This is a genomic window from Pseudoduganella sp. GW821-FHT12E03 (assembly GCF_058807115.1).
The window spans coordinates 197184-254854 of record NZ_JBXAQJ010000001.1; the positions used below are offsets into that span (position 1 = coordinate 197184).

Here is a 57671-nt window from a genome sequence, read left to right on the forward strand (position 1 = left end):
CATCGATCACGCGCTCTCCTGCAACGCCACCATGCCGAGCGACTGGGTCAGCAACCGCATGATGATGGAAGTGCATTATTACGACCCGTTCGACTTTACGCTCGATACCAACAGCACGGTATGGAAGTGGGGCCAGGCCGCCAATCCGTCGGGCTGGGCCAACGAGTCGTACACCGATGGCCAGTTCCAGAAAATGAAGACCAACTTCATCGACAAGGGCGTGCCCGTCATCCTGGGCGAATATGCCGCCAGCCTGCGCACCGAGTACGACGCCGCCGGCGTCAATCGCAAGTATTGGGACCAGTACATCACGCGTTCCGCGTTCACGCGCGGCGTGGTGCCGGTGTACTGGGATAACGGCTACCTGGACAATCACCAGTCCGGCCTGTTCAACCGTGCCACCGGCGCTCAGGGCTATCCGGACGTCATCAGCACCATCGTCAACGCAGCCAAGTAACATGGCTTAACCGAAAACCAGTGAACATCATGCAATTTGCAAAAAAAACCAGCCTGTCATCCATCGCCCTTGCCGTCGCCATCTGCTGCGGCGCCGCCATTGCCGCCGACTCACCCGGGGCCGGCGCCACGGCGGCGCCGGCGGCCCAGCCCTGGATGAATCCGCAACTGGGGGCAGGGGAGCGCGCCAGCCTGGCGGTACAGGCCATGACCCTCGATGAAAAGCTGAAGCTGGTTTTCGGTTACATGGGCGCGGACGTCGACCATAAAAAATTCAAACGCCTGCCGGAAGCCCACAAGCAATCGGCCGGCCTGATCTACGGCGTGCCGCGCCTTGGCATTCCCAACCTGTTGCAAGCCGACGCTGGGCTGGGCGTGGCCAGCCAGGCCGGCCCGGATGTACGGACCGGCACGGCGCTGCCGTCCGGCATGAACACCGCCGCCACCTGGGACTTGCCGACGGCCTATGCCGGCGGCGCCATGATCGGCGCGGAAGCGCGCGGCTATGGGTTCAACGTCTTGCTGGCCGGCGGCGTCAACCTGATGCGCGAGCCGCGCAACGGGCGCAATTTCGAATATGGCGGGGAAGACCCGCTGCTGGCTGGCAAGATGGTCGGTGCGCAAATACGGGGCATCCAGTCGAACCGCGTGATTTCCACCCTCAAGCACTTTGCCCTGAACGACCAGGAAACCGGCCGCACCACGCTCAACGTGAAAATCGACGACCACGCGGCGCGCCTGTCGGATTTATTGGCTTTGCAAATTGCCAACGAAGAGGGCAAGCCCGGCTCGGTCATGTGCGCCTACAACCGCGTCAACGGCCTCTACAGTTGCGAAAGTCCCTACCTGTTGACCGAAGTGCTGAAACAGGACTGGGGCTTCAAAGGCTGGGTGATGTCGGACTGGGGCGCGACCCACAGCACGATCCCGGCCGCCAACGCGGGCCTGGACCAGCAATCCGGCTTCCCGTTCGACCTCGCCGATTATTTCGGGGCGCCGCTGAAGGAAGCGGTCTTGAATGGCTGGGTGCCGCAGGCGCGCCTCGACGACATGGCGCGCCGCGTGCTGTACGCGATGTTCGAACACGGCGTGGTGGACCATCCGGTGGCGCCGGCGCCGGACAAGATCGACTTCAAGGCCAACGCGGCGGTGTCGCTGAAGGATGCGCAGGAAGGCATGGTGCTGCTGAAAAACAGTGGCGATATCCTGCCGCTGAGCAAGTCCATCAAGCGGGTGGCGGTGATTGGCGGCTATGCCGACAAGGGCGTGCTGGCCGGCGGCGGATCGTCGCTGGTGTACCCGGTCGGCGGCAATGCCGTGCCGGGCATGGAGCCGAAGAGCTGGCCCGGTCCGGTGATGGTGTATCCGTCGCCGCCGCTGAAGGCCATCCGGGAGCGGCTGCCGAAGGCCGTGATCACCTTCCATGACGGCTCGGATCCCGCCGCCGCCGCGAAACTGGCGCGCGAGGCCGACGTGGTGCTGGTGTTTGCCACCCAGTGGACTGCCGAAGCCCAGGATGTGCCGAACCTGTCGCTGCCGAACAAGCAGGATGCGTTGATCGCGGCGGTGGCGGCGGCCAACGGCAAGACCGTGGTGGTGCTGGAAACCGGCGGCCCGGTCACCATGCCGTGGCTGAACAAGGTGCCGGCGGTGCTCGAAGCGTGGTACCCGGGCACCAGCGGCGGCGAAGCGATTGCCAGCGTACTGTTTGGCGAAGTCAATCCATCGGGCCACTTGCCGGCCACGTTCCCGGTATCGGAAGCACAATTGCCCCGTCCGAAGCTGGATGGCTATCCGGAAGTGGCCGACCAGCGTTTCGATGTGCACTACCACGAAGGCGCGGCGGTCGGCTATAAATGGTTCGATGTAAAAGGGCACACCCCGCTGTTCCCGTTCGGCCACGGCTTGTCATACACGCAATTTGCGCTGGCGGACTTGAAGGCCGGCATCAAGGGTGGCGTGCTGCACGCGTGGTTCAGCGTGAAAAACACCGGCAAGGTGGCGGGCAAGGAAGTGGCGCAAGTCTATGTGTCGCCGCTGACGGCCCGCTGGGAAGCGCCAAGGCGCCTGGCCGGCTTCCAGAAAGTCGAGGTGAAGCCGGGCGCCAGTGTCCAGGCCGGTGTCACGGTCGATCCGCGCCTGCTGGCCGATTATGATGCCGCCAGCAAGACGTGGAAAGTCGCCAAGGGGGATTACAAGCTGATACTCGCGGCCGATGCCGCGGCCGCGGCGGACAGCAAGGCGGTCAGCACGGTGGTGCACCTGGAGGCGGCGGTGTATGACGTGAACGGCAAGCCGTTGCCACGCTAAGCCCGGGGGCGGATGGCGCGCACAGTGTTGCGCGCCTTTTTTTTATTCAGTTATGAAACCGATTTCATGTTCGACTGTGGCGCAATAACTACGAAAACGGTACTTTTTTCGCTGTATCCCCTTTGTTTATAGGGTTGGCTGCTGGTTCGGCCACGAAAGCGTAAAAAAATCTGTAGACGGCTTGTACAGGATTCATGAAACCGATATCATGAATTCACAAACAAAAGCCACCAAGGCACACCCGGCAACCCAGGTTGTCAGGGATGAAGAACGATAAGAAGGAGACAAGATGATGTTGAAACCGATGTGCATGGCGCTGGCGGCAACGCTGGGCCTGGCTGGCGCGAGCGGTGCGGCGCTGGCGGAAACCTATCGCTGGGATGCGGTGGCGATGGGCGGCGGCGGCTTCGTGTCCGGCGTGGTGCCCAGCAAGACCGAGCGGGGCGTGGTGTATGCGCGCACCGACGTCGGCGGCGCTTACCGCTGGGACCAGGACCGCGCGCGCTGGGCCGCGCTGATGGACTGGCTGCCGGAAGGGCGCGATGGCTTGATGGGCGTGGAATCGCTGGCGGTCGACCCGAACAATGCCGCCAACGTCTACCTGATGACCGGCACCAGCTATTTCAACAATGGCAAGAGCGCGATCCTGCGCTCCAGCGATTATGGCCGCAGTTTCAGCATGGCCGACGTCACCCCGCAATTCAAGGTGCATGGCAACGGCATGGGCCGCTCGAACGGCGAAAAACTGCAAGTCGATCCCGGCCTCGGCAACGTGCTGTACGCGGGCACCCGCCGCGACGGCCTGTTCCGGAGCACGGACGCCGGCGCCAGCTGGAGCCGCGTCGCCGCGTTCCCGGTCACGTCCACGCCGAACGACAACGGCGTCAGCTTCGTGCTGCTCGATCCCGCCAGCGTCGACGGCGGCCCCGCCCAGCGCATCTTCGTCGGCGTGTCGCGGCTCGATTCGGCCGGCGCCAACCTGTATTTCAGTTATGACGGCGGCGACACGTTCGAACCGGTCGAAGGCGGCCCCGCCGGTCTGATGCCGCAGCGCGCCGCGCTGTCGCCCGAAGGCAAGCTGTACATCACCTACGCCAATGGCGCGGGCCCCCATCCGACGGCGCTGGAAGCCATGAGCCGTGGCCAGGTGTGGGAATATGACGCGGCCGGCGGCAACTGGACCAATATCACGCCGGCCGGCATGAACGGCCCGTTTGGCGGCATCAGCATCGACCCCGCCGATCCGCTGCACCTGGTGGCCTCCACCACCAATGTCTGGTATCCGCAGGGCGGGTCCTATGGCGACCAGATTTATACGTCGCGCAATGCCGGCCGCAGCTGGACCAATGTGGTGGCGCGCGGCTTCTCGGTGGACCCGAAAGGCGCCAACTGGATCGCCGGTGAATCGATCCACTGGGCCGGCGCGGTGGAGTTCGACCCGTTTGACACGAAGTCGGCGTGGGTGATTTCCGGCAATGGCCTGTTCCGCACCACCAATATCGATGCGCCAACCACCACCTGGGGGTTCGACGTGGCCGGCATCGAGGAAACCGTGCCGTTTGCGGCCATCAGCGTGCCCAATGGCCCGCTGGTGTCGGTGATCGGCGACTTCGACGGCTTTGCGCAAACCGACCCGGCGCACTATGGCGTGCGCCACAGCCCGCACATGGGCACCACCACCGGCCTGGCCGCCAGCGCGGATGGCCGCGTGCTGGCGCGGGTGGGCAACGCCATGCAGTATTCCACCAACAGTGGCGCCAGCTGGACCACGGCGGCGGCCGGTCATGGCACGTTTGGCAAGGTAGCGCTATCGAGCGATGGTCAGGTGTTGCTGCATGCGCCATCCGGTTCGGCCACGGCCTACCGCTCCACCAATTATGGCGCCAGCTGGAGTACGGTGGCCGGTCTCGCTGTGGCCGACGCGCAGCCGGTGGCCGATGCCGTCAATGCGCAGCGCTTCTATGCCTACGATAACGTCAATGGCCGCATGCTGGTCAGCAACGATGGCGGCGCGTCGTTCACCGCGCAAGGCGCGCTGGCGGCGGGCGGCTCGAAAATCCTGGCCGCCACGCCAGGGGTGGAAGGCGATGTCTGGGCCTGCCTGTCTTCCGGCGGCCTGGTGCACAGCACCGATGCCGGCGCCACCTTTGGCAAGATCGGCAACGTCAGCGCCTGCGGCGCGTTCGGCCTCGGCAAAGCCGCGCCGGGCGCCACTTACCCGACGCTGTACATGTGGGGCACGGTGGGCGGCGTGCGCGGCGTGCTGCGCTCCACTGACAAGGGGGCCAGCTGGGTGCGCATCAACGACGACGCCCACCAGTACGGCGGCCCGGGCAATGCCCAGTTCATCACGGGCGACATGAACACCTACGGCACTGTCTACATGAGTTCGGTGGGACGCGGCCTGGTGGCGGGCGCGGCCGCCGGCGACAGCGGCGACGTGACGGTGGTGGCGGTCGATTCCACGGTGGTCACCACGCCGCCGGCGCCGGTCAACAAGTGCGAGTATGTGATCACCGCGTCCTGGCCGGGCGGCCACATTGCCGATGTGCGCATCACCAACAACCGCGCCAGCGTGATCCAGGGCTGGACCGTCAGCTGGACTTACAGCGACAACTCGGCCGTGACCGGCTGGTGGAACGCCGGCGTGACGGGCGCGTCGCCAACCTTTACCGCCACCGCCACCGAGAGCTGGAATACCAACATCTGGCCGGGCAACACGGTGTCGTTCGGCATGGTCGTCAGCGGCGAATCCATCCCCGCCATTTCCGGCGACGTTTGCAAGTAAGCGCCTGGTACGGAGCACACAACATGAACAAATTACTTTCCGGTTTCATCGCTGGCGCCGCACTGCTGGCCGCGTCGGCGGCGCAGGCCACCGTGGTGACCTTTGACGACCTGAACGCGGGCGGCAAGCTTGCCGGCATTGCGAAGTACAACCCCTATGCCGGCCTGACGTGGGGCGCCAGCTGGTACCTGGGCGACACCGCCGTGGCCGGCTATAACAATGGCGCCCATTCCGGCATCGACTTCGTGTCGAACGGCTTTGGCGTCAACAACCTCGGCATCAGCAGCGCCGATCCCTTCAATTTCACCGGCGCCTGGTTCGCCACGCCCAACACCAACGGGGCCAAGGCCAGCTGGATCAACATCAGCGCCTATGACAGCGCCAACCACCTGATCGGCAGCACCGGCAACATCGCGGTCGGCGCCACCTATGCCTTCGTCGCGGCCAATTTCAGCAACGTGGCGCGGCTGAACATTGCGCGCGACAAAGGCTGGTTCGTGATGGACGACCTGGCGTTCAACCGGGGGCAAGGCGGGGGCACCGTACCGGAACCGGGTTCGGTGGCGCTGCTGGGACTGGGCGCGGCCCTGGGCGGGCTGCAACACTGGCGCGGCCGGCGGCGCGCGGCAAGCGCTGCGCACGGTCTTTCTTGATGTTGCTTTGAAATCGTTTTCATATTGGCCGGACTACCATGAAACCAACCAAATCACACCGGATCGCGCTGCTGTTCAACGGCAACAAGTCGTTTGACCGCGAAGTCATCGCCGGCATTGCGGCGTACCTGGGCAGTACCCGTTCAGCCTGGGACTTGTTCCTGGAAGAAGACTTCCGCCTGCGCCTGGCCGGCATTGAACGGTGGCAGGGCGACGGCATCATTGCCGACTTCGACGATCCCGCCGTCGCGGAGGCGCTGTCCGCTTGTCGCGTGCCCGTGGTGGCGGTGGGCGGCTCGTATCAGCGCGACAGCGAATATCCGCGCGGCGTGCCCTATGTGGCGACCGACAATTACAAGCTGGTCAAGCTGGCGCGCGACCACCTGATCGATGTCGACCTGCACCGCTTCGCCATGTTCAGCCTGCCCAAGGCCAAGGAGAACCGCTGGGCGCAGGAACGGGAAAACGCGTTCTGCAGCCTGATGCGGGCCGACCACATGGATGCCGAGATTTTCCGTGGCTGCGAAACCAGCGCCCCGTCGTGGGACGAGGCGGTGCAGGGCCAGATCGCCTGGCTGCGCAGCCTGCCCAAGCCGGTCGGCGTCATTGCCGTGACCGACGCGCGCGCCCGCCAGTTGATGCACGCGTGCGTCATCGCCGGCATCGAAGTGCCGGAACAGGTGGCGATCATCGGCATCGACAACGACCCGCTGGTGCGCATGCTGACCCGCATTCCGCTCAGTTCCGTGATCCAGGGCGCGCAGGAAATGGGCCGCACGGCGGCGCATTTGCTGGACCAGATGCTGCATGGCGTGCGCCTGCACGACACCCGCATCCTGGTGCCGCCATCGGGCATCAACGTGTGCGCGTCCAGCCAGCACCAGCCGGTCCGGCATCCGCACGTGATGCGGGCCCGCCATTTCATCCGCCAGTACGCGTGCCAGGGCATCAAAACCCACCAGGTGGCCGAATACGTGGGGGTGTCGCGTTCGTCGCTGGAAACCTACTTCCGCCAGGAACTCGGTTGCAGCGTGCATGACGTGATCCTGCGCTTCAAGCTCGATGCCGCCAAGGCCGGGCTGGAAAGCGGCGAACGCAGCATCGCCGACGTGGCGCTCGATTGCGGTTTCACTTCCACCCAGTACATGCACCTGGTGTTCAAGCGTGAACTGGGTTACTCGCCGCGGGCTTACCGGGACCGCGCATTTGGCATCTGCGAAACGCCGTCCGCCGCCATGGCGTAACGGCGACATAACAAGAATTTTTAGAGGAGAAGCACATGTATCAGTTTAAGAAAACCGCCATCGCCATTGGCGTCGCGCAAATCGTCCTGATGGCCAGTGGTTCGGCAATCGCGCAAAGCGCGCCGGCCGAAGCTTCGGTGGTGGTGGTGACCGGCCAGCGCGCGGCGTTGAACTCGGCGCAGAAAATCAAGCAGTCCTCCGACGAGATCGTCGATTCCATCGTGGCCGACGACATCGGCAAACTGCCGGACCGTTCGGTCACCGAAGTGCTGCAGCGGGTGGTGGGTGTGGCGATCGACCGCACCATGGCCAAGGGCGATCCGGAACACTATTCGGTGGAAGGCTCCGGCGTGACCATCCGCGGCTTGAGTTATGTGCGCTCGGAACTCAATGGCCGCGACTCGTTCTCCGCCAACGGCGGCCGCTCGCTGAACTTCGAAGACGTGCCGCCGGAATTGATGGCCGGCGTCGACGTGTACAAGAATCCGTCGGCCGAACAGGTGGAAGGGGCGATCGGCGGCCTGGTCAACCTGCGCACCGCGCTGCCGTTCGACTACAAGGGCTTTAAGGCGGCGATTTCGCTGAACGAAACCTATTCCACGCTGAAAAAAGGCAAAATGTCGCCATCGGTGTCCGGCCTGATTTCCAACCGCTGGAAAACCGACCTCGGCGAATTCGGCGCCCTGATCGACCTGGCCCGTTCGGAGAGCCAGGTGCGCACCGATGCGTTCCAGGTTGAACCGTACTATCCGCGCACCGATATCGTTTCCGGCAAGACCGTGTGGATACCGAAAGGCGCGCAATGGCGCACATTGATGTTCGACCGCACGCGCGAGGGCGCCTATGGCGCGCTGCAGTGGAAAAAAGATGACGTGAAGAGCTCGCTGACCTACTTCAAGTCGCGCTACAAGATGCAATGGGACGAGAACGCGATCTTCGCCCAGTCCGCCCCGTACAACATCAGCGTCAGCCCGGACGCGACCTATGACAAGAATGGCGCGCTGCTGACCGGCACCCTCAGCGATCCGAAAGATGGCGGCATCAACTTCGGCGGCGACACCCGCACCGCCAACCGCAAATCCGACACCACCGACATCGGCTGGAACGTGCAATGGCGCGCATCGCCGGCCTGGACCCTGACGTCGGACTTGCAGCACATCCGCGCCACTACGCGCAGCCTCGATTCGACCGTCGCCACCGGCATCCAGATGCCCAAGGAACGGATCGACCTGACCGGCAACGTGCCGAAACTGACGTTCGACGACGCCGACCGCGCCTACCTGGCCAATCCGGCCAATTACTACTGGGCGTTCACCATGGAACACATGGACGCCAGCAAGGCCACCGAGAAGGCGTGGAAGGGCGACGCCAAGTATGACTTCGACCACCCGGTGCTGCGCGACGTCCGCTTCGGCGTGCGCCTGACCGAGCGCGATTCGCTGACGCAGAACTCCAACCCTGGCTACAACTGGTCGCCGATCACGCAGACTTGGCAACTGGGCTGGGACATCAATAAACTGGCCTCGCTGGGTGATCCGCGCTTCAGCGGCAATACCACGCCGTATGCGTTCCCGAACTTCTTCAACGGTAAAGTGTCGGTGCCGACCCTGATTTTCCCGGCGTTGTCGACCGCCACCGGCTATCCGGACAGCTATGCCGCGCTGCACAAGTACCATGACATCCTGTGTGCGGAAGCGCATGGCGGCTCCAGCGCCAGTTGCAGCCCGTGGACGCCCGCCACCTTCGGCACCGATCCTTCCGGCACCAACGACCAAACTGAAAAGACCAAGGCTTTCTATACGCAGCTGCGCTTCGGCTTTGACGACTTGAAATATCCGATCGACGGCAACGTCGGCGTGCGCTGGGTCAAGACCGACATGACCGCGCACGGCTACACGGTGTTCAAGAATAACGCGCCGGTGATCCCGTCCGGCTACAGCGTGGTGGGCCCGGCGATTCCGAACATCGCGTCGTTCTCCGCCAAGCAGGATGTCGACAACAGCTACGACAACATCCTGCCGAGCCTGAACCTGCGTCTGAAAGCCAGCGACCAGCTGCAGTTCCGCGCGGCGTTCGCTTCGGCGCTGTCGCGTCCCGACTTCACGCAGCTGCAGGCATACACCAGCCTGAGCCAGGGCGCCAGCACCACCAACAATACCGCCACCCAGACCCTGACCGTCAACAGCGTGACCCGCGACGGCACCGCGTCGGGCAACCCCCGCCTGCTGCCGACCACGGCCAAGCAGTTCGACGTGACGGCGGAATGGTATTTCGCGCCGGCCGGTTCGGTGACCCTGGCCGTGTTCGACAAGCGCCTGAAAGACATCATCGTCAACCAGCTGTCCAATTTCCAGGTGCCGGACGTGACTGGCACGCAGCAGAACTTCACCGTCACCTCGCCGGTGAACGGCGCCAAGGGCACGGCGCGCGGCTTCGAGATCGCTTACCAGCAGTATTTCGACAAGTTGCCGGGCCTGTTGTCCGGCCTGGGCGTGCAGGCGAACTTCACCTTCGTCGACAGCAAGCAAAAGCTGTACAACCCGGTGTTCAGCCAATACTGCTCGAGCACCAGTGGCGCGGCCAACCTGAACCTGAACATGAATGGCTGCGACACCGATGGCCGTACCTTCGGCGATCTGCCGCTGCAAGGCATGTCGCGCCGTTCATACAACCTGGCGCTGATGTATGACAAGGGCCCGATCTCGAGCCGCCTGGCCTACAGCTGGCGCTCGAAGAGCCTGCAAAGCGTGAACGCCAACGGCACCAACGGTTCGGATGGCACCGACACCAATCCAGCCAGCCCGACGTTCGGCCAGCACAACGTGGTATGGGGCTTGCCGACCTGGGCCGATGACTACGGCCAGCTCGATGCGTCGGTGTTCTACAAGATCAGCGACAACCTGTCCTTCGGCCTGGAAGCGCAAAACATCACCAACGCCAAGTACAAGCAGTTGATGGACCAGCACGTCGGCACCAAGGGCCGCGCCTGGTTCGTATCCGGTCCGCGCTATACGGCGCAACTGCGTTACAACTTCTGATCGGGTAAGCTAACCTGGCACAGTAAAAAAATCCCGCGGCTGCAAGGCCGCGGGATTTTTTTTTTGCTATGTCATCGCAAATCGTGGAAGACGCTGGCCCGCACAACGGTACTGCCCGCGCTGGCGGCGGCGCATGCATGGCGGCCTCGTAGAGTCCGCCCTACAGTGGGAGCATTCCACAACTCCCGGTGACATAGCTTTTTTTTGCCGATGTCGGCCGCGCTGGCGCGCCGGGTTAGTCGGGCGGCGTCACCCACTTGGGCACGCGCTTGCCGGCGAGGATGTCGCGCACGACCTGCATCAGCAGCACGCCTGGCAGGGGAGGGCAGGCGACGGCGAGATTGAGCTTGCCGGCGGCCATGGCGTCGGCTGCGGCTGCGCCGCCGCCCACTGACAGCACGAGGATATCGCGGCCGGGCCGCATGCCGGCCTGTTCGATGGCCGCGATGGCGCCGAGCGCCATCTCGCAGCTGTGCGCATAGACCGCGCCGATGTCGCTGCCGTGGCTCCGCAGCAGGGCGGCCATGGTGGCCACGGCGCTGGCGCGCGTTGGACCGCCGGGCTGCGATTGCAGAATCTTGAGCCGGGAGTGGCCGGCGATGGCCTGGGCAAAACCGTGATGGTGGGCGAGCGGCTGCGCAGAACCCTGCGGGCCTTGCAACTCGACGATGTTGATGAGGGGAGCGGGGATGCGGGCCGATTGGGCCGATTGGGCCAATTGTGCCGCCAGCCAGCGGCCGGCCCGCCGGCCCTGGCCGGCGGGATCGGGGCCAATGAAGGTGGCGAACAGGTCCGGGCCGCCGGCGGCAATCGCGCGGCCGATGACAATCACGGGGATACTGGCGGCTTTAGCTTCGCGCAGCACCGTATCCCAGCCCGCGTCGGCCACCGGCGCCAGCACGATCAGGCTGACTTTTTGTGCAATGAAGGAACGGAGTGCGCCGATCTGGATGGCTTGCGGGCTCGATTGGCGATGCCCGTGCCGGGTATCGGCAAACTTGACGGTGATGCCGTCGCGGACGGCCGCCGCTTCGAAGACGTTGGCGCCGGCACAGGCATCGGCGCAATTGTCGGCGCAATCGTCGGCGCAATCGTCGGCACGGATATTGGCGAGGTTCTCGGCGGCGGCGCAGTGCGCCGCGTCGCCACTGCCGCCTGGCACATAGCCGATCACGGGCGGTGAAGCGGCGCATGCCGTGCGGACGGGCAGGGCGGACGCAATGATCGCGCAGGCTAGCAGCCTTCTGCGGGCGGTATCCACCATGGGGGAAGTCGGGAGGGGAAAAGTAAAAACGGCGGCCGGGAATGCTGTCCGGCCGCCTTTGTTGCGGCGGGCGATTACCAGCCGACGCCGTAAATGGTCGCCAGCGCCACGCCGATCACGGCCGAACCGAAGGCAAAGGCGCCGTCGACGCGGAACAGCGAGGTGTCGATGTGCAGCGCCTTGGTGTTGCCTGCGCGGCGGGCTTCCGCCAGTTTGCTCATCAACACCATGCCGGCGATCACGAACCAGAACACGATGAACATGCGGTCCAGGAAGGGGATTTCAGCGACGCCGGCTTCCGTGACCTTGGCAAAGCCGATCGGAATCAGGAACGACAGGTCCATCATTTGCGGCAGGAATTTCAGCACGATCGAGCCCACCAGGCCGCCGAGGGTGGCGAACATGGCGGCGCCGGACGTGGTTTTCTTCCAGAAGAAGCCCATCAGGAACATGGCCAGGATGCCGGGCGACACGAAGCCGGTGTATTCCTGGATGTACTGGAAGCCGCCTTTCTTGTCGATGCCCAGCATCGGCGCGATCAGCACGGCCAGCGCCATCGACACCACCACGCTGACGCGGCCGATCCACACCATGCGCTGCTCGGTGGCTTGTTTGTTGAAGGTCTTGTTATAGATGTCCAGCGTGAAGATGGTGGCGATACTGTTGGCCTTGCCGGCCAGCGAGGCCACCACGGCGGCGGTCAGCGCGGCGAAAGCGATGCCTTTCAGGCCCGATGGCAGCAGGTTCAGCAGGACAGGATAGGCGCGGTCGGGATTGACTTCGCCGCCATGCTGCATGGCGGTGCCCAGGGAGCCGGATTTGTCCAGCGCGTAGGCGGCAATGCCTGGCAAGACCACGATCACCGGCATCAGCAATTTCAGGAAGGCCGCGAACAGCAAGCCCTTGCGGGCGGTCGGCAAGTCGGCACCCAGCGCGCGTTGGGTGATGTACTGGTTGCAGCCCCAGTAGTTCAGGTTGACGATCCACATGCCGCCGATCAGGACCGACAGGCCCGGCAAGTCCATGTAGTTGGGATTGTCGCGGGTCAGCACCATGTCGAAGTGTTCGCCGGCGCGCACGAACAGTTCGGAGAAGCCCGCGATCGCGCCGTGCTTGCCGCCCAGGCCGGCCACCAGGTCCAGCGCCAGCCAGGTCGTCACCAGCCCGCCAATCACCAGGCAGGTCACCTGGATCACGTCGGTATAGCCGATGACTTTCATGCCGCCCAGGGTGATGATGGCGGCGAAGATGGCCAGGAACAGCATGCATGGCAGCAGGGCGATACCCGACAGGCTGGAAATCGCCAGCGCGCCCAGGTACAGGATCGATGTCAGGTTGACCACCACGTACAGGCCGAGCCAGAACAAGGCCATGGTGGTGGCCACGGCCTTGCCGTAACGTTGTTCGAGGAATTGCGGCATGGTGTAAATGCGGTTTTTCAAATACACCGGCATGAAGAACACGGCCACGATCACCAGGGTGGCGGCCGCCATCAATTCATAGACGGCAATCGCCATGCCGATCTTGTAGCCGGAACCGCTCATGCCGATGAATTGTTCGGCCGAGATGTTGGAGGCGATCAGCGAGGCGCCGATGGCCCACCAGGTCAGCGACCCTTCGGCCAGGAAGTAGTCATGCGAAGCCGAGCCGGAGCCTGCTTGTTTGCGGCGGTAAACCCAGATGCCGTAGCCGGCCACCAGGACGAAGTAAAACAGGAAGACCACGAGGTCTAGCGTGGAAAAGGTGCTCATGAATGCTCACGATGAAGAAGTTGTCTCGGGGCGTGCTGCGTTGGCACACGTCGAACTGTTGAATTGCAGGCCATTATTGCCCAATACCGCCAGTGGACAAGGCCTTTGCGCCGCGCTTGGCCAGAATCGTTCGGCAGGTTGGTGATTTTCGTAATAGCTGTACGCCGCCGGGGTTGCAAAATGGCAGAGTGCCCTTTCCGCACAGCCAGTTTTAATTTCTCATGATGACCAATCCTTATCCAGCCGCCATGGCCCAGTCGCGCGAAGACCGCGTATTTACCCTGACGAACGCCGGCGGCATGGCCGTGGCGATCCATGAGCGCAGCGCCGCGCTGCGCTCATGGCGCGCGCCCGACCGCTACGGCCGCCTGGCGGACGTGCTGCTGCCGGTTCCGGAGGTGCCGCAGCCGTCCGGCGCAGGCATGCCAGGATGGGCCGGCTGCCATGCCGGGGGCGGGGTGTCGCTGTCGCGGATGGCGCCCGGCGGCGCCCATCTGCAGGTGAACTACCGCCTCGACGACGATGGCAGCCTGGTCATCAATCACAATGCCATGGCCACGTTGCCCGCCACGCTCGAGGCGAGGCGGCAGCCGTGCTTCAATTTGAACGGCGGCACGGCCGACGTGGGCGACCATATGCTGCAGATCGATGCCGATTACTACGTGGAAGTCGATGCGGGCGGCCAGCCGGTCGGGGTGGCCACGGTGGGGGGCACGCCGTTCGATTTTCGCCAGCCGGCCGCCATTGGTCCGCGCCAGGGCTGGCCAGATACGCAGATCCGGCTGGTGGGCGGATTCGATCACTGTTATTTCGTGCGCGGCCATATGGCCGGCGGCCAGGGCGCATTGCGGGAAGTGGCGCGTGTGGTCGATCCCGGTTCCGGACGGCGGCTGCAGGTCTACACCACCGAAGCCGCCTTGCAGCTGTGTACCGGCAAGCTGCCGGTGGGGGCCCAGGGCTGGGGCTTTTGGCTGGAAGCCAACGCCCGCCCCGAATTGATCAGCGCAGCGTGGCCACAGGTGGTGCTGCACCCGGGGCAGGTGTACCGGCAAACCACGGTTTACCGGCTGTCGCTGCAAAACCAGTCGGCCTGATCAGGCGGGCGGCAAGCCCCGGTAGACAAATTGCCGGGCCCGCACCTCGCCCTTGCCGGCGCTGTAAATACCCACCTTCAGGCTGAGGAAGCCGCCGAACACGTTGTGGTGGAAGCCGGACATCTCCATTTGCCACGGGTGTTTGATCCACTGCTTGCCGTCGAACGAGTAATGGAACGTCACAATGTTGGCGCGGTTGGCGAGTTTCACGTGCACCGTGCCGGCCTGCACCTTGGTGCGCATCCAGCTTTGTTCTTCACTGGCGTGGTAGGTGTGCATTTGTCCGGCGCCAAAGCCGATGCCGCAATAGCCGCGCTGGTTGTAATACAGCACCAGGCCGCCTTGCGCCTCGCCGCTGATGTCGAGCACCACCGACGCTTCGTAATCGCGGTCGCCGACGATGCAGGTCAGTGGCGAGCAATCGGCCGGCGACGCGCCCTTGCCCTGGATGACCAGGCTGTTGCCGTCATAGCGCGCGCGCCGCATTTCATCCGGGCCCGGATCGAAGAAACTCCACTGGACACCGAACTTGTTGCTGGAAAAATCGTCGGACAGCGGCTGCCCGTTGGGGCTGGCGCGGCCGCCTTTCGGTTTCGGCAAGGCTTTCGACAAGGTGCCGCCTTTGGCGCGGAACCAGCCATCGCTGGTCCACTCGACGGGTTCCAGTAAGGTTTGGCGGCCCAGGGTGCGGAAGCCGTTTTCGTACGCGTGGTACACCATCCACCAGTCGCCGCCCGGACCTTCGATCACGGTGGCGTGGCCGCGCGACCACCAGGGTTCATCCGCGCTCTGGGTGCGGATGATCGGGTTGTGCGGACAATTTTCCCATGGCCCGTGGATCGAACGCGAGCGCGCCACCGTCACCATGTGGCTGGTCGGCGGGCCGGACGTGCCGCCCACCGCCGACACCAGGTAAAACCACTGGCCGCGGCGAAACAGCTTGGGGCCCTCGGGCGCAAACATTTCCACCACCCAGTGTTCCGGATAGCGCCATGGTTCGTACACCTGTTCCAGCGGTCCGGCGGTCGACAGGCCATCGTCGGACAGTGCGATCCGGCGCACGCCGTTGAAGAACAGGTAGCGCTTGCCGTCTTCGCCGACCGCGTGGCCGGGATCGATGCAGCCGGCGATTTTCAGGTCGATTGGGTCGCTCCACGGTCCCTCGATACGGTCGGCGTGGATCACGAAGATCCCGCTTTCATTGTTCGGGTTGGCGGGGATGTAGAGGTAATAGCGGCCGTTGTGCTTGACCAGGTCCATGGCCCACACCGAACCGAGCGGCTTGGTCAGCGCGGCGCACACCGGCGCCCAGTTGACCAGGTCGCGCGAATGCCAGATGACGGCGCCGGGATACGAGAAAAACGACGAAAACGTCATGTAGTAATCGTCGCCATCCTTCAGGATGGTCGGGTCCGGGTGGTCGCCGGAAAGGATGGGATTGATGAAGGTGCCGTTGCCGAGATCGGCTTTGCGCTGGCCTTCGATGCCGTAGGCGGGTTTGGGCGGCAGCGCGGGCGCCGCGGCGGATTTGGCGGCGGCCGGCAGCGGTGCGGCCGCGGCGCCGGCGCCGGCCAGCGCGAGCTTCAGCAAGCCGCGCCGGCTGGAAGAACGTGATGAGGGAGTGTGGGTCATGAGAATATGGTCAGTGAAACCGTAGGGCGGTTTTGCCGAGGGCAAAGCCGCCATGCATGCACGCCATGTCAGCCCGGGCTGGTGGCGGTGCGGGCATGGCGGTTTGGCGCTTTGCGCCAAACCGCTCTACGGGGGGGATGATGGCGTCTTAACCTAGAATAGGGCTGTTATTTGCCAGCGATTTTCAAGATGCCCGGCGCCTTGCGCGACAAGTCATTGTCACCACTGACCGTCAGGCGTCCCGTGCTGTCGTTCCACTGCAGCCGCACCTGATTACCCTTGTCTTTCTGGTAGTCGTACGACACGCCATCGTCGTCATACAGCGCGAAGGCGCCATCCTTGCCCGGATACACCTTGATTTCGGCAATTGCCTGCCTGGTCGCGGTCGACTGGATTTCCGCGCCGATCGGCACGATGGAGCCGGCCTTGACGAAGACGGGAATCTGGTCGATCGGCGCCGCCACCTTGACCCAGCGGCCGCCCGCCAGCTTTTCATTGGTCCAGAAGTTGTACCAGTCGCTGCCGGCCGGCAGGTAGACGTCCTTGGCGGTCTGGCCCTGCTCGGTCACGGGGGCGACCAGGAAGGCCGGGCCGAACATGTATTGCGTGCCGAGATTGGCGACGTTCGGATCGTGCGGGAAATCCATCCACAACGGCCGCATGAAGGGTGCGCCGGTATCCCAGGTGGCCTTGGCCTGACTGTAGATATACGGAATCAGCTGGTAGCGCAGGCGGTTGTAGCTGGCCAGGATCGGCTCGGCCTGCTTGCCGAACGACCAGATATCCGCGTGCTTGCGGTCGCCGTGCACGCGCAAGGTCGGCAGGAACGTGCCGTACTGGAACCAGCGGGTAAACAATTCCGGATAATCGTGGTTCTTGCCCACGGTTTCCTCGGCGCCGGCCGGGTCCAGCAATGGCTGTTTGGTGGCCTTGGTACTTTGCGGCAGCCATTGCCAGCCGCCGATGTCGTTGCCCCAGTACGCGATGCCGGATGCCGTCATGTTCAGGCCGGTTGGCACCTGGCGCGCCAGCGCTTCCCACGAGGGGTGGATGTCGGACGACCAGAACAGGGCGCCGCTGCGCTGCGAACCCAGGTAGGCGGCGCGCGACAGGACCATGGCGCGCTTGTTTGGTTTCCATGCGCGCATCTGGTCGGAAAAACCTTCGACATGCAGCAGCGGGAACAGGTTGCGGTAGCGGTCGCCGGAACCGATCGAATAGAAGAATCCGTCCGGCACCAGGTCCGGTTCGGTTTCGTCGAGCCATGGATAATCGAAGCCGTGCGACAGGATGTTGTCGCGCGCGTGCTCGAAGTACCACTTGCGCGCGGCCGGGTTGGTGGCGTCGATCAGCGCGCCGGTGCGGTCGGAGCGGAATGGCAAGCCATCGACGGTCTTGCCATCCTTGTCCTTGAGGAAGTAGCCCTTGGCGTCGAGTTCATTGAAATAGCGGCCCGAGGTTTCATAGCGCGGCCAGATCGAAATGATCGATTGCATGCCCATGTCATGCAACTCCTTGTTCATGCCGGACGGGTCCGGGAACTGGGCCGGATCGATGTCCATCTGGCCCATGCGGGTCCAGTAGAACCAGTCGACCACCATGATGTCGAGCGGGTATTTCTTTTCGCGGTAAGTCTTGGCCACGCGCAGCACTTCCTGCTGGCTTTCATAGCGGGCCTTGGACTGGATCAGGCCGAAGGCGGCCTTGGGCGGGATCGGTGTCTTGCCGGTCACGCGCGCATAGCCGGAGTAAATTTCTTCCGGCGTGCCGCCGGTGATGATGAAGAAGCTGACACGTTCGCCGACATTGGACTGGAACGCGGTGCGCCCGTTGACGCCGGCGATGAAACGCGTGGCCGACGGGTTGTCCCAGACGATGCCATAGCCCTTGGACGACACCATGAACGGCACGCACACCGATTCGCCGGCCGGCGCGTCGTACCAGTGCTTGCAATCGATCACGCGGCCGCGCAAATCCAGCGGCCCGGTCGATTCCTGATTCTGGCCCATGCCATAGTAATGCTCATCCGCCGGCGCGCTGAACGAGGCGCCGGCCTGGTAGGTTTTTTCACCGTTGACGGTTTGCGGCGACATTTCCCAGCCGGTCATGTCGAGCAGGGTCTCGCCCCTGGCGTTTTTCACCCGCAGCGCGACCGGCGCCAGTTGCGGCGCGAAGTATTTTTCGCCCATGGACGGCACGCGCGGCTGCGGCGCCGGGTCGACGTGCAGGCTGAGGGCGGGCGACGTGAAGGTGTCGCCATCCTTGCCGGCGGTGTGGCGGAACGCGGCATTGTCGGCGCCACTGGCCAGGATGCCGTAACCGGCCGCTTTCAACGCTTCGGCCTTGTCGGCGGCAATCGTCACGTGCACCACGTTCGGCCCATAGGCTTCCACCGTCACCCATGCGCCATTGCGGTCGAGCGTGGTGATGGGCGCGGCATGGGCCTGGGCGGCGGCGCCCAGCGCGATCATGGAAATTGAAACGGCCAATGCCTTGCGCCGGAAATGCACTTTCATTGTTGCTCCTGGTGTCGTGTGGTTATGCTGGCTTGTCCGCCATGCGTCATTGCGGAATGTGTCACTGCGGGATCAGCTTGCGGTCGCGCAGCCATTCCTCGGTGCGGCCGGTCCAGTTCGATGCCGAACCGTTGCCACGGCGCAGCGCCATGCCATGGCCGCCATGTTCGTAAATCATCATTTCGGCCGGCACGCGGGCGCGGGTCAAGGCCTGGTAGTACAGGATGCTGTTTTCCGGCGGCACCAGGCCGTCGTCTTGCGAATGGATCAGCAAGGTGGGGGGCGTTGCCGTTGTCACCTGCTTTTCCACCGACATCAGTTCCGCCAGTGCCGGCGCCGGGGCCTTGCCCAGCAGCGATTCGCGCGACCCCACGTGGGTGGCGGGCGAGGTCATGGAAATCACCGGATACATCAGGATCGCGAAGTCCGGGCGCGCGCTGACCGCATCGAGCGTATCGCCGCCCTTGCCGGACGGGTGGCCGTACAGGGTCGAGGCGCTGGCCGCCAGGTGGCCGCCGGCCGAGCTGCCCATGACGCCGATGCGGTCCGGCGCCACGCCATATTTGTCCGCCTGCGAACGCACCAGGCGGATGGCGCGCAGCACGTCCTGCAACGGCGCCGGGTGGCCATGGTCGGACAGCCGGTATTTCAAGACAAAGGCGGTGACGCCAAGGCCCGACAGCCATTGCGCATACTGGTGGCCTTCGCGCGTGTAGGACAGGAAGGAATACCCGCCGCCCGGGCAAATGATGACCGCAGTGTTGGATGCGCGGTCGGGGGCGGCGGGGTAGACCGCCAGCGTGGGCTGGCTGACGTTACTGATGCGTTCGCCGTCAACCCGTTCCGGTCCGGCCTGTGGCCGCGCATTCGGGGCCCCGTTGGGCCACAGCGCCACAATGGTGCCTTGCGCCAGCGCGCCGCCCGTGGCCAGCAACAGCAGGGCCAAAATCCATGATCGCATGTATCGTCTCCTTATAGGTAAAAACCGACTGTTCTTGTGCCTCGCATCTTACCGGCTCACCCCGGTGCGGCCATTACGAAAATCACCGAGGCCATGAACAATTTACCGTAAGCATTCCCGGTCCGGTTCCCGTCCGCTCCCCTCGATCAGTTGGCTGATTTTTTAGGCGGGTTACGAATTTTCACAATTGCCCTGTGTTGCCCGCGCGGGCATCATGCTCTGATGAAAACTCCGAAAACCGTCGGCCACCTGCTGGCCACCCTGTGCGCGCTGGCACTGGCCTCCGCCCACCCCCTCGCGCATGCCGATGCGCCCATGCCGCGCCTGGCGCAGAACGACGGCCATCACGCGCTGATGGTCGATGGCAAGCCATTTACCATCCTGGGCGTGCAGGCGCACAATTCCAGCAACTATCCGGACGCGCTGGAGCAGGTGTGGGCCGCCGTCAAGGATGCCCACGCGAATACACTGGAAATCCCGGTCGCGTGGGAACAGATCGAGCCGGTCGAAGGCAAGTTTGACTTCAGCTATGTCGACACGCTGGTGGCGCAGGCGCGCCGGCACAAGGTGCGCCTGGTGCTGCTGTGGTTCGGCACCTGGAAGAACACCAGCCCCCAATACACGCCGGAATGGGTCAAGTTCGACAACCAGCGCTTCCCGCGCATGGTCGGCAAGAATGGCAAGGACAGCTATTGCCTGTCGCCGCTGGGCGAGCAGACGTTAAAGGCCGACACCAGGGCGTTTACCGCGCTGATGGCGCACGTGAAGAAAATCGATGCGGCGCACCGCACCGTGATCATGATGCAGGTGGAAAACGAGGTCGGCACCTACGGCACCGTGCGCGATTTCAGCCCCCGGAGCGAGGCGGCGTTCCGCCAGCCGGTGCCGGCGGCGGTCCTGGCGCGCAAGAAGCCGCCAGTGGCCGGCGCCGCCGGCGGCAGCTGGTCCGAGGTCTATGGCCCGTATGCGGATGAATATTTCCACGCCTATGCGATTGCCAGCTACATTGAAACCATCGCCAAGGCGGGGCGCGCGGTGTACGACTTGCCGATGTACGTGAACAATGCGCTGCGCGACCCGCTGGAACCGATGGCGCCGTGGAAAGGCAATTTCGCCAGCGGCGGCCCGACCTACGATGTGATCGATATTTACCAGGCGGCCGCGCCGCATATCGACATCTCCGCCCCCGACATCTACTCGCCGGAGTCGAACAAGGTGACGGCCCACCTCGACCGCTTCCAGCGCCGCGACAATGCGCTGTTCGTGCCGGAAATGGGCAACGCGGAAGGCTATGCGCGCTATGTGTACCAGATCCTCGGGCGCGGCGCGATCGGCGTGGCGCCGTTCGGGGTCGACTATTTTGACTACAGCAACTACCCGCTGGGTTCCAAGCGCACCGACAAGTCCATGGTCACGCCGTTCGGCAAGATCTACGAAGCGTTCCGTCCGATGGCGCAAATGTGGGCGGCCTGGGCGCTGGAAGGCCGTACCCACGGCGTGGCGGAAAGCGACGAGCGCACGCCGCAAACGCTGGCGCTGAAAAACTGGACCGTGACGGCCTCGTTCCGCGAGTGGCAATTCGGTAATGCGGGCGACGCGGCCAGCAAGAAGGATTTCCTGCATGACGCGCCGGTCCCGAGCGGCGGCGCGGCGCTGGCGCAGGTCGGCGACAACGAATTCATCGTGGTTGGCCAGCAGGTCCGCCTCAGCTTCAACGGCGCGGGCGCCAATGCCGGCAAGCCGTCCATGTACGCGCGTGTCGAGCAGGGGCATTTCGACGCGGCGGGCAAATGGGTCATGGAACGCAACTGGAATGGCGACCAGGTGGACTATGGCCTGAACCTGCCGGTCCGTCCGACCGTGCTGAAGGTGCGGCTCGGCACCTATTGATTCCCCAATATGACGCAACACATCAAGGATAAAAAATGCACATGAAACCCATGACGGCGGCGGTCTGGCTGGCGCTGGCCGCGTCCGGCCAGGCCGTTGCCGGCACCTTCGAGCAAACCGCCTCCGGCGTCGTCGTCAAGCCCGACCAGGGCCCGGCGCGCGAAATCCGCCTCGAAGTCATGAACGACAACATCATCCACGTCGTCAAGACCGGCCAGGCGGGCAAGCAGTTGACGCCATCGCTGATGACCGTGGCCACGCCCTGCGGCAGTTGCCGGTTCACGGTGGCGGCAAGCGGCGCCAAGTCGGTGACCCTGAAGGCGGGCAAGATTTCCGCCACCGTGGCGCTGGCGAACGGCGCGGTGCAATTTGCCGATGCGACGGGCAAGGTATTCCTGCGCCAGGCGGCGGAAAGCATCACACCGGTGACCATCGGCGGCAAGCCGTTCAACGCCATCACGCAAGGCTTCAACCACGGCACCAGGGATGCCTATTACGGCCTGGGCCAGCACCAGAACGGGCAAATGAACTTGAACGGCGAAGACGTGCTGCTGGCGCAGCACAACATGGACGTCGCCGTGCCCTTCGTCGTGTCGGACAAGAATTATGGCCTGTTGTGGGACAACAATGCGATTTCCCGCTTCGGCAATCCGAAACCGTATGGCCCGATGGGGCGCGACCTGACGCTGGTGGACGACGAGGGCAAGCCGGGCGGCTTGACGGCCCGTTACTATGTCGGCGGCAAGCTGGTGTGCACGCGCCATGAAAAAGACATCGCGTACCAGTTCCTCAAGGATGTGGCGGAAAACTGGCCGAAGGAAGTCGGCAACCTGAAACAGTTGAAGGATGTGAAGGTGGTGTGGGATGCCACGCTGACCAGCGACAAACCCGGCGTGCACAAGATGCAGCTGTATGCGTCCGACTACGCCACCTTGACCATCGATGGCAAGCAGGTGCTCGATGTGTGGCGCCAGGACTGGAATCCGTGGTACCACAATTTCGAGATCGACTTCAGCAAGAACAAGCCGGTCAAGCTGCACCTGGAATGGAAACCGGGCGGCGGCATGGTGGCCATCACCCACAGCGATCCGTTGCCGGCGGCCGAGCGCCATTCGCTGACGATGTCGTCTGAAATCGCGGAAGCCATCAATTACCACGTGATCAGCGGCACCAGCATCGACAACGTGATTGCCGGCTACCGCCACCTGACCGGCCAGGCGCCGATGATGCCGAAGTGGACCTATGGCTTCTGGCAATCGCGCCAGCGCTATGAAACCCAGGAGCAATTGCTGGACGTGGTGCGCGAATACCGCAAGCAGGGCTGGCCGCTGGACGCGATCGTGCAGGACTGGTTCTACTGGCCGGAAAACGGCTGGGGCACGCATGATTTCGACAAGGCGCGTTTCCCGGATCCCAAGGCCATGGTGGACGAAGTCCACAAGAACAATGCGCGCGTGATGCTGTCGATCTGGGGCAAGTTCTACGCCGACACCGGCAACTACAAGGAGTTCGCGGCCAAGGGCCACATGTGGACCAAGAATGTGGAAGACGGCGCGCTGGACTGGGTCGGCCCCGGCTACAAGAACAGCCATTACGATCCGTACACGCAGGAAGCGCGCGACATCTACTATCGCCAGCTGAAAACCAAGCTGGTCGACCTGGGCTTCGACGCGTGGTGGATGGATAACAGTGAAGCCGACGTGCTGTCCAACTCGCGCCTGGAAGACTTCAAGAAATTGATCGGACCGACCGTCTACGGCGCCGGCGAAATTACCTTCAATCCGTACAGCCTGATGCACACCAAGGCCATGATCGACGGCTTGCGCCGCGACCAGCCGGACCAGCGCCAGTTCATCCTGTCGCGCTCGGGCTTTGCCGGCATCCAGCGCAATGCCGTCGCGGTATGGAGCGGCGATACGGTGGCGCGCTGGAACAACCTGTACGACCAGATTTCCGCCGGCGTCAACTTCTCGATGTCGGGCATCCCGAACTGGACGCACGATATCGGCGGCTACGCGCAGGAAACCCGCTTCCAGAGCGGCGACATCGGCACGGCCCAGGAAAACCGCGATACCGGCCCGCGCCAGATCAAGCCGGAGGATTTGAAGGAATGGCAGGAACTGAACTTGCGTTGGTTCCAGTTCGGCGCGTTCAGCCCGCTGTTCCGTTCGCACGGCGAAGTGGTCAAGCGTGAAATCCACGTGATCGCGCCGGAAGGGTCGGAAATGCGCGACTCGATGGTCTGGTACGACAAGCTGCGCTACCGCCTGATGCCGTACATCTACGCCACCGCATCGGACACGCACCACAATTCCGGCACCATCATGCGTGGCCTGGTGATGGATTTCCCGCAAGACGACAAGGTCAAGGATATCCGCGACCAGTACCTGTTCGGCCACAACCTGATGGTGGCGCCGGTCCACGTGTATGGCGCGCGCGAACGCAAGGTGTACATGCCGAAGGGCGTGTCGTGGTATGACTTCGACACCGGCGAAGTCCATCAAGGCGGCGCCACCGTCACGGTCAAGGCGCCGTATGGCCGCATTCCCGTGCTGGTCAAGGCCGGCGCGATCGTGCCAATGGGGCCGGTGACGCAATACGTCGATGAAAAACCCGATGCGCCGCTCACGCTCCATGTCTACACCGGCGCCGACGGCAGCTTCAGCCTGTATGAAGACGACGGCGTGACGAACGCATACACCCGCGGCGAATTCTCGCGCATCCCGCTGAGCTACAACGACAAGACCGGCGTGGTCACCATCGGCGCACGCGCGGGCTCCTACAAAGGCATGGTGGACAAGCGCGAATTCCGCATCCGCTTCATCAAGCCCGGCGTGTCGACTTCGGGCGGGTTCGATACGGCGGACAAGGTGGTCCACTACGAAGGCAAGGCGGTAACCGTAAGGAAGTAACGGTCGCACCGTAGGGCAGTTTCCGCCAAGGCGGCAGCCGCCATGCGTGCCTGGCCGCCGGCCGATGCCATACCGGCGAAGCTGGCAAGGCGGCTTCCGCCCAGGCGGCTTCCGCCCTACGAATGTATCGACTTCAACGGGATAAGGAATTGATGGCAGCCGACACATACACCAGCGGCGCGTTCCAGTTGATCGCCACTTCATTGCTGGCGTAGCTGCACACGTGGTCCAGGTACGAGAGCGCGGGCAGGGGGGAAGGGTAGGTTTTGCAGTTCTTGAGGTCTTCCTGGCCCGGGTTCGGGCCGCCGACCAGCCAGCCCGGCACCGGGTCGGCAATGCCATCCGCTTCCGACGGGCGGTGGTGCGGGTGCATGGCCGGGTGTGCGCCAAAGCCGGTGACGAACGAATAACCGGTGGCGTTGCGGCCCAGCACATAGTCCAGCGCCGATTGTGCCGCCCGCAGGTAGCCGGGTTGCTGCTGGCGGCCGAGCTGGTAGGCTTGCAGCAGCACCATGGCCTGGTTCAGCAGTACGGCGTTGCTGCCCCAGACCATGTCGGTCTTTTGCAGAGGCACGCGGTAGGGCGAGTGCGACCAGGTGGTGCGCAACTGGTCGGCCAGCGACGTGATGCGGCGCGTGATCAGGGCCTTGTCGGCGATGGGTGTCAGGCGCGGTAAGTGGTGGGCAAGCGAGATCCACGCCAGGCCGCCCACGTTGCCCCATGACGGCACGCCGGCCGGCAATTGCCTGGGGCGCATCGCCTGGTAATAACTGTCCTGGCCGGTCGTGATGTATAACTCGGCGGCGGCCCATGCGAATTCGTCGGCCATCTTGTCGTCGGCATAGTCGCCCGTCACGATGTCGGCGGGTTGCCGGTAAATCTGGTCGGGGTGCGCCTGGGCCCAGCCCCATGCGGCTTCGGCGGCTTGCCGCATGCGGGCCGACAGGCCGGGGCGTTGCTGTTCGAACGGCGCCATCACGCGGCTGGCCACCGCCATCACGGCGGCAAAGTCCAGCGCGGCGGCCGTGCTTTTTTGCACCACATAGCGCGTCGAACGGGGCTGGTCCGGCATCACCATGCCGTCAAAACCCTTGTCGGTCAGCTTGTGGTAGACGCCGCCATCGTGCGGGTCTTGCATGGCCAGCATCCAGTCCAGGTTCCACAGCGCTTCATTCACGATGTCGGGCAAGCCATTGCCGGATTCCGGCAGCCTGCTGTCCTGCGCGTTGAAGTATTGCGGGAAGTGTTCCCATGCGGCCAGCAGCGTATACGTGCTGATGCCGGAATTGACGATGTATTTGTTGTAGTCGCCCGCGTCATACCAGCCTTTGGGCGCGGCAATCACGGCGCCTTCGGGTCGCCCGGCCGAGGCGGCCGAAGCGTGCACCAGCACTTCGGTGTCCGGGTGGCCGGCCGCGCGCGCATAAATGCCGGCATGTTGCGGCAGCAGCGCTGTGCCGGCGCGGTTGTAGTAATACGCCCGCAAGGCGGCAATGTTCAAGGCGCGGTAGATGTCGCCCCGGATCTCGAATGGCGGCGAATCCGGCAGGCCGGCGACGCGGACGCGGTACTGGCCGGGCGCCGTGAGCGCGGAAAAATCCGCCACCCGCACGGTTTCGCCGGAAAGTGCCCACGGCGCGGGCGCCCCCAGCCTGGCGTTCAGCACGGTCTTGCCCGTATGGGCATCGACCACGGCGAAGCCGGCGGCCTGCCCGGCATGCACCACGGCCGGCACCACGGCGAGTTTTTGCGCGGCCGGCAGGAAGCCGACCTGGTTGATCTTGATCGCGGCATTGTCCGCCATCGCCGGCGCGCAGGCCGCGCCCAGCAGGGCGGCCAGGGGCAGCAGGCGGCGCCTGATCGCGGGGTGCCGGCCGGGCTTCATGCGGCATGCTCCACGGTGGCGCCATGCCCGTTGTCATCCTTGCCTTCGGCGTGATGGAACGGGGCGAACCAGCATGCCAGGAACGATGGAATCGTGGCCACCATGACGAACACGAAGTAATTGATATACCCCATGGCTTCCTGCAGGTAGCCGCTGAGCGTCCCGGTCACCATCGCGCACAGGCCCATCAGGCCGGTGCCGAACGCATAGTGCGTGGTGGTGTATTTGCCCGGCGCCAGTTGCTGCATCAGGTAAATCATGAAGCCGACCGAGCCGAAGCCGAAGAAGAATTTCTCAATCACCACGCCGGCGCCGATGGCCAGCAGGCTGTCGGGCAGGTAAATGCTCATGGCCAGGAACGTGGCGTTGGGGATGTTGACCGCGCAGCACAGCAGGAACAGGGTCGATTTCAGGCCGCGCCTGGCGACGAACAAGCCGCCCAGCAGGGAGCCCAGCAGCACGGCCGCCAGGCCATAGGTGCCGTAAATAATACCCAGCAATTCATTCGACAGGCCGAGGCCGCCCTTGTCGGCCGCATCGACCATGAAGAACGGGCCGATCTTTTCCAGGAAACCAATGCTGAGGCGGAACAGGAAGGCAAACGCCACCATGCGCCAGACGCCGCGCTTCTGGAAGAAAGTGACGAACGAGTCGGCCAGGATGTGCCAGGCCCCGGCCACGCTGGTGGGCGTGTTGGCCGCGCGCGCGCCGTCGGGCATGAAGCGCGCGTGCCACGCCGCCATCAGCAAGGTCAGCGCGGCGACAATGAAGAACACGATGCGCCACGCATCCATCCATTCCGGCCCGAACACCTTGGCGTCGTGGTGGAACCAGTCGGTGTGCAGGCGGCCGGTCAGGTAGACCAGGAAACCGGAAGCGACGATCGGGCCGATATTCCAGGACAGGCTTTGGATGCCGCAATACAGCGACTGGCGGCGCGCATCGAGCGACGTCACGTAGACGCCGTCGCAGGCGATGTCCTGGGTCGCGCCGATGAACGACATCAGCCACAGGAGCGGCATCAGCACCACCACGAAGCCGGGCAGCGCCATGGCCATGCCGGCGCCGGCGAATCCCAGGGCGATCAGCACCTGGGCGCACAGCACGAAGAATTTCTTGGTGCGGTACATTTCGACGAACGGCGCGAACAGCGGCTTGATGGTGTAGGCCAGGATCAGCATGCTGGAATAGCTGGCCGCGGTGCCGTTGTCCATGCCCAGGTTCTTGAACATGATCGCGGTCACGCTGGTGAGCATGATGTAGCCCAGCGCCATGGTGAAGTACCCGGTCGGTACCCACAGCAGCGGCGAGGCGGTTGGGCGGGAAGGCGGCATCGGTGTCTCCGTGATGGATCTTGTTATGGTGTGGTTCAGGCCAGGGCTGTGGCGGGCTGGCTTGCCAGGTGTTCGTCCAGCAGTGCGGCGGCGCCGCCCAGGGCGGGGTAGGGCGCGGTAATCACCAAGGTCGGTATGTTCGCATTGTAGGCGGAGAAGCGGCCCTTGTGCTCGAATCGCTGGCGGAATGCCGAGCGGGCGAAGAAGTCGCCCAGGCGCGGCACCACGCCGCCGCCGATGTAGATGCCGCCCTGGGCGCACAGCGTGACCGCGACGTTGGCGGCGACCGTGCCCAGCATGGCGCAGAAGCAGTCCAGCGTTTCGCGGCACAGCGGGTCGGTATCGGACAGCGCGCGCGACACGATGGTGGCGGTGTCGAGCGACGGCGCGCTGGCATGGCGCCAGTCGGCCAGCGCCGCGTGGATCAGCGGGATGCCGGGTCCGGACACCAGCCGCTCGGCCGACACGTGCTCGTAATGCCGCCAGCAGAATTTCAGCACCGCCATTTCACGCGCATCGGATGGTGAAAAGGCAACGTGGCCGCCTTCGCTTTGCAAGGTATGCCAGCGGCCATCGACACGGTTGACGCCGGCGACGCCCAGCCCGGTGCCGGCGCCGACCACGCCGATCATGGCGCCGGTTTGCGCCTTGCCGCCGCCCACTGCTTGCAGCTGCTCCGGTCCCAGTTCGGGCACGGCGCGCGCCAGCGCGGCAAAGTCGTTGACCAGCAGCAGGGTATCGAGGCCCAGCGCATCGCGCGTGGCCGAGACGGAAAATTCCCAGTCGTGGTTGGTCATGCGCACCCGGTCGCTGCCGACCGGGTTGGCAATGGCGATCGCCGCATGCGCGACGTGCGCGCCGGCCTGGCCCAGATAAGCGCGGATCGCATCGCCCAAGCGCGGGTAGGCGGCGCAGGCCAGCGTGGCGACCTGTTCCAGCCGGCCGGGCGCGGTTTCCAGCGCGAAGCGGGCATTGGTGCCGCCGATATCGGCCACCAGGCGGGGACCGTCGCGATAGAGTGCGCGGTTCATTGCGGACCCCGCATGCGGGCGATGAATTCACGGTACCACAGCGCGCTGTCCTTCAGGGTGCGCTGCTGGGTCGCGTAATCGACATGGACGATGCCAAAGCGCTTGGCGTAGCCGGAATTCCATTCGAAATTGTCCATCAGGCTCCACAGGAAGTAGCCGCGCACGTCGACGCCCGCGGCCATGGCGGCCGACAGGGCTTCCAGGTGGTCGCGCACGTAGGCGATGCGGGCATGGTCGGGCACCGCCCCGGTGACCAGCTGGTCCGGGTTGGCCATGCCGTTTTCCGTGATGTAGACCGGCGGCAGGTCGTATTCGGCATTCAAGGCCAGCAACAGTTCAGTCAGCCCTTCCGGATAGATTTCCCAGCCCATATCCGTGAAGCCGCGCCCGCCCTTCGGTGGCGGCGGCGACGCTTCGGCGCTGGTGACGGCGCGGGTGTAATAGTTCACGCCGAGGAAATCCATCTTTTGCGCGATGATGTCGAAGTCGCCGGCCTGCACCTTCGGCCCATTGGCGCCATGCGCGCGCAGCGCCAGTTCCGGATAGCAGCGCTTGAACAGCGGGTCCATATACCATTGCACCGACTTCGCATATTCGAGCTCGGCCAGCTCCTTGTCTTGCGCGCTGTCGCTGGCCGGATGGGCCGGCCACTGGTTCAGCACGATGCCGAGCCGGGCGGCGGGGCTGGCGGCGCGCATGGCGCTCAACGCCAGGCCATGCGACAGCAGCAGGTGGTGCGACACTTGCACGGCGGTGGCCGCATCGGCAATGCCGGGCGCGAATTGCGCGTTGCCATGGCCAAGGTTGGCGGTGCACCAGGGTTCGTTGTGGGTGGCAATGGTGGCGACGCGGCCGCCGAAGCGGCGCGCCACCTCGGCCGCATAGTCGGCGAAGCGGTACGCCGTATCGCGCGCATTCCAGCCGCCCGTGTCTTGCAGCGCCTGCGGCAAATCCCAGTGGTACAGCGTCAGGTGCGGCGACACGCCCTTGGCCTGCAGGGCGTCGAGCAGGCGCTCGTAAAAATCAAAGCCCTTCTGGTTCCAGGCCCCTTTGCCTTCCGGCTGCACCCGCGCCCAGGCCATCGAGAACCGGTAGGCGTCCACATTGAGCGACGCGATCAGGTCGACGTCGTCGCGGTAGCGGTGATAGTGGTCGCAGGCGACGTCGCCATTGGTGCCGTCGATAATGCGCCCGGGGGTGTGGCTGAACGTGTCCCAGATCGACGGCCCTTTGCCGTCTTCGGCCCAGGCGCCTTCGATCTGGAAAGCGCTGGTGGCGACACCCCAGGTAAAGCCTGGGGGAAATTGCAGGTGTTGGTCCATTGCTACTCTTGGTTCGTATCGGTTTGAGGGTTTTGAAATCGATTTCATCGTAGCCGGGAAATTTTATCAATGTCAAATGAAACTTCGGGGTTGGGTAATTTCGTTATGTGCGCTGGTTGTTTTGGTAGGCTGACGACGCGCGGGAGGGGGCGTTGGGGGCTGTCATCGGCAAGGCCTGAAGTGGGAGAGTGAGAAACCGGTTTCATGCTATACTGCGGCCATGAAAAAAGCAGACAGCAATTCCGGTTCGACGACAGTCTACGAAGTGGCGCGGGTTGCCGGTGTGTCGGTCGCGACCGTGTCGCGCTACCTGAATGGCACCGCCAAGGTCTCGGACGACAAGCGCAAGGTGATTGAAAGCGTCATCGACAAGCTCAATTACAAGCCCAACATGCTGGCGCAGAGCCTCAAGATGGGCAGTTCGCGCACCATTGGCATTCTGACGCAATCGCTGGTGAGCGATTATTTCAACGAAGCGATGAGCGGCATCGACCAGACCATGAAGGCGGCCGGCTACGCGCCGCTGATCGTGTCGGGACACTGGCATGCCAGTGACGAGGCCGAACGCGTCGAACTGCTGATCGCGCGCCGCGTCGATGGGCTGGTGATTTTGACCGGCAAGCTCACCGACGAGCAGATCCTGGATTTTTCCGAGCGGGTGCCAATCATCGCCTTTGGCCGCGAGTTGAGCGCGAAGAATGCGTTCGGCTTTTGCCTCGACAATTACAAGGCCGCGTGCGAAGCGGTCGAATACCTGATCATGCAGGGGCACCGGGCGATTGCCTTTATCGCCGGCCCCGAGCAGGCCGATGCGCGGGCCCGCCTGGACGGCTACCGCGACACGCTGGCGCGGCACGGCATCGAAGTCAACCCGGGCCTGGTGGTCCCGGGCGATTTCCAGGAATTGGGCGGGGTGCTGGCGGTGAACCAGTTGCTGGAATCGGGCCAGCGCTTTTCCGCGATTTTCGCCGCCAACGACCTGACCGCCTACGGTGCGCGGCTGGCGCTCTACCGCCGCAATATCCGGGTGCCGGAAGACATTTCCATCATCGGCTTTGACGACCTGCACAGCTCGATGTACACCACGCCGCCATTGACCACGGTGCGCCAGCCGCTGCTGGAAGTGGGGCAGCGCATCGGCGAGGCCATGCTCAAGCTGATCGACCGCCAAAAGGTCCGCTTCGAAGTGCCGCCGCTTTCGCTGGTGGTGCGGGAATCGGTGCGGCGGATTTAGGTATCGCGCTCAGTCTTCCTTCGGCGCATTCGTCCGCATTTCTTGCTGGAAGGTGCCGATCGTATTCAGAGGGTAATAATCCGTCACACAACAGCGCCTTCTGATATTGTTGGCATGAAATGCATTTTGATATTGCTGTTATCAAAGTGCTCTGTCAATTCGTTGTGGCGTTTGGAACACAATTCCGAATACTCGTTTTCGTCTATAAACGAGACTAAAACGGAAAGGGTATCTATTATCCAAAATATGGTAAGTAGTCCGAGGAAATATAATGCCCTTCCGACGCTTGAGAAAGCAAACTCCCAAAGTGCTGAATGGCGTTTTATATGATCAAAACTGTTGTTCTCCCGGACTCCATGCAGAGCCTTGTTTTTAAGCGTTATTAAGGTGTCCCGGTTCTCGGTCTTTTTAAGGTTGGTAATTTTTAATTTATCAAGGCGATCGGCTGCGGCATTGAGCTCCGCTTGAATTTCCTTATATTTTGGATTTTCCCGCCCTGCCATGTTGGGTTTTCCGCTTACTCCTTTTCCCATTCGTTCATCACTCAATTGCTTTTGCAGGGTTGTGATTTGGCTCTGCGCCTGCTGAATGTCCTTATACCAGTCCTGGCTTTCAATTTGCTTAATCTGTGTGTCGTAGTTTTCGGAGATTTCTGCAATTTGAGCGTCATTTTTCTCCAAATGGGAATCTATTGACGATTTGAAGTAATAGTTCAAGGGGATTGAGGAAAATATATATCCGGTCGCAATGGCGGTAAATATCCGAAATATTTTCACATACTTGCCTCCTTTCGCGGAAACTATACTCATGTCAAGAATGAAGATCGTCGCCGCGACCATGGCAATAGGAAGCGCGGCAATATAATAGTCAATATTGCTAATCGTTTCCCTTGAGGTTGCAACGAAAATCAGCATGCCCACGGCGGCCCAAATCGTCGGTATGATGACTGAAGCAGACTTAATGTATCGAAATGCCTTGCCTCGCGCGGATAACTGAGCAAAGCAATAGATGTCTGTTCCGATCAAAATCAACGGAGCTCTCAAGGCGCTGTTTCCCCAGCAGTAAGAGCCTGGGAATTCCAATCTATACTTGGCGTGGGTATGCCGCTGCTTGACATAGTCCCGAAAGAAATTCCATATCTTCTTTAGAGTTGGTTTTAAAATAAAGGCAAGAAATAGTGACGCAAGAAAAATTAGAAATATGCTGACCCAGATCCTGTGATGAGGAGGAACTGATTCATAGAGGTAATCAATCGATTTTTTGAGCGCATAGATAGCCGCCTCTATAAAATGCTTGTAACCTGGCGAGTTCGTGTCAGCCATTTTGGATATGGTTTTTCTGTTAGACCTGAGCGAGATGAATACTTCTCTGCCTACGAGGTTTTAATATAAATAAATGGTTACATTATAAAAGTATTTGTTGGTATATTAACTCTAGCACAGGATGATGCCGTTAAGCAAATATTCTTAAGAAAAGAATTTTGATGACAAAGACAATGGTTTATTTGTAGCATCATGCAAGTAATAAGGTCACGGCGGGGCGGCCGTGATGCCTCGCAGTCTTGATACCACAGACAGGTATGTCCAGGGCACGGACACTTGCCATATGAATGTCGTTGGCCCGCAGCGACATCGGCATTGACCGGTGGAGCCAATCCGGTGTCCGGACGAGCCATTGCGCTGTCTTGGAAATGTGAAATCTTTCCCTGTAGTTAAGATGTGCGTGCCTGTCACCCCAGGCGAAAGTGCGCAGCTTCTTTAACAATTACAACCATGAAGTTTCACTACCGGAGACATCCTATGCGTATCACGCAACTGTTACCCGCGATTGCCCTGCTGACCTTGGCAGCGCAGGCATCCGCCAGCACCCTGAATCAAAACGTATCCTGGACCATCGACCGTCCGGGCACCACCACCAATTACCGCGTGGTCGCCTATGGCGACTCGATCTACGCCGGTTACAACGGTTCCACCCTGAACGCCGCCAAATACTCGGCGCCGACGGTGGAGGCGGAATACCTGTCCGCGCTGTGGAATGCCGATATCGAAAGCGTGCGCCGCACCAAGTCCGGCGCGATCGCCTCGGACGTCTACAACAACAAGATCGTGGCTGAGCGCTCATATATGCAGGCCAGCAATACCCGCGTGGTGACCTTTGAAATGTGCGGCAACGACGGCTTGCAGGCCCGTACCGCGTATAAAAGCCAGAGCGGCACCTGCGATGACAGCGTGCTGACGGCGGCGGAAGCCAATTGCAAGACTTACGTGGCTGCCGCGATGGATTACATCAACGCCAACGCTTATGCCGGCGTCAAGCTGAAGGTTATTTCGAACCTGCACTATCCGGGCTATAACGCGGACAACGTGGCAAGCACGTGCAAGCACCCCAGCACCGGCGCCACTGTCAACATGCAGGACAAGTTCCTGCCGTCGCTGGCCCGCATCAACCACATGATGTGCGACATGGCGCGCCAGAAAGGCTTCAAGTGCGCGGACAGCTTCGCGCAATACATGGGCGCCGATTATGACGGCAACGGCGACGGCGTGGTCGATGCCGAAGCGCTGCGCTATGTCGATGGCGAGAGCCAGGCCAGCTACGTGACCCGCATCACGTCCACCCTGCGCTCCACGCTGCGCGACGCCAATGCGAAATTCGTGTCGTCCAGCAGCAGTTATGACTATATCCAGTCCGACGATACGCACCCGACCTACAACGGCACCACCGTGACGGCGGGCCTGTTTGGCGGCTCGACCGGCACCGGCGCACCGCGCTATACCTCGTTCACGTCGGGCAAAAATCCGATCTGGAACCAGTATGGCCATGAGCGCATGGGCTGGGCCGTGTCGACCTACAACGTGCCAACGCCGTAATCTACGGAGCACCGCAATATGGATCAGCGCTGGCGTCCCAGCCCCGGCTACCTGGCCGTCGCCCTGCTGCTGGCGGCAGGCGGTCTCGCGCTGCTGGCCTTCCTGTGGCTGACGTCCGCCCCGGAAGCGGGGACGGACGCGCCAGCGCCGCCGCCGGCCGCCAGTGCGGCCAGTGCGGCCATGCCGGCGCCGGTGAGCCAGCCGGCAATGGCGAATCCGCCACCGGCGGCGCGGCGCGCACCGGAAGGCGACGCCGACCCGACGCCGGATTTGCGCAGCTATGTGGCGCGCGGCGAAAAGCCGACCATGGCGGAAGTCATCACGCGCTTGCATGAGCGGGGCATCCACACCGGCCTCGGCGCCTTCAATCCCCCCGGCACCAGTCCGCCGCTGGTGGGATTGGCGGTGCCGGAAGACTTCCCGTTGCCGAAAGGCTTCGTGCGCCACCACCAGGCGACCGACGACGGCCAGCGCATCGAAGCGATCCTGATGTTCGCGCCGGATTACCAGCCGGTCGATGCGGCCGGGCGGCCCATCGCGTTACCCAAGGACCGGGTCGTGCCGCCGGAACTGGCGCCGCCGGGATTGCCGGTGCGGCGCATCACGATTCCCCCTCCAATTGACTCCGGCCGCTAAAGCGGCCATTGAACCGGCCGCATAGCTGGCCGCTTAGCCGACCATTAATCACCATGAAGCACATCCGTCCTATCCCGATGCGGGCCGCCGCCTGCATCGTTGCCAGCGCCGTGCTGGCCGCCCTGTATGTCCAGGGCGGCGCGAGCTGGGTGCTGGGTTTTGTTTTCCTCGCGCCGTGGCTGCACGCGCTCGAAGCGCACCAGAAAATGACCGCCACGCTGGCCAGCGCCTGGGCGATGTCGGTGGCGTACACCTTGGCGGTGTTCCCCTGGCTGGGCATGGCGCTGGGCCGCTATACCGGCATCGGCGACGTGGCCGGACTGGCCATCCTGCTGCTGGCCGCGCCGCTGTTCCAGCCACAGTTCCTGGCTTTTTCCCTGGTCCGCCACGTGACACTGCGCCGCCACGGGCCGCTGCTGGCGGCATTGGCCGCGGCCGGCGCATGGGTGGCAACCGAGCGTTTCGCGCCCCGCCTGCTGGGCGACACCATCGGCTATGGCCTGTATCCGTCGCCATGGCTGCGCCAGGGCGCCGCCGTCGGCGGCGGCGCCGGCCTGACCTTGCTGCTGCTGTTGTCGAACCAGGCGGTGGCGGCGGCCTGGGCACGGCGCAAGCAGGGCTGGCGCATTGCCGTGAAACCGCTGGCGTGGGCCGCGCTGGTCCCGCTGCTGCTGGCGGCGTATGGCATGGCGGCGCTGTCCGGCGAATCGGCTCCAGCGGCAGCGGCTCCGGCCGGCAAGCCGCTGCGCATGGGCCTGATCCAGGCCAACATGGCCGACTATGAACGCCAGCGCGAACAGCAGGGCGCCTACGCGGTGGTGCAAGAGGTATTGAAGCGCCACTTTGCCATGAGCTATGACGCGATCGAGCGCCAGCGCGCCGACGCCGTGCTGTGGTCGGAAACCGCGTATCCCACCACCTTTGGCCAGCCCAAGAGCGAGGCCGGGGCGGAATTCGACCGGGAAATCGTCGCCAACGTCAATGCGGCCCGCGTACCGTTTATTTTCGGCACTTACGACCGCGACCACGCGGGTGAATACAACGCCGCCGCGCTGGTGCCGCCGGACAGCGGCGCGCCGGTGTTTTACCGCAAGACCCGCTTGTTCCCGTTCACGGAATACGTGCCATCGTGGCTGGACAGCCCGGCCCTGCGCCGCCTGCTGCCATGGACCGGCAACTGGAAGCCCGGCAATGGCGCGCGCGTCCTGCCGCTGCGCCTGGCCGACGGCCGCGAAGTGCCGGTGCTGCCGCTGATTTGCCTCGATGACGTGGATACGCGGTTGGCGCTCGATGGGGCGCGGCTTGGCGCGCAAGTGATCGTCACCATGTCCAACGATTCGTGGTTCAGCGCCGACCGGCAAGGCGCCAGGCTGCACCAGACGGTCGCGGCGTTCCGCAGCATTGAAACCCGCTTGCCGCAATTCCGCGTCACCACCAATGGCTACAGCGCCGCGATTGACGCCAGCGGCGCGATCCTGGCCGGAACGCCGATGGGTGAAGCGGCGCTGGTGATCGCCGATTTGCCGGTGCGCCAGCCCGCGCCCACGTTGATGGTGCGCTGGGGCGACTGGGTGGGCGTCGGCACAGCCGGTTTCCTGCTGGTGCTGGCGCTGGCGGCGGCCATGCCCGCGCCGCGCGCGCAAGGCGCTGCCGGGTCTTCCCCATCCGCCGCCATGCGGTTCCCGGCGCGGGTGGCCATCCTGCCGCCCGCCGTCCGGGTGACGGCGGGACTGTTGCGGTCCGCCGCGCGGCTGGGCTTACTCGGCATGGGCGTGGCGCTGCTGCTCGATGAGTCCCTGCGCCTGAACACGCTGGCGCAAGTGCGCCTGTTTGGCGCGCTGTTCCTGTTGCCGGAAGTGGCCGCGTGGTGTCTGCTGCGCGCCTTTACCGCCCAGGCCACGATCGCCAACGGACGGCTGGTGCTGGCGCGCGGGACCTTGCGCACGGAACTGGCGCTGGGCGACATCGCGGCGGTGGCGCCGTGGCGCCTGCCGATCCCCGCCGCCGGCGTGGCATTGCGGCTGGCGCCGGGCCGGCCATGGCGTTATGGCCTGGTGGTGGACTGTCCCGCCGCCTTTGCCGCCGCGCTGGCGGCCGCCGGCGGTCCGGCGGTGGCGCAACGCCGCGACAAGGTGTGGCGGGTGCTGGACGTCTACGGCCAGGCCCGCACGGCGTTGCGGCGCTGGCGCCGGGACCATCCGCTGGTGAAGTTTGCCGTGCTGCCGCTGGCATTGGCGATTCCCGCGTTCCACCTGCACCAGCACATCGCGTTTGGCAGCGCGCTGGGCGAGTACTACACGTTTGGCTTGAAGGCTTACCTGAGCGCATTTGCCCTGTGGTGGGCGGCATGGACCATCGGCGTGGTGCTGTGCGCGGCGCTGTTGCGGACCGGGATCGAAGCGGCGGCCCTGCTGGCCGCGCTGCTGCGGCCCGCCCAGGCCGGCGGCATCCGGGGCGGTCTGGAACGGGCAGGGCACGCGGTGCTGTATGTGGGCTTGCCGGCCTGGCTGTTGCTGAATATTTACCGGGCCTAGCGCTTGTCGGCAACGTGATTTGCAGGCTTGCCGCCGTTGCGTGCGGAACGATGCTGCATGCGCTGGCGCTGGCGCACGCTAGGCGGCTTCCGCCAGGGCGGAAACCGCCCTACGGAATCGGCACCGGTGGCCGGGTTTTTACAGGGCCGTCTGGCGCATACCGTGACGATTTGAAGGGAACCTGCCGGATCGCGTCCGGCGCCCGCGCTCAATAACCCAGGCGCGCCTGCCCGCCTGTACCGCGCGCGGCGCCGTCAAGCCGGAACACATCGACCGCCTGCATCAGCACCGCCGCTTGCTGCTGCATGCTTTGCGCCGCGGCCGCCGCTTCTTCCACCAGCGCGGCATTTTGCTGGGTCACCGCGTCCATTTGCGCAATGGCCTGGTTGACTTGCGCAATGCCCGCGCTTTGTTCGTCGCTGGCGTTGCTGATTTCACTGACGATTTCCGTCACGCGGCCGACGCTGGCCACCACGTCATCCATCGTGCTGCCGGCCTGTTCCACCAGCTTGTTGCCGCTCTCCACCGTTGCCACCGAGGTCGTGATCAATTCCTTGATTTCTTTCGCCGCGCCGGCGCTGCGCTGCGCCAGTGACCGCACTTCGGACGCCACCACGGCAAAGCCGCGACCCTGTTCGCCGGCGCGCGCCGCTTCCACGGCGGCGTTCAACGCCAGGATATTGGTCTGGAACGCGATGCCATCGATGACGCCGATGATGTCGACGATCTTGCGCGACGAATCGTTGATCGAGGCCATGGTGTCGACCACTTGCGACACCACGGCGCCGCCTTTGCGCGCGACGTCCGATGCGGAGGCCGCCAGCGTGTTGGCCTGGCGGGCATTCTCGGCGTTTTGCTTGACGGTGCCGGTCAGCTGTTCCATCGACGCGGCAGTTTGCTGCAGCGAGCTGGCCTGGTTTTCCGTGCGGGCCGACAAGTCCGCATTGCCGGCGGCGATTTCCGCCGAGGCGGTGGCAATCGTGTCGGTGGCGTGGCGTACCGCGCCGACGATGCGGGCCAGGTCGTCGCGCATGGCTTTCAGGCCGCCCAGCATGCTGCCGTGGTCTTTGCTGTGCAAGTCGATCGCCACGCACAGATTGCCTTCCGCGATATGGCGCGCGATGCCGGCGGCATAGCCAGGCTCGCCGCCCAGCTGTTTCAGCAGGCTGCGGGTGATGGCGACACCGATCGCCAGCAACAGGCCGCCCAGCGCCAGCGCGGCCAGCCCAAAGTCGATGATGCGATTGTGGATCGCCTGTTCCACCGTATCCACATACACGCCGGAACCGATCAGCCATCCCCACGGTGCGAACCCTTTGACGTACGACACCTTGGCCACCGGCTTGTCGCTGCCCGGCTTGGGCCACAAGTATTCGACATGGCCGGCGCCATGGGCCTTGACCATGTCGACGAATTCCACAAACAGGCGCTTGCCGGTCGGGTCCTTGTTTTCCGACAAGTCCTTGCCGTCCAGTTCGGGCTTGATCGGGTGCATGACCATGCGCGGCTGCATGTCATTGATCCAGAAGTACTCGCTGCCGGCGTAGCGCAGGGTTTTGATGGTTTCCAGCGCGCGCTTTTTCGCGTCGGCTTCCGGCATGGCGCCGGAGGCCGCCTGCTGCTGGAAGTGCACCAGCACGCCGTGTGCCGCTTCCACCGTCTGCTTCACATTGCTCTTGCGCTCTTCGAGGATCAGCGTGCGCTCCGAGACCAGGAAGACCACGGTCAGCAAGACGATGCCCACGATGGCGCTGATGTTCAGCGCCGCCAGCCGTTTTGCAATGCTCAATGATTGCCACCAAGACGAGTTCATCAGTGCAAGTCTCCAAGATTTATCCGGCGCCCCTGACTGCTGCGCTCTTGAATCGAGAATCGCACGACGCATTGCGGCCGGTCAAGATGGCCCGCCTGCCATGGCGCGCCGGGGCGCCGCGGTTTTGTCCACTTGTGGTTTTTTGTGCGCAATGCTTGCTGATTGCGCAAGACATTGCTTGAAAAGCAAGCTGTCTCCGGCCCCGTTAGCACAACTTTTCCATTTTTGTTAGCGCAATCTTTTTGTGTGATGCATTCCCGTCACGGAACAAGGCTTGTGGTTGACCTGTCATTGGTTAACAGACTATATTCGAATGGTAGCGCCAAACATTTTAAATGTTAATGAAAACATCGGGCCAGCAGACGGAAATTTTTCTGCGGGAATGCATGGCGCTATCACAATTTGTTAGCGTAACATCCACGTAACAATACAGCGGCCTCGACCATGCCGCCTATAACAGGAGACAAAAATAATGAAGAACGCATCGATGGGCGGGCGCCAGGCATTGGTCCTCACCACGATCGCCGGCCTGATTGCGAGCGCCTTTGCGCCGCAGGCGCTGGCCCAGGATCAGAACAAGGAGCAGGCCGTGGCGCCGGTCGTGACGGTGAGCGGTTTCCGCAGCTCGCTGGCACTGTCGGCCAATGAAAAGCGCGACAACGTGGGCTTGACCGATACCGTGTTTTCGGAAGACATCGGCAAATTCCCCGACCCGAACATTGCCGACGCGCTGGCCCGCGTCCCTGGCGTGCAGGTAACGCGCGGCGCCATCGACGGCGAGGGCTTGAACATTTCCATCCGTGGCATGGGCGCGGCATTTACCCGGGTGCTGCTCAATGGCGCACCGATGGCGTCGGCGTCGGCCGGCAGCTGGGGCGGCAACATCAGCGCCAACCGGGAAGTCGACATGGACTTCCTGCCGTCCGAACTGTTCCGCAGCGCCAGTGTCTATAAAAGCCAGCAAGCCAGTTTGGTGGAAGGGGGCGTGGCCGGCACCGTCAACATGCGCAGCGTGCGGCCTTTCGACAAGAGCGGCTTCCGCTCCGCGATTACCCTGTCCGGCAATTACCGCGACCGCGACGGCCAGTTTGGCAACACCGGCTCGGGCCTGATCAGCAATACCTGGCAAACCCCGTGGGGCAAGGTCGGGGTGCTGGGCGGTGTCGCCTGGGGCAACACCCGGTTTTATACCGATGCGTTCCAGACCGTCGATATGCGCAACTTCCAGCTGAAAGGGTTCCAGACCAATGCCAGCGACAAGGCCAACGCCACCGGCGGCGGTTCGCAATCGACGCCGGACACCGTGCCATCGGGCCTGCCTTTGAGCCTGTTGCCGGAATATGCCCGCAATATCCTGGTGCCGGGCAGGCAGATCGACCGCGCCATGCTGCTGGCGCTCAATCCGGGCGCCACCATTGAACAGATCGACAATGGCTTGATGGGCCGCTTGGGCCGCCACATCGTGTATAGCGGCGAACGCCAGCGCAAAGGCGAAGTGCTGAGCTTCCAGTGGCAGCCGAATGAGCAGTGGGATATCTACGTCGACACCCTCTTCGCGCAAAAAGGCACGAAGATGGTTCAGCAGGGGATGAACGTCGGCACCCGCGCCAATACCCCGATTCCGATCGGCATGGAATTCGACAAGACCGATTGCGCCACCGGCTGCACCGTCACCAAGGGCATCCTGGCCAATACCTTCTGGGCGCTGGAATACCGCCCGATGAAGGAAAACACCCACTTCCGCAGCATCAATCCGGGCTTTGAATGGCGTCCCAATGACAAGTGGACCATCGATGGCCACGTGAATATCACGTCCAGTTCGTTCTACCGCGACATGCCGACCGTGCTGTTCGCCACCAAATCCGCGCCATCCGTCATCACCTACAACAACACGGTGGCAGGCGAAACGCCAACCTATACCGGCAACCTGAATCCGAATGATCCCAGCAACTTTGGCTGGTACCAGGGCGGGCAGGGCTTGTCGGGGCTGCGCATGGATTTGTATGAGCGCACCAACTCGACCAAGGGCACGCGCCTGAACCTGAAATGGGGCGACGATGACTTCAACCTGAAATTCGGCGGTTCGTATGACGATATCGAGCGCCGCTACCGCAGCTTTGGCGTGGCCGACGCATGGATGAACGTCGCCTGCGGCAACAATGTCAGCGCCCGTTTGTTTGCGCCGAATACCCAACTGCGCAGCCCCGGCTGCGATGGCCGCAGCACGCCGGGCGCGATGGCCGATGCCGCCACCACCTATCCGGGTTACGGCACCGGGTCCACGGCGGGCGGCGCGCCATTGACGTACCTGGGCTCGAAAGTCACCAATGCCGACATCACCAAATACGCGATCCCTTCCAACCAGGGTTTCATCACCGTGGACTGGCCGCGCTTTGCACAAGATACGGATTACCAGTACTTCCGCGACAATATTTACCTGGGCTTTAACAATGGCAGCGGCGGCTATATCCGTGAAAAGGTCGGCGGCCTGTACCTGGAAGCCAATGGCAAAGCACCGGTCCTGGGCCGCATGCTGCGCTATAACGCCGGCGTGCGCTATGCGCAGACCGAGCAAACCATTGGCGACCTGACCGCGGCGGCCGACCCGCGCAATGCGGCCTTGCGCAATGGCGGCCTGTATCCGAATATCGCGCAGTGGGCCTATGAAACGGTCAAGTACCATAACTTGCTGCCGTCGGCATCGATGGCCTACAACCTGACGCCGGAACTGATCTTGCGCGCATCGGGTTCGACATCCATGACCCGCGCCAATCCGGCCGACTTGCGCCAGACCCGCCTGTCGATCGGTGACCAGGGCGCGCGCCAGGGCAGCGTGACCAACCCGAACCTGAAACCGTTCGAGGCCAACAACCTGGACCTGGGCGTGGAATACTACTTCACGCGCGAAGCATATGTGGCGCTGAGCGGCTTTGCCAAGGACATCACCAGCCGTCCGGGCAGCCGCACGCAAACGTTGTCGCTGGCGCAACTGGACCAGCTGTATGGCACGGTCGGCCTGACCGATGCGCAAAACCAGTCGGTGACCGCTAGCGGTGGCCGCGACAAGCACCTGGTGGAAGTCACGGAGCCTTACAACATCGACACCAAGCTGAAAGTGCGCGGCGTGGAATTCACGTGGCAACAGCCGCTGGACATGCTGCCGGTGAAAGGGTTTGGCTTTACCGGCAACCTGACGTACACCAGGCAGACCGATGAAACCAGGAATGCGCCGCCGGTCGCCGGGGTGCCGCCGCGCACCAACAACCTGACGGTCTACTATGAACGCAATGGCTACAGCTTCCGCGTCTCGCGCCAGTACACCTCGACCATGGTGACCAACCCTAACACGGGCCTGAACGTGCCGGGCGGCGCGTATGCGTATTCGACGCCGCGCACGCAAATCGACCTGTCGGGCAGCATCAACCTGAAGCGCGCCTTTGGCTTTGCCTACAACGCGGATTTGTCGATCAGCGCATGGAACCTGAACAATGCGGTCAGCAAGACGTATACCCAGTTTGAAAACGCGATCTTTGATGAAAACCGCCCGGGCCGCAGCTATACGGTGTCGCTGCGGTCGACCTTCTGACTTTGGAGATGTGATTGAACACGATTTTGCCGTTCCGCCTCGCCCCCGCCATGCTGCTGTCGCTGGCGATTGGCGCGGCATTCGCACCCGCGCCGTTATTGGCGGCCGGCGCCGCCACCGCATCCAATGCCGCCACGGCCGGCCGCGAACGCCTGTCCTTCAATGATGGCTGGCGCTTTCACATGGGCGACCCGGATGGCATGACGCCGCATTTGCAATACGATGTGCGCCCGCCGATCCGCCAGAGCGCCGATGGCAAGGTCGCCGACGCCCGCCCCGACGAGGCGGAGCAGGTGCGGGCGGCAACGCACCAGGTATTAAAACCGTGGATCCTGCCGAGCGGGAATGCCTTCGTGCGCGATCCCGCCAAACGCGCCGTGCGCCCGGCCCAGGAACCGCCGCTGGACGTGCCATTCGTGCGGGGCGGCTTTGACGATGGCGCGTGGCGGCCGGTCAGCCTGCCGCACGACTGGGCCATCGCCGGTCCGTTCTTGACCAGCGGCCCGTATGGCGGCATGGGGCGCCTGAAAACCTGGGGCCCGGTCTGGTACCGCAAGCAGTTTGCCTTGCCTGCGGCGGATGGCGGCAAATCCATCTTCCTCGATATCGACGGGGCCATGTCGCATGCCATGGTGTGGCTCAATGGCCGCCTGGTGGGCGGCTGGCCCTATGGCTATAACTCGTTCCGCCTCGACCTGACGCCGTACCTGGACAATAGCGGCAATAACCAGCTGGCGATCCGGCTCGACAACCCGGCGGAATCGGCACGCTGGTATCCGGGGGCGGGCCTGTACCGCAATGTCTGGCTGACCAAGACCGCACCGCAGCACGTGGGCCACTGGGGCACGGTGGTGCGCACGCCGCAAGTTACAAGCGAAGCGGCCAAAGTCGAACTGGCGGTCACGGTGGATAACGATGGCGCGCAGGATGCCGACGTGGAAGTGACGACGCAGGTCCAAGCGCTGGACGCGGTGGGCGCGCCGGCCGGTCCGGTGCTGGCCACGACCGCACCACGGCAGGTGCGCATCGGCGCCCGCGCGCGGCAAACGGTCGAGGCCAGCGTGTCGATCGCCAAGCCCCGCCTGTGGGGACCGCCTCCGGCACAGCAGCCGCACCGTTATGTCGCCGTCACCACCGTGCGGCGCGATGGCCGCGTGCTGGACCGGTATGAAACGCCGTTTGGCATCCGTACCGTGCGTTTCGATGCGACGCAAGGCTTGTTTGTCAACGGTGAACGGTTGCGCATCCAGGGTGTCAACAACCACCACGACCTGGGCGCGCTGGGCGCGGCGTTCAATGTGCGGGCGGCGGAACGCCAGCTCGACATGCTGCGCGAGATGGGTGTCAACGCCATCCGCATGAGCCACAACCCGCCCGCGCCGGAATTGCTGGAACTGACCGACCGCATGGGTTTCCTGGTGATCGATGAAGTGTTCGATTCCTGGGAGCGCAAGAAAACGCCGCACGATTTCCATCTGCTGTTCCCGGACTGGCATGAACAGGATTTGCGTTCGATGCTGCGGCGCGACCGCAATCACCCGTCGATCATGCTGTGGAGCGTCGGCAACGAAGTGGGGGAGCAATACACGGGCGAGGCGGGCGCCGCGCTGGGTAACCGGCTGGCGGCCATCGCACGCGAGGAAGACAGCACGCGCCCGCTGACCAACGCCATGAACTTTGCCAAGGCGGACATGCCGCTGCCCGGCACGGTGGACGTGATTGGCTTGAATTACCAGGGCGCGGGCATCCGCAGCTTGCCGGGCCAGTTTCCCGCGTTTCGCCAGCGCTATCCGGATAAGATGATCGTGTCGACCGAAAGCGCGTCGGCGCTGAGCAGCCGTGGCGAATATCAGTTCCCGGTGCCGGGCACCATCAGCGGCCCGGTGCGCCCGGGTGTGGGCGGCGACCCGAAGACAAAGCAAGTCAGTTCCTATGAATTGTTTGCCGCCGATTTCGGCAGTTCGCCGGACCGGTCGTGGTCGGCCGATGACCAGCATCCCTATGTGGCGGGTGAATTCGTCTGGACCGGGTTTGATTACCTGGGCGAGCCGACCCCGTATTACGAGGCGCGCAGTTCGTATTCCGGGATCATCGACCTGGCCGGCTTCAGGAAAGACCGCTTTTATTTGTACCAGGCGCGCTGGCGTCCGGATTTGCCGATGGCGCATATCCTGCCGCACTGGACGTGGCCGGAGCGGGTGGGGGAAACCACGCCGGTTCACGTATTCACGTCCGGCGACGAGGCGGAACTGTTCATCAATGGCCAGTCGCAGGGCAAGCGCAAGAAGGCGCTGTATGAATACCGGCTGCGCTGGGATTTTGTCGCGTACCAGCCCGGCGAAGTGTCCGTGGTGGCCTACAAGGATGGCAAGGAGTGGGCGCGCGACGTGGTGCGCACCGCCCAGGCGCCGGCCGCGCTGCACGCGCAGTCGGACCGGCAGCGCGTTGCCGCCGATGGCAAGGACCTGGCGTTTATCACGGTGCGGATTGCCGATGCGGCCGGGGTGACGTCGCCGCGCGCGAACAATCCAATCCGCTTCACGGTCAGCGGGGCGGGGGAATTGGTCGCCACCGACAATGGCGACGCCACCAGTTTCACGCCATTCCCGTCCGCGCAGCGGGCGGCGTTCAATGGGCTGTGCCTCGCCATCGTGCGGGCAATACCGGGGCGGAAAGGGCCGATCACGGTGCGGGCGGAAGCCGATGGCTTGCAAACCACGGCCGTGGTGATCAATCCGTAGCTAGGCAGGGGCTATGCTTGTCCCGCCGGCATTCAATAACAAGCAATGGAGACAAGATCAATGACGACACGCCGACAATCGATGCTGCAGCTGGCCGCGCTGGGACTGGCGCCTACGGCATGGGCCGCGGGGCAGGGACAGGCGCCTGCCGTGGCAGCCGATGGCGACACGCTGAAAGCACTGGCCGCGCGCAAGGGACTGCGCTTTGGCAACGCCATCGGCACCATGAACGACAGCGCGGGCGCGACGCACTTCCGCAATCCGGCCTACCGCGCATTGATGGCGCGCGAGTGCGGTGTGCTGGTGGCGGAAAATGAAAGCAAGTGGCAGGCGCTGCAACCAAAACCGGGCGCGCATGACTTCCGCCTGGCCGATGAACTGTTTGGCTGGGCCAAGCAAAACAACATGCAAATCCGTGGCCATTGCCTGGTGTGGCAAGATCCGCGCTGGTTGCCGGACTGGGTCAGCCGCAAGACCTATGACGCCAGGGGCGCGGAACGTGAACTGCGCAGCCATATCGCCGCCGTGTGCGGGCACTTTGGCAAGGATGTGTACAGCTATGACGTGGTCAACGAAGCGGTCAATCCCGCCACGGGCGAATTGATCGTTAATGCGCTGAACAAGAACATGGGCGCGGTGGAGCAGATCGAGGTGGCGTTCCGCCTGGCGCGGGAACACGCGCCGCACGCGCAACTGGTCTACAACGATTACATGGGACCGGGGAAGGATAGCGCGAAGCACCGCGCCGGTGTCTTGACATTGCTGGCGGACTTGAAGGCGCGCGGCACGCCGCTGCATGCGCTGGGTTTGCAAAGCCATATCGGCGCCTGGGGCGGCGCCGGTGACAGCGAAGCGCGCACGCGCAGCCTGCGCGACTGGCGCGCCTTCCTCGATGAAGCGACCGGCATGGGATTGGATTTGCTGATCACGGAATTCGACGTCAGCGACAAGGAATTGCCGGCCGACGTGGCGCAGCGCGATGCGGCTGCCGCCGGCATCGCGCGCGATTTCCTGGAACTGACCTTGAGTTACCCGCGCTGCCGCGATTTTCTGTTGTGGGGCATGAGCGATGATGTCAGCTGGCTGCAAACCTGGAAAGATGCGAAGCGCCGCGATGGCTTGCCGTCGCGCCCCACGCCATACGACGCGCAATTGCAGGCCAAGCCGATGCGGGCGGCGATAGCAGACGTGTTGAAAGGGATGCCTCAGCGGGCCGCGTAGCTTATTCCGGCCTGCACGCCCGGGCATTTGCACCGCCAATTAACGCGGCTTTGCAACGGTCATCGCGGATTGTCGGGAGTCATTCCGCGACGCTTTTTCGCGCTGTTCTTGCCGGCCTTGCGCTGACGCCTGCTGCGCTTTTTGCCAGACGAGGAAGCGTCTGGCGCAGGACGTGCTGGCCGGCTGGGTTCTTCGCGTGCCGGCGCTGGGGCGGTGCTGTCAGTTTCGCCTTCAGGGAAGTCGCGAAGCAACTGGAAAAGGGGCGTGATCTCATGCTGCATTGGAGCCTTTTCAGTGTAGCGTTGCTGGAGAGGCCCGATCGGAACAGCCGGCATTGCCGCCGGTTCGCCTGATTCCGCCGGCAGATGCGGTTCGAACAGCCGCGCCGTCACTGCCCGCCGCGCAGTGCGGCATTCATCGGCGCGCACCCAATCCTTGAACCCCGGAAAACGCAGCCAGACCGCCTTCCAAGCGTTGCGGTTGCCACTGCCTTGCAGGTTGGCGAAAGCCGATGGTGACAGGCTGAATTTGCCATACTTGATCTCGGAACCTTCCACCACGGCGTAGTAAGGCTGGCGCCCGAAGCTGGCGCGCAGTACTGTACCTTCGGGCAGGAAGACTTGTTTCCATTGGTAGCCGTTGGCCGCATCCACCTCCTGCGTTTGCTCTGGCCCCTGCGCCGGCTGCGATTGCATGGCAGCGGCAAGCACATCGCAAATCGCCCCCTCGATTTCAATCCCACTCCAGAACAGGCCTGTGTGCTTGCTGAATGCCATGAGCAAATCCGTGGGCATGTGAATATGGCGGTGAATGTAAGACATGGTGGTCTCCTCCCCAAAAACCGATTTCGCGATCGATTGCTACCCAAGATGAAGCCGCACGGCTTCGCTATAACGGTTACTAAAACTTGGACAGGTGTCGCGGGTTTAAGTTCCCGCCTGGATGAAAGATCGGGAGGGAATCAGAAAGCGGCCGGTATGTGCGGATCGCGCGAATTAGTAAGATCGTAAAAAGCAGGGAGGGGTACCTGCCGCGTCCAATCGATGCCGCTCTGTCTTGGGCTGATGCATGGCGGCTTTGCCTTTGGCAAAACCACCCTACGGGAGTTACGCCACGGGTCTTGAGTTATGTGGCGGCCCACCAAAAAAAACGGGCGCCGATGGTATCGGGCCCGCAAAGGAACGGCCGGTTCAGGCGAAGCGCAGGGCCTCAGCCAGGATACGGATCGATCGGCAAAATCCTGCCATCGGCATCGTAGCGCAGCTCCGCCATCTTGACGGAGCGCAGGTGCGTGATGCCTTGCGACAGGCTGCTGTCGTGATAGAACAGATACCAGCGGTCTTCGAATACACAGATCGAATGGTGCGTGGTCCAGCCGATCACCGGGCTCAAAATGCGGCCCTGGTAGGTGTACGGGCCATAGATGTCTTCCGATGTCGCATAGCAGATGTTATGGGTGTTGCCGGTCGAATACGACAGGTAATACTTGCCGCCATACCGGTGCAGCCAGGGGCCTTCGAAATAGCGGCGTTCGTGGTCGCCCGCCAGCAGCGGCCGGCCTTGCGGGTCCAGGATCGCCAGTTCGCGCGGCGGCTCGGCAAACTGCTTCATGTCGTCCGACAGGCGCGCGATGCGCGGGCCCAGCGCCGGCTCATGGTCCTGTGGCTCTTCATGGGACGCATGGTACGCGTTGCCCCGGTATTTTTGCAGCTGTCCGCCCCAGATGCCCCCAAAAGCCATGTAGTGCGCGTCGCCGTCCGCCAGCACGCATGGATCGATGGAGTAGCTGCCGTCGATCGGTTGCGGCTCCGCGATGAAGGGGCCGGCGGGGGCGTCGCCCACCGCAACGCCGATCTGGAAAATGCCGTCCGCGCGCTTGGCCGGGAAGTACAGGTAATACTTGCCATCCTTGCGTGCCGCATCCGGCGCCCACATCTGGCGCGCGGCCCATGGCACGTCGTCCACGTGCAGTGCGACGCCATGGTCGGTCGCCGCCGCGCCGGGATGCTCCAGCGACAGGATGTGGTAATCCTCCATGGCAAAGTGGTCGCCATTGTCATTGAAGGCAATGCCGGCTTCGATGTCGTGCGAAGGATAAATGTAAATTCGGCCATCGAACACGTGGGCGGAAGGGTCGGCCGTGTAAATGTGGCTGACGAGCGGCGGTGCAATTTCGCGCGCGGCCAGCGCCGCGGCTTGCTCGCCTTGCAGTTGGTGAGGCATGGCAGTCCAGTCTAAAGTCAACAGTGAAGAATTCGATACGGGCAGTCTCAGGCTGCCTTGGGTGTGCGGCGCGCGGCCAGGTCGCGCTCGATTTGCACTTCCATGCTTTTGCGGATTTCATACAATCCCAGACACGCCACGCACAGCAGGAACGGCGCGGACGCATACAGGCTGACCGCCACGCGGATGCCGTCCACGGTGGCCGGCGCCTGCAGCGCCGCGTGCGTGTCATAGCCATAGTGCGACAGCAGGCCGGCCACCAGCGCGCTGCCCAGGCTCAGGCCCGCTTTCAGGCCGAAGATAATCGCGGAAAACAGCAAGGCCGTGGCGCGGCGGTTGTTTTTCCATTCGGAGTAATCGGCCACGTCGGCGATCATGGCCCACAGCAGCGGGATCGTGATGCCGTAGAAGAAGCCATGCGCGACTTGCGACGCGAACACCGCGCCGATGGCGTGCGGCGGATACACATAAAACGCCAGCATGAACAGGGTCGACACCAGCAGCGTGCCGCCGAAGGTATTGCGCTTGCCGAAACGGTCCGCCAGCGGCTTGGAAAAGCCGATGCCGGCGATCATGAACACGATGCCGCCCGCGTTGAACAGGCTGAAGCCGGAGGTGGCGGCGTCTTCCGGCCACTGGAACCTGGTCAGGCCCATGCTGGTCAGGCCGTGGTTCACGCTGTCGATGAAACCATTGAAACCGATATCGCGCAGGAAGGCGGCCAGCGCCGCTTCGTGCAGGTAATTTTTGAAGTAATAGATGTACATGCCGCCTTTCAGCGCCAGGGTCACGAAGATCAGGATGGTCAGCACCAGCATGATGATCCAGGGGCGGTTGCTGGCCAGGTCGGCCACATCCTGCCGTACGGTGGAGCGCTGCGCCGGCGACGGCACGATGCGTTCGCGGGTGGTGAAAAACGTCGCCAGGAAACACAGCGTGCCGGCGCCGGCAAACACCATCATGGTGCGCTGGAAGCCCAGCATCTTGTCGCCGTCGCCAAGGATCAGCACCAGCGGCAGCAACAGCACCTGGATAATGAATTGCGCCACCATCACCGCCACGAAGCGGTAGGCCGACAGGCTGTTGCGTTCGGCCATGCTGCCGGTCAGGACGCCGCTCAATGCCGCATAGGGCAGATTGTTGGCGGAGTACACCAGCATCAAGAGCACGTAGGTGACCGCGGCATAGGCCACCTTGCCGCCGGGCGGCAGGTCCGGTGTGCTGAAGGCCAGGATGGCAATCGCGCCAAAGGGCAGCGCGGTCCACAGGATCCACGGACGGAACTTGCCCCAGCGGGTTTGCGTGCGGTCCGCGATCAGGCCCATCAAGGGATTGAAGCAGGCGCCTGCCAGGCCGCCGAGGAAAATGATCGTGGCCGCCGTGGTGGGCGGCAATTGGTATACGTCGGTGTAAAAGAAGGCGATGAATGTCAGCAGGGTCTGGAAGATCAGGTTGGCGGCCAGGTCGCCCAGGCTGTAGCCGATCTTTTCCAGGGTGGGCACGGCATCGCCCGATTGGTTGCGTGTCATGGAATGTCTCGTCGTAATTATTATGCTGGTGATAGCGTATCACATAACTCAAACATTAAATGTAAGGCGCTAACATTTATGAAGTGTGGCGGAATTGCGCGGCAGCGTCAAGCGGTATGACGGGGGCGTTTTGGCCCTGTGCTACACTGCAAAAATGTCCACCGCAACCAAAAACCCAAAAAGCAGCAGCGCACGGCGCGCGCCCAGCATGTCCGATGTGGCAAAGATGGCGGGCGTATCGGAAATGACCGTGTCGCGTGTGATGAACCATTCCGACAAGGTGCATGAAGACACCCGCAGGAAAGTCACGGAAGCCATGGCGGCGCTGAACTACGCGCCGAACCAGCTGGCCCGTGGCCTGGCGGGCGCGCGCGCGATACGGGCCGGGTTCATGTACAGCTATCCGACCGGCCCGTACCTGACCGAATTCCTGCGCGGCTTGCTGGCGGCGGCCACCCTCAACAATATCCAGCTGGTGGTGGAAAAGTGCGAGCTGGGGCAGCCGCCGGCGGCGCCCACCGGGCGCATGCTGGCGCAGCAGCTCGACGGCGTGATCTTGCCGCCGCCGCTGTGCGACATCCCCGCGATCACGGATCCGGTGCTGGCTGCCGGGATTCCGCTGGTGGCGGTGGCGTGCGGCCCGATCGACAGCCGCATCAACGCCATCATGATCGACGACCGCCAGGCCGCCTACGACATGACGCGCCATTTGCTGCGCCTGGGCCATCGCCGCATTGGCTTTATCACCGGGAACCCGGACCAGTCGGTCACCGGGCCGCGGTTGGACGGCTTCCGCGCGGCGATGCAAGAGTGCGGCGGGGATTTGTCGCCGGAACTGGTGGCGCCGGGCATGTTCCATTACCGTTCGGGCCTGGAAGCGGCGGAAACCCTGCTGGCGCTGGCCGAACGGCCGAGCGCCGTCTTTGCCAGCAATGACGATATGGCGGCCGGCGTGGTGGCCGTGGCGCACAAGATGGGACTGGATGTGCCGGGCGATTTGACGGTGGTGGGGTTCGACGATACCGCGCTGGCCACCACCATCTGGCCGGAACTGACCACGGTGCACCAGCCGATCGCGGAAATGGCGGAGATGGCAGTGCGCTGCCTGGTGGAGCAGGTGAAAGGGATCCGGCAGTGCAAGCCTGCGGCGGTGGAGCAGCAGCTGGTGGACTTTACCCTGATCCGGCGGCAATCCGATGCGGCGCCACGCGTGCGTCCACGGACGCGGGTGGTGGCCTGACGGCGCTTGCGCATTGCGTGGCGCCGGTGCGCGCCGCCTTGGCGCATGCAATGGCGGCTTCCGCCCGGCGGAAACCGCCCTACGGGTTACACGCTACCGGCCTTGCCTATGCCTTGGCCTTGCCGGCCAGGCGGCTCGGCGGGCGCAGGCGCGGCGCGGCATCGGACTGGCGCCGCACCAGCGCATAATCCATCACCATCTGCTCCGGTCCCGCATCTTCTCCATCCCGCTTGCCCCGGATTTGCTGCACCACGAAGCGCACCGCGGCTTCCGCCATGTCGGCAATCGGTTGCCGCACCGTGGTCAGTTCCGGCCAGATCGTCGTCGCCAGCGGCGTATCGTCGAAGCCCGCCACGGTCAGGTCGCCCGGCACATCGAGGCCCAGCCGGTGCGCCACCGCCACCACGGCGGCCGCCATGTCGTCATTGCTGGCGAAGATCGCGGTGGGACGGGCCGCCAGTGCCAGCAGCGTTTCGGCCGCGTCGAGGCCTGAGCGGTAGGTGAACAGGCCTTGTACGATCAGTTCCGGCGCGTCCGGCAGTTTATGCGCGGCGATGGCGGCCTTGAAGCCGGCCAGGCGGCGCGCGCTGACGCTCTGGTTCGGATTGCCCGCCACAAAGGCGATGCGCTGGTGGCCCAGCGCCACCAGGTGGCTGGCCATGCTGTAGGCCGCCTGGAAGTCATCGATGCTGACGCCGCCCACGCGCGGATCGGGTGTGCCGCACGCCACGGTGACAGCCGGGGTGCCGGCTTCGGTAATCAGGTCAATCAATTTCCCGTCGTCGCACAGCGGCGGCGGCACGATGATGCCGTCGATGCCATTGGCGATCAGGCGGCGCGCCTGGTCGCGCGCATCGTCTTCACATTTTTCCACCACCAGTTGCACGTTGTTGGAACTGGCCTGGTTCAGCAAGCCGACCAGGAATTCACTGATGTAGCCCGCGCTGGGATTGGCGTACAGGAAGCCGACGCGCATCGCATGCGAACCAGCCAGGCGGCGCGCCACCTGGTTCGGCGTGTAGTTGAGCGAGGCGACGGCCGCCATGACCTTGGCGCGGGTCTTGTCCCGGACCTTGGTGTCGCCGTTCATGACTCTGGAGACGGTCATCGGTGACACGCCCGCCAGTTCCGCCACGTCGGACATGGTCGGGGCGTGCGGTTTTTGCCCGTCAGCGGGGACAGGTTGGCTTTTCGCGGTTGTTGTTGTCATTGGTATTGGTAATGATTGCGCTATTTATATGGGCCGACTTTACCACAAGGGTTTTATCCATTGCCAGGCGCATAAGGGAAACGCAGCTTGCGGTAAGTGTCGAGATCGTGCCGTGGCGGCGCGGCGCCGGCCGGCAGCGGCAGGCCGTTGACCGACTGGAAGTAGGCAATGCAGGCATCGCGCCACAGTTGCGCGTTGTCCAGCTGGCGCCGCAGGCGCATGGCGGTTTCCTGGTGGCGGCGCGCGTCGATGAAGGGCGCCAGCGCGGCCCATTGCGCCTGCATGGTCCGCACGCTCTCCACGCCCCGGTCGTAGTGGCCGATGAGTTCTTGCCACAGGGTGCGGCCGGACGCCATGCGGTAATCCCAGGGCAGGTGGTGGAACCACAGCAGTTGCTGTTCCGGCGTGGTGCGCGGATCGGCCAGCCGGGCGGCCAGCGCGGGCGCGTACTGGGCAATGGCATTGCTGCCGCCGGCGCCGCGGTCGAAACCGATGCCATCCCTGGCGGCGCGGTGGTAATACACGGGATTCCAGTCCGGCCGTTCCAGGTTGTCGACCCAGGGCGCGGGGCCGTGGTGATGTCCGGTGCCCATCATGTGGTGCAGGCCGAGCGGCGTCATATAGTCGACCACGGCTTCGCGCGAATCCATCATCATGGCGGTGACGGCGTCGCGTACCGCCGCGTCGCGGCTGAAGGTCTGCGCCGCCCACTCGCCGGCAATGGCCCGCGCGTCGCCGCGCGGGTCCCACGCCAAGCGGCCGAACGCATACCAGTTGGCCTGGTCGAAATGCGAGCCGCTCCAGTTGCGGTCCGTGCCGATATTGGCGACGCCGGCCATGCCGGTGAGCTTGCCGGGCGCCTGTTCCAGCACGTCGGCGACGGGCAAGGACTGCATGCCACGGTGGGTCTCGCTGGCCAGCGTTTCCCGGAACAGCGGTCCCAGGTACGCCAGGTCGGTGGAAAAGCCCAGGTACTCCTTGGTGATCTGGAATTCCATCATCAGCGGCGTCTTCGGCATGGCGCCAAACAGTGGATGGAACGGTTCGCGCGGCTGGAAGTCGATCGCGCCGTTTTTTACCTGGACCAGCACATTGGGCGCGAAGCGGCCGTCGAACGGTTTGAATTCGTCGTAAGCCTGCCTGGCCCGGTCATCGTTCCTGGCGCCGCCCGGCGCATAGACGAACGCGCGCCACATGACGGCGCCGTTGTGCGGCGCCAGGGCCTCCGCCAGCATATTGGCGCCATCGACGTGGCTGCGCTGGTAGTCTTGCGGTCCCGGCTGGCCTTCGGAATTGGCTTTGACCAGGAATCCGCCAAAGTCGGGAATCGCTTGATAGAGTTCATCGGCCTTGCGCCGCCACCATGCGCGGACGGCCGGGTCGAGCGGATCGGCGGTGGCGGTTTCCTTCAATTCCAGCGGCGTGGAAAACCGCACCGACAGGTAGACCCGGATACCATACGGACGGAATACCCTGGCCAGCGCGGCGGTCTTGGCAATAAAGGCCGGCGTCAGCATTTCCGCCTTGGCGTTGACGTTGTTGAGCACGGTGCCATTGATGCCAAGCGATGCGTTGGCGCGGGCGTAATCGGTGTAACGGGCATCGACGATATCGGGCAGCGCCCACCAGTCCCAGATCGACTGGCCCGCGTAGCCGCGTTCCACGTGGCGGTCCGGGTTGTCCCAGTGATTCAATACGCGCAGCTTGAGGCGCGGCGCGCTGGCCGATTCCAGCGGCGCGCCGCTGCCGGCCGCGCGCAGCCACGCAAAGCTGCCATACAGCAGGCCGGCATCGGTGTGGGCGGCAATCAGGAACACCTGTTTCCCTTGCAGGCGGGTGCGGCGCAGGACATAGCCTTCCGGGCCTGCCGCCGCCAGCGCCGCGGCCAGCGCCGGTTCGTTGCGGAGCACCGGCGGCAAGTCGGCGCCCCGGGCCAGCACCAGGGCGCCGTCCCGCAGGGCGGTGGCCGTGGCGGGCGCGTTGCCCAGCAAGCCGCGCAAGCCGCGCCGCAATTCCGCCAACGCCGCGTCAACCGTGGGTGAGGGCGGCGCCAGCCGCACGATGGCGCGGGCCTGCGCTTGCAGTTGGCCGCGTTCCGCGCCTTGCAGCGGGGCATAGCGCAACCAGAGTGCATAGCCATCTTCGTCGGCCAGTGGCGCCGGCGCGGCAGGCGCTGCCTGGCACTGCGCGCCGGCAGGATGGGCGCAGGCTGGCGCGGCGAGCGCGCCGCCGGGCAAGGGCAGCAAGATGAACAGCAGGGCCAGCAGCACGGCCTGTGGGCCGGCCGCCCACCGCGTGCGCCGCGCCAGGGAGCGCTGAATACATTGCGGGATTGGCCGGTGGGAAGGCGGCATCGGGTGGGGCATATCGGCTCCGGAAATAGTCAAGGTCATCATGGCGCGCGGGGGCTTTCTTGCGGGCCGAGGTAGGTATCGCGCAGGCCGCCGGTATCGACCACCAGCGATTGCAGGACGATGCCGGGATCGAGCGCCTGGAATTTCAGCGTGTGGATGCCGGCGCGGCCGATGGTATGGCGCGACTGGTGCAACGCGGCGCCGTCGGAGACCCAGCGTTCCCAGTCCTTTTCGGTCTGGCCGGCATGCAGGTTGACGATGTGCGGTGGTTCATCGTCAAACCAGACAGCGTAGCGCAAGCCTTCGCCCGGCTGGAAATTCAGAGTCGGCGCCAGCGTGGTGCGCACGGTGACCGGGCCGGTGGTATGCAACAGCATGCGGTATTCCAGCACCGGAGCGGCGGCGGCTTGCGGTTCCGCGTGGGGCGCGGCAGGGGTGGTCGTCATGCCGGACAGGGTGCGGCCATGGCCGGGAATGCGCAGCCAGCGACGGCCGCCAGACGCGGACGAAGCGGTGAAATGCTCGGCTTCGATGGCGACCACGCCGTCCGCTTCAAGGAAGGTGCCGGATGGCGCCATGGCGGCAGCGGTGGGGCGGCGCAGCGGCACAGGGATGTCCACACTAGACCCGTCGCTGCCACTGACCGTCAGCTTTGCCCCGGTCGCGCCGGCGGGAACCTGGTCCCAGCGCACGTTGACCAGTATCCGCTGTTCCTTGTCGATCAGCCCTTGCGGCGGGTCGAGCATCACCCACGGCGCGCTGGCGGTGACGGTATAGCGCAGCGGCGCCTTGCCCCGGTTGAACACCTCGATATGGCGGGGCTTGCGCGAGACGGCGTCCAGCGCCGGCAGGGCGGCCGGGCTGCCGTCCACCGGCCAGGCTTGCGCGCTGCCTTCCACCGCGACGCCCAGCGCCGCCGCGTCAGGCAGCGCCAGTTCCCGCACGGCGGGCATGACGTTTTCCGGCGGCTGGTTCCAATAGGTATAGCCGATATGGGTCTGGTCCATCATGTGGTTCCACTTGCCGCCGGCCGTGTCGAGGTTGTAGCGGCGTGTCAGCGCGGCGTCTTGCGCAAACAGGGTGCGGACCCGGGCCGCCATGTCGTTGGCGGCGCTGCGGCCCTGGCGCGCATACAGTCCGTTCAATCCGGCGCTGACATACATGGCGTTCAGCACGGCGCTGGCCTTGACGGGGTGCAGCACCAGCTGGAAGTAGGCGTCGCGCCGCGCGGCGGGCAGTTTCGCGTTGATGGCTTCGGCACGCTCCGCCAGTGCCTCGTAGTCGCGCGCAATGCGGCGCGCCTCGTCGTCGTGCACCAGGCTGTAGGTGGTGGGCGACAGCATTTCAGGTTTGCGGCGGCCATTGTACTGGGTGTACGCCGCCACGATGCCAGCGATCTCCGCCGCGTGTTCCGGCCCGAATTCACGCGCGGCCCATTGCCGCAGGTAGCCGTCCATGCGCTCCACCGTCATCGCTTGCGGATTCCAGGCCTGGGTCAGGAAGAATTCGATCGGTACTTCCATCGGCTTCAGGTCGCCGACATTGACCACCCACATGCGGCGCGCATCGAATTCCCACGCCAGGTTCATTTGCTCCCAGATCTTCGGGATCGGCGTCACATTGATCCACTTGTAGGAGCGCGGGCCGCCGACGTAGTCGAAGTGGTAATAGACGCCGGCGCCGCCGCTGCGCGCGCGTTCGGCCGCTGTCGGCAGGCGGCGGATATTGCCCCAGTTGTCATCGCACCACAGCAGCATCACGTCGTCCGGCACGCGCATGCCCAGTTCATAGTATTGCTGCACTTCCTTGTACAGCGCCCACAGCTGCGGCACCTGTTCCACTTTCGGGTTGATTTCACTGGCGATCAACGTGCGCTGGTCGGCCACGATGCGCTCCAGCAGGCTGGTATTGGCTTCCGCCGACATCGGCTCGTCGCCGTCGCCGCGCATGCCGACGGTGATGACCTTGTCGTAGCCGCGCGTCTGGCGCAAGCCGCCGCGCCAGAATTCGCGCAAGGTATCGCTGTTGCGGGTGTAATCCCACGGGCCGTCGCCCAGGCGTTTCCAGTCCTGCTGCGCGCGCATCATCGGTTCGTGGTGCGACGTGCCCATGACGATGCCGTAGCGGTGCGCCAGTTCGCCGTTGCGCTGGTCGTCATTGAAGAACGCGGAACCCCACATGGCGGGCCACAGGTAATTGCCGCGCAGGCGCAGGATCAGTTCAAACACTTTTTCATAGAACGCGTGGTTGTAGCCGCCGAACTTTTCCCTGGCCCAGCCGGTCAGGGCGGGCTGCTCGTCGTTCAGGAAAATGCCCCGGTATTGCACCGCGGGGGCATCGCTGATGGCGGCAGGCGCGTGGGCATAGACATTGTCGTGGCGGGCGGTGGGCACGTCGGC

At 63.9% G+C, this 57671-nt stretch carries 34 protein-coding genes (2 of these 34 cut by a window edge); 17 read left to right on the top strand and 17 right to left on the bottom strand.

Translation table 11 applies throughout. The annotated features are described in order from the left end of the window. The 6 genes from AC1RRC_RS00800 to AC1RRC_RS00825 all read left to right on the top strand — a co-directional run. A protein-coding gene (locus tag AC1RRC_RS00800; RefSeq protein ID WP_493053335.1) for a glycoside hydrolase family 5 protein crosses the window boundary here: on the top strand, window positions 1-457 show its 3' end. Its footprint begins 962 nt before the window's first position; only the last 457 of its 1419 coding nucleotides appear in the window; its start codon lies off the left edge, out of view; the stop codon is at window positions 455-457. A gap of 29 nt (window positions 458-486) precedes the next feature. Further along, window positions 487-2766 carry a glycoside hydrolase family 3 C-terminal domain-containing protein gene (locus tag AC1RRC_RS00805; RefSeq protein WP_493053336.1) on the top strand — a complete coding sequence of 760 codons (2280 nt, stop codon included), beginning with the start codon at window positions 487-489 and terminating at the stop codon, window positions 2764-2766. Between the two features lie 289 nt (window positions 2767-3055). Continuing rightward, a complete protein-coding gene (locus AC1RRC_RS00810) occupies window positions 3056-5554 on the top strand; it encodes a cellulose binding domain-containing protein (protein ID WP_493053337.1) in 2499 nt (832 codons plus the stop codon). Window positions 5555-5577: 23 nt separating this feature from the next. Continuing rightward, complete coding sequence (locus AC1RRC_RS00815) at window positions 5578-6207, top strand: PEP-CTERM sorting domain-containing protein (RefSeq protein WP_493053338.1); 630 nt, start codon at window positions 5578-5580, stop codon at window positions 6205-6207. A 38-nt stretch (window positions 6208-6245) separates the two neighbouring features. Then, window positions 6246-7451, top strand: coding sequence for a XylR family transcriptional regulator (locus AC1RRC_RS00820; protein WP_493053339.1), 1206 nt, complete (start codon window positions 6246-6248; stop codon window positions 7449-7451). A gap of 35 nt (window positions 7452-7486) precedes the next feature. Continuing rightward, complete coding sequence (locus AC1RRC_RS00825; RefSeq protein WP_493053340.1) at window positions 7487-10489, top strand: TonB-dependent receptor; 3003 nt, start codon at window positions 7487-7489, stop codon at window positions 10487-10489. Window positions 10490-10724: 235 nt separating this feature from the next. Here AC1RRC_RS00825 and AC1RRC_RS00830 read toward each other — a convergent pair whose 3' ends face one another. Both AC1RRC_RS00830 and AC1RRC_RS00835 read right to left on the bottom strand, forming a co-directional pair. Beyond that, window positions 10725-11753 carry a substrate-binding domain-containing protein gene (locus tag AC1RRC_RS00830; protein ID WP_493053341.1) on the bottom strand — a complete coding sequence of 343 codons (1029 nt, stop codon included), beginning with the start codon at window positions 11751-11753 and terminating at the stop codon, window positions 10725-10727. A gap of 74 nt (window positions 11754-11827) precedes the next feature. Further along, a complete protein-coding gene (locus AC1RRC_RS00835) occupies window positions 11828-13504 on the bottom strand; it encodes a sodium:solute symporter family transporter (protein WP_493053342.1) in 1677 nt (558 codons plus the stop codon). 221 nt (window positions 13505-13725) lie between these two features. On the opposite strand from AC1RRC_RS00835, the gene AC1RRC_RS00840 reads away from it, so the two are divergent. Continuing rightward, the gene (locus AC1RRC_RS00840) at window positions 13726-14598 is read left to right on the top strand and encodes an aldose epimerase family protein (RefSeq protein ID WP_493053343.1); all 873 of its coding nucleotides are present in this window, start codon (window positions 13726-13728) and stop codon (window positions 14596-14598) included. Here AC1RRC_RS00840 and AC1RRC_RS00845 read toward each other — a convergent pair whose 3' ends face one another. The 3 genes from AC1RRC_RS00845 to AC1RRC_RS00855 all read right to left on the bottom strand — a co-directional run bounded on the left by AC1RRC_RS00845 (window position 14599) and on the right by AC1RRC_RS00855 (window position 19707). Then, window positions 14599-16230, bottom strand: a complete 1632-nt coding sequence (locus AC1RRC_RS00845) for a family 43 glycosylhydrolase (RefSeq protein ID WP_493053344.1) — start codon at window positions 16228-16230, stop codon at window positions 14599-14601. A gap of 167 nt (window positions 16231-16397) precedes the next feature. Continuing rightward, entirely contained in the window at window positions 16398-18746 is a 2349-nt protein-coding gene (locus AC1RRC_RS00850; RefSeq protein ID WP_493053345.1) for a glycoside hydrolase family 31 protein, read from the bottom strand. Window positions 18747-18807: 61 nt separating this feature from the next. Continuing rightward, window positions 18808-19707: an alpha/beta hydrolase gene (locus AC1RRC_RS00855; protein WP_493053346.1), complete on the bottom strand. Its 900-nt coding sequence runs from the start codon at window positions 19705-19707 to the stop codon at window positions 18808-18810. Between the two features lie 222 nt (window positions 19708-19929). Here AC1RRC_RS00855 and AC1RRC_RS00860 point away from each other — a divergent pair, with 222 nt between their 5' ends. Together AC1RRC_RS00860 and AC1RRC_RS00865 are read left to right on the top strand one after the other, a co-directional pair. Beyond that, a complete protein-coding gene (locus tag AC1RRC_RS00860; RefSeq protein ID WP_493053347.1) occupies window positions 19930-21597 on the top strand; it encodes a GH35 family beta-galactosidase in 1668 nt (555 codons plus the stop codon). A gap of 35 nt (window positions 21598-21632) precedes the next feature. Further along, window positions 21633-24509 (top strand): glycoside hydrolase family 31 protein, encoded by a 2877-nt coding sequence (locus AC1RRC_RS00865; protein WP_493053348.1) that lies wholly within the window; start codon window positions 21633-21635, stop codon window positions 24507-24509. Window positions 24510-24642: 133 nt separating this feature from the next. Here AC1RRC_RS00865 and AC1RRC_RS00870 read toward each other — a convergent pair whose 3' ends face one another. From AC1RRC_RS00870 to AC1RRC_RS00885, 4 genes are read right to left on the bottom strand one after another with little or no spacing between them, the layout of a single operon-like run. Then, window positions 24643-26394 carry a glycoside hydrolase family 9 protein gene (locus AC1RRC_RS00870; protein WP_493053349.1) on the bottom strand — a complete coding sequence of 584 codons (1752 nt, stop codon included), beginning with the start codon at window positions 26392-26394 and terminating at the stop codon, window positions 24643-24645. Beyond that, window positions 26391-27728 carry an MFS transporter gene (locus AC1RRC_RS00875; RefSeq protein WP_493053350.1) on the bottom strand — a complete coding sequence of 446 codons (1338 nt, stop codon included), beginning with the start codon at window positions 27726-27728 and terminating at the stop codon, window positions 26391-26393. Before AC1RRC_RS00875 ends, AC1RRC_RS00870 begins: the two co-directional genes overlap by 4 nt. A gap of 35 nt (window positions 27729-27763) precedes the next feature. After that, on the bottom strand, window positions 27764-28759 hold the full coding sequence (locus AC1RRC_RS00880) for a glucokinase (protein ID WP_493053351.1): 996 nt from the start codon (window positions 28757-28759) through the stop codon (window positions 27764-27766). Next, on the bottom strand, window positions 28756-30081 hold the full coding sequence (locus tag AC1RRC_RS00885) for a GH1 family beta-glucosidase (protein ID WP_493053352.1): 1326 nt from the start codon (window positions 30079-30081) through the stop codon (window positions 28756-28758). Before AC1RRC_RS00885 ends, AC1RRC_RS00880 begins: the two co-directional genes overlap by 4 nt. A gap of 220 nt (window positions 30082-30301) precedes the next feature. Here AC1RRC_RS00885 and AC1RRC_RS00890 point away from each other — a divergent pair, with 220 nt between their 5' ends. Then, window positions 30302-31315, top strand: coding sequence for a LacI family DNA-binding transcriptional regulator (locus tag AC1RRC_RS00890; protein WP_493053353.1), 1014 nt, complete (start codon window positions 30302-30304; stop codon window positions 31313-31315). An 83-nt stretch (window positions 31316-31398) separates the two neighbouring features. Here the strand turns inward: AC1RRC_RS00890 and AC1RRC_RS00895 are convergent, their stop codons facing one another. Continuing rightward, a complete protein-coding gene (locus AC1RRC_RS00895) occupies window positions 31399-32637 on the bottom strand; it encodes a DUF4407 domain-containing protein (protein ID WP_493053354.1) in 1239 nt (412 codons plus the stop codon). A 477-nt stretch (window positions 32638-33114) separates the two neighbouring features. Here AC1RRC_RS00895 and AC1RRC_RS00900 point away from each other — a divergent pair, with 477 nt between their 5' ends. The 3 genes from AC1RRC_RS00900 to lnt are packed head-to-tail and all read left to right on the top strand — an operon-like array spanning window position 33115 to window position 37355. Then, window positions 33115-34185: an SGNH/GDSL hydrolase family protein gene (locus AC1RRC_RS00900; RefSeq protein ID WP_493053355.1), complete on the top strand. Its 1071-nt coding sequence runs from the start codon at window positions 33115-33117 to the stop codon at window positions 34183-34185. An 18-nt stretch (window positions 34186-34203) separates the two neighbouring features. Beyond that, window positions 34204-34821 carry a hypothetical protein gene (locus AC1RRC_RS00905; RefSeq protein WP_493053356.1) on the top strand — a complete coding sequence of 206 codons (618 nt, stop codon included), beginning with the start codon at window positions 34204-34206 and terminating at the stop codon, window positions 34819-34821. Window positions 34822-34874: 53 nt separating this feature from the next. Further along, on the top strand, window positions 34875-37355 hold the full coding sequence (gene lnt / locus AC1RRC_RS00910; RefSeq protein WP_493053357.1) for an apolipoprotein N-acyltransferase: 2481 nt from the start codon (window positions 34875-34877) through the stop codon (window positions 37353-37355). A gap of 208 nt (window positions 37356-37563) precedes the next feature. Here lnt and AC1RRC_RS00915 read toward each other — a convergent pair whose 3' ends face one another. Beyond that, the gene (locus AC1RRC_RS00915; protein WP_493053358.1) at window positions 37564-39168 is read right to left on the bottom strand and encodes a methyl-accepting chemotaxis protein; all 1605 of its coding nucleotides are present in this window, start codon (window positions 39166-39168) and stop codon (window positions 37564-37566) included. Between the two features lie 472 nt (window positions 39169-39640). Here AC1RRC_RS00915 and AC1RRC_RS00920 point away from each other — a divergent pair, with 472 nt between their 5' ends. From AC1RRC_RS00920 to AC1RRC_RS00930, 3 genes are read left to right on the top strand one after another with little or no spacing between them, the layout of a single operon-like run. After that, window positions 39641-42754, top strand: a complete 3114-nt coding sequence (locus AC1RRC_RS00920; protein ID WP_493053359.1) for a TonB-dependent receptor — start codon at window positions 39641-39643, stop codon at window positions 42752-42754. Between the two features lie 14 nt (window positions 42755-42768). Further along, the gene (gene galB, locus AC1RRC_RS00925) at window positions 42769-45495 is read left to right on the top strand and encodes a beta-galactosidase GalB (RefSeq protein ID WP_493053360.1); all 2727 of its coding nucleotides are present in this window, start codon (window positions 42769-42771) and stop codon (window positions 45493-45495) included. A 60-nt stretch (window positions 45496-45555) separates the two neighbouring features. Next, on the top strand, window positions 45556-46716 hold the full coding sequence (locus AC1RRC_RS00930; protein ID WP_493053361.1) for an endo-1,4-beta-xylanase: 1161 nt from the start codon (window positions 45556-45558) through the stop codon (window positions 46714-46716). A 59-nt stretch (window positions 46717-46775) separates the two neighbouring features. Here AC1RRC_RS00930 and AC1RRC_RS00935 read toward each other — a convergent pair whose 3' ends face one another. The 3 genes from AC1RRC_RS00935 to AC1RRC_RS00945 form a co-directional block, all read right to left on the bottom strand. Further along, window positions 46776-47537: a hypothetical protein gene (locus AC1RRC_RS00935; RefSeq protein WP_493053362.1), complete on the bottom strand. Its 762-nt coding sequence runs from the start codon at window positions 47535-47537 to the stop codon at window positions 46776-46778. A gap of 388 nt (window positions 47538-47925) precedes the next feature. Continuing rightward, window positions 47926-48939, bottom strand: coding sequence for a glycoside hydrolase family 43 protein (locus tag AC1RRC_RS00940; RefSeq protein WP_493053363.1), 1014 nt, complete (start codon window positions 48937-48939; stop codon window positions 47926-47928). A 47-nt stretch (window positions 48940-48986) separates the two neighbouring features. Then, window positions 48987-50468 (bottom strand): MFS transporter, encoded by a 1482-nt coding sequence (locus AC1RRC_RS00945; protein ID WP_493053364.1) that lies wholly within the window; start codon window positions 50466-50468, stop codon window positions 48987-48989. Window positions 50469-50676: 208 nt separating this feature from the next. On the opposite strand from AC1RRC_RS00945, the gene AC1RRC_RS00950 reads away from it, so the two are divergent. Then, window positions 50677-51708 carry a LacI family DNA-binding transcriptional regulator gene (locus tag AC1RRC_RS00950; protein WP_493053365.1) on the top strand — a complete coding sequence of 344 codons (1032 nt, stop codon included), beginning with the start codon at window positions 50677-50679 and terminating at the stop codon, window positions 51706-51708. Between the two features lie 106 nt (window positions 51709-51814). On the opposite strand, the gene AC1RRC_RS00955 is transcribed toward AC1RRC_RS00950, so the two are convergent. The 3 genes in view from AC1RRC_RS00955 to AC1RRC_RS00965 are tightly spaced (at most 53 nt apart) and all read right to left on the bottom strand, a layout consistent with a single transcriptional unit that may run on beyond the window. Next, window positions 51815-52918, bottom strand: a complete 1104-nt coding sequence (locus tag AC1RRC_RS00955; protein ID WP_493053366.1) for a LacI family DNA-binding transcriptional regulator — start codon at window positions 52916-52918, stop codon at window positions 51815-51817. Between the two features lie 53 nt (window positions 52919-52971). Beyond that, complete coding sequence (locus AC1RRC_RS00960) at window positions 52972-55284, bottom strand: alpha-glucuronidase family glycosyl hydrolase (RefSeq protein WP_493053367.1); 2313 nt, start codon at window positions 55282-55284, stop codon at window positions 52972-52974. A 26-nt stretch (window positions 55285-55310) separates the two neighbouring features. Beyond that, on the bottom strand, window positions 55311-57671 hold the 3' portion of the coding sequence (locus AC1RRC_RS00965; RefSeq protein ID WP_493053368.1) for a glycosyl hydrolase 115 family protein. Its footprint extends 516 nt past the window's final position; 2361 of the gene's 2877 nt are visible here — the last part of the coding sequence; its start codon lies beyond the right edge, outside the window; the stop codon is at window positions 55311-55313.

Bases quoted from the DNA above. Each gene is read 5' to 3' on its own strand.
- AC1RRC_RS00815 (WP_493053338.1), top strand. From the start codon at position 5,578: ATGAACAAATTACTTTCCGGTTTCATCGCTGGCGCCGCACTGCTGGCC.
- AC1RRC_RS00905 (WP_493053356.1), top strand. From the start codon at position 34,204: ATGGATCAGCGCTGGCGTCCCAGCCCCGGCTACCTGGCCGTCGCCCTG.
- AC1RRC_RS00950 (WP_493053365.1), top strand. From the start codon at position 50,677: ATGTCCGATGTGGCAAAGATGGCGGGCGTATCGGAAATGACCGTGTCG.
- AC1RRC_RS00865 (WP_493053348.1), top strand. From the start codon at position 21,633: ATGCACATGAAACCCATGACGGCGGCGGTCTGGCTGGCGCTGGCCGCG.
- AC1RRC_RS00875 (WP_493053350.1), bottom strand. From the start codon at position 27,728: ATGCCGCCTTCCCGCCCAACCGCCTCGCCGCTGCTGTGGGTACCGACC.
- AC1RRC_RS00955 (WP_493053366.1), bottom strand. From the start codon at position 52,918: ATGACAACAACAACCGCGAAAAGCCAACCTGTCCCCGCTGACGGGCAA.
- AC1RRC_RS00835 (WP_493053342.1), bottom strand. From the start codon at position 13,504: ATGAGCACCTTTTCCACGCTAGACCTCGTGGTCTTCCTGTTTTACTTC.
- AC1RRC_RS00915 (WP_493053358.1), bottom strand. From the start codon at position 39,168: ATGAACTCGTCTTGGTGGCAATCATTGAGCATTGCAAAACGGCTGGCG.
- AC1RRC_RS00935 (WP_493053362.1), bottom strand. From the start codon at position 47,537: ATGTCTTACATTCACCGCCATATTCACATGCCCACGGATTTGCTCATG.
- AC1RRC_RS00825 (WP_493053340.1), top strand. From the start codon at position 7,487: ATGTATCAGTTTAAGAAAACCGCCATCGCCATTGGCGTCGCGCAAATC.
- AC1RRC_RS00890 (WP_493053353.1), top strand. From the start codon at position 30,302: ATGAAAAAAGCAGACAGCAATTCCGGTTCGACGACAGTCTACGAAGTG.
- AC1RRC_RS00810 (WP_493053337.1), top strand. From the start codon at position 3,056: ATGATGTTGAAACCGATGTGCATGGCGCTGGCGGCAACGCTGGGCCTG.
- AC1RRC_RS00880 (WP_493053351.1), bottom strand. From the start codon at position 28,759: ATGAACCGCGCACTCTATCGCGACGGTCCCCGCCTGGTGGCCGATATC.
- AC1RRC_RS00805 (WP_493053336.1), top strand. From the start codon at position 487: ATGCAATTTGCAAAAAAAACCAGCCTGTCATCCATCGCCCTTGCCGTC.
- AC1RRC_RS00850 (WP_493053345.1), bottom strand. From the start codon at position 18,746: ATGAAAGTGCATTTCCGGCGCAAGGCATTGGCCGTTTCAATTTCCATG.
- AC1RRC_RS00945 (WP_493053364.1), bottom strand. From the start codon at position 50,468: ATGACACGCAACCAATCGGGCGATGCCGTGCCCACCCTGGAAAAGATC.
- AC1RRC_RS00845 (WP_493053344.1), bottom strand. From the start codon at position 16,230: ATGACCCACACTCCCTCATCACGTTCTTCCAGCCGGCGCGGCTTGCTG.
- AC1RRC_RS00930 (WP_493053361.1), top strand. From the start codon at position 45,556: ATGACGACACGCCGACAATCGATGCTGCAGCTGGCCGCGCTGGGACTG.
- AC1RRC_RS00940 (WP_493053363.1), bottom strand. From the start codon at position 48,939: ATGCCTCACCAACTGCAAGGCGAGCAAGCCGCGGCGCTGGCCGCGCGC.
- lnt (WP_493053357.1), top strand. From the start codon at position 34,875: ATGAAGCACATCCGTCCTATCCCGATGCGGGCCGCCGCCTGCATCGTT.
- AC1RRC_RS00885 (WP_493053352.1), bottom strand. From the start codon at position 30,081: ATGGACCAACACCTGCAATTTCCCCCAGGCTTTACCTGGGGTGTCGCC.
- AC1RRC_RS00855 (WP_493053346.1), bottom strand. From the start codon at position 19,707: ATGCGATCATGGATTTTGGCCCTGCTGTTGCTGGCCACGGGCGGCGCG.
- AC1RRC_RS00900 (WP_493053355.1), top strand. From the start codon at position 33,115: ATGCGTATCACGCAACTGTTACCCGCGATTGCCCTGCTGACCTTGGCA.
- AC1RRC_RS00830 (WP_493053341.1), bottom strand. From the start codon at position 11,753: ATGGTGGATACCGCCCGCAGAAGGCTGCTAGCCTGCGCGATCATTGCG.
- AC1RRC_RS00840 (WP_493053343.1), top strand. From the start codon at position 13,726: ATGATGACCAATCCTTATCCAGCCGCCATGGCCCAGTCGCGCGAAGAC.
- AC1RRC_RS00820 (WP_493053339.1), top strand. From the start codon at position 6,246: ATGAAACCAACCAAATCACACCGGATCGCGCTGCTGTTCAACGGCAAC.
- AC1RRC_RS00870 (WP_493053349.1), bottom strand. From the start codon at position 26,394: ATGAAGCCCGGCCGGCACCCCGCGATCAGGCGCCGCCTGCTGCCCCTG.
- AC1RRC_RS00895 (WP_493053354.1), bottom strand. From the start codon at position 32,637: ATGGCTGACACGAACTCGCCAGGTTACAAGCATTTTATAGAGGCGGCT.
- AC1RRC_RS00920 (WP_493053359.1), top strand. From the start codon at position 39,641: ATGAAGAACGCATCGATGGGCGGGCGCCAGGCATTGGTCCTCACCACG.
- AC1RRC_RS00960 (WP_493053367.1), bottom strand. From the start codon at position 55,284: ATGCCCCACCCGATGCCGCCTTCCCACCGGCCAATCCCGCAATGTATT.
- AC1RRC_RS00860 (WP_493053347.1), top strand. From the start codon at position 19,930: ATGAAAACTCCGAAAACCGTCGGCCACCTGCTGGCCACCCTGTGCGCG.